This window comes from Streptomyces sp. NPDC060064 (assembly GCF_042736455.1).
In the GTDB taxonomy this organism is placed as follows: Bacteria; Actinomycetota; Actinomycetes; order Streptomycetales; family Streptomycetaceae; genus Streptomyces.
In genome coordinates this window covers 1-57,671 of record NZ_JBHWWF010000028.1, presented here as the reverse complement: position 1 = coordinate 57,671, position 57,671 = coordinate 1, and the positions used below count along the sequence as shown (strand labels likewise).

The 57,671-nt window shown below is 69.7% G+C and carries 43 protein-coding genes (1 of these 43 running past the window's edge); 7 read left to right on the top strand and 36 right to left on the bottom strand.

Annotated features, from left to right (window positions below; translation table 11 throughout):
* The 4 genes from ACFWDI_RS29035 to ACFWDI_RS29020 all read right to left on the bottom strand — a co-directional run.
* Positions 1–969: the 5' portion of a LytR C-terminal domain-containing protein gene (locus ACFWDI_RS29035; RefSeq protein WP_385308353.1), read on the bottom strand. 753 nt of this gene lie to the left of the window's left edge; only the first 969 of its 1,722 coding nucleotides appear in the window; the start codon lies at positions 967–969; the stop codon falls past the left edge of the window.
* Between the two features lie 19 nt (positions 970–988).
* Complete coding sequence (gene nadD / locus ACFWDI_RS29030) at positions 989–1,612, bottom strand: nicotinate-nucleotide adenylyltransferase (RefSeq protein WP_327323565.1); 624 nt, start codon at positions 1,610–1,612, stop codon at positions 989–991.
* Positions 1,613–1,649: 37 nt separating this feature from the next.
* Entirely contained in the window at positions 1,650–1,811 is a 162-nt protein-coding gene (locus ACFWDI_RS29025) for a hypothetical protein (protein WP_326649869.1), read from the bottom strand.
* 108 nt (positions 1,812–1,919) lie between these two features.
* Positions 1,920–2,084 (bottom strand): hypothetical protein, encoded by a 165-nt coding sequence (locus ACFWDI_RS29020; protein WP_327323566.1) that lies wholly within the window; start codon positions 2,082–2,084, stop codon positions 1,920–1,922.
* A gap of 111 nt (positions 2,085–2,195) precedes the next feature.
* On the opposite strand from ACFWDI_RS29020, the gene ACFWDI_RS29015 reads away from it, so the two are divergent.
* Entirely contained in the window at positions 2,196–3,362 is a 1,167-nt protein-coding gene (locus ACFWDI_RS29015) for a M48 family metallopeptidase (RefSeq protein ID WP_385308348.1), read from the top strand.
* On the opposite strand, the gene ACFWDI_RS29010 is transcribed toward ACFWDI_RS29015, so the two are convergent.
* The 12 genes from ACFWDI_RS29010 to rplU all read right to left on the bottom strand — a co-directional run bounded on the left by ACFWDI_RS29010 (position 3,347) and on the right by rplU (position 18,516).
* Positions 3,347–4,423, bottom strand: a complete 1,077-nt coding sequence (locus tag ACFWDI_RS29010; RefSeq protein ID WP_385308346.1) for a hypothetical protein — start codon at positions 4,421–4,423, stop codon at positions 3,347–3,349. The genes ACFWDI_RS29015 and ACFWDI_RS29010 overlap by 16 nt on opposite strands.
* 89 nt (positions 4,424–4,512) lie before the next feature.
* On the bottom strand, positions 4,513–5,124 hold the full coding sequence (locus ACFWDI_RS29005) for a hypothetical protein (RefSeq protein WP_385308343.1): 612 nt from the start codon (positions 5,122–5,124) through the stop codon (positions 4,513–4,515).
* A gap of 242 nt (positions 5,125–5,366) precedes the next feature.
* On the bottom strand, positions 5,367–6,659 hold the full coding sequence (locus ACFWDI_RS29000; RefSeq protein WP_385308340.1) for a glutamate-5-semialdehyde dehydrogenase: 1,293 nt from the start codon (positions 6,657–6,659) through the stop codon (positions 5,367–5,369).
* Positions 6,660–6,740: 81 nt separating this feature from the next.
* Positions 6,741–7,259: a hypothetical protein gene (locus ACFWDI_RS28995; protein WP_327323571.1), complete on the bottom strand. Its 519-nt coding sequence runs from the start codon at positions 7,257–7,259 to the stop codon at positions 6,741–6,743.
* Positions 7,260–7,392: 133 nt separating this feature from the next.
* A complete protein-coding gene (gene proB / locus ACFWDI_RS28990; RefSeq protein ID WP_327323572.1) occupies positions 7,393–8,520 on the bottom strand; it encodes a glutamate 5-kinase in 1,128 nt (375 codons plus the stop codon).
* A 399-nt stretch (positions 8,521–8,919) separates the two neighbouring features.
* Entirely contained in the window at positions 8,920–9,978 is a 1,059-nt protein-coding gene (locus tag ACFWDI_RS28985; protein WP_385308336.1) for a glycosyltransferase family 2 protein, read from the bottom strand.
* Between the two features lie 140 nt (positions 9,979–10,118).
* Positions 10,119–12,290, bottom strand: a complete 2,172-nt coding sequence (locus tag ACFWDI_RS28980) for a hypothetical protein (protein ID WP_385308334.1) — start codon at positions 12,288–12,290, stop codon at positions 10,119–10,121.
* A gap of 134 nt (positions 12,291–12,424) precedes the next feature.
* Positions 12,425–13,924 (bottom strand): SDR family NAD(P)-dependent oxidoreductase, encoded by a 1,500-nt coding sequence (locus ACFWDI_RS28975; RefSeq protein WP_385308331.1) that lies wholly within the window; start codon positions 13,922–13,924, stop codon positions 12,425–12,427.
* A 188-nt stretch (positions 13,925–14,112) separates the two neighbouring features.
* Positions 14,113–16,194, bottom strand: coding sequence for a glycosyltransferase family 4 protein (locus ACFWDI_RS28970; protein ID WP_385308328.1), 2,082 nt, complete (start codon positions 16,192–16,194; stop codon positions 14,113–14,115).
* A 173-nt stretch (positions 16,195–16,367) separates the two neighbouring features.
* Complete coding sequence (gene obgE, locus ACFWDI_RS28965) at positions 16,368–17,804, bottom strand: GTPase ObgE (protein WP_385308325.1); 1,437 nt, start codon at positions 17,802–17,804, stop codon at positions 16,368–16,370.
* A 119-nt stretch (positions 17,805–17,923) separates the two neighbouring features.
* Positions 17,924–18,181 (bottom strand): 50S ribosomal protein L27, encoded by a 258-nt coding sequence (gene rpmA / locus ACFWDI_RS28960; RefSeq protein ID WP_327323578.1) that lies wholly within the window; start codon positions 18,179–18,181, stop codon positions 17,924–17,926.
* 14 nt (positions 18,182–18,195) lie between these two features.
* Entirely contained in the window at positions 18,196–18,516 is a 321-nt protein-coding gene (gene rplU / locus ACFWDI_RS28955) for a 50S ribosomal protein L21 (protein WP_108148675.1), read from the bottom strand.
* Positions 18,517–18,826: 310 nt separating this feature from the next.
* Between rplU and ACFWDI_RS28950 the strand changes: the two genes are divergently transcribed.
* Complete coding sequence (locus tag ACFWDI_RS28950; RefSeq protein WP_385308320.1) at positions 18,827–20,671, top strand: hypothetical protein; 1,845 nt, start codon at positions 18,827–18,829, stop codon at positions 20,669–20,671.
* 54 nt (positions 20,672–20,725) lie between these two features.
* On the top strand, positions 20,726–21,328 hold the full coding sequence (locus ACFWDI_RS28945) for an acyltransferase (RefSeq protein ID WP_385308317.1): 603 nt from the start codon (positions 20,726–20,728) through the stop codon (positions 21,326–21,328).
* Positions 21,329–21,413: 85 nt separating this feature from the next.
* Here ACFWDI_RS28945 and ACFWDI_RS28940 read toward each other — a convergent pair whose 3' ends face one another.
* Positions 21,414–22,472, bottom strand: coding sequence for a hypothetical protein (locus tag ACFWDI_RS28940; protein ID WP_385308314.1), 1,059 nt, complete (start codon positions 22,470–22,472; stop codon positions 21,414–21,416).
* 467 nt (positions 22,473–22,939) lie between these two features.
* On the opposite strand from ACFWDI_RS28940, the gene wecB reads away from it, so the two are divergent.
* The 3 genes from wecB (at position 22,940) to ACFWDI_RS28925 (ending at position 27,704) form a co-directional block, all read left to right on the top strand.
* Positions 22,940–24,043, top strand: coding sequence for a non-hydrolyzing UDP-N-acetylglucosamine 2-epimerase (gene wecB, locus ACFWDI_RS28935; protein WP_385308311.1), 1,104 nt, complete (start codon positions 22,940–22,942; stop codon positions 24,041–24,043).
* Between the two features lie 62 nt (positions 24,044–24,105).
* The gene (locus tag ACFWDI_RS28930; protein ID WP_385308308.1) at positions 24,106–25,566 is read left to right on the top strand and encodes a glycosyltransferase; all 1,461 of its coding nucleotides are present in this window, start codon (positions 24,106–24,108) and stop codon (positions 25,564–25,566) included.
* Positions 25,563–27,704: a glycosyltransferase family 1 protein gene (locus tag ACFWDI_RS28925; RefSeq protein ID WP_385308306.1), complete on the top strand. Its 2,142-nt coding sequence runs from the start codon at positions 25,563–25,565 to the stop codon at positions 27,702–27,704. Before ACFWDI_RS28930 ends, ACFWDI_RS28925 begins: the two co-directional genes overlap by 4 nt.
* A gap of 125 nt (positions 27,705–27,829) precedes the next feature.
* On the opposite strand, the gene galE is transcribed toward ACFWDI_RS28925, so the two are convergent.
* From galE to ACFWDI_RS28830, 19 genes are all read right to left on the bottom strand, one after another.
* On the bottom strand, positions 27,830–28,810 hold the full coding sequence (gene galE / locus ACFWDI_RS28920; protein ID WP_385308303.1) for a UDP-glucose 4-epimerase GalE: 981 nt from the start codon (positions 28,808–28,810) through the stop codon (positions 27,830–27,832).
* 137 nt (positions 28,811–28,947) lie between these two features.
* A complete protein-coding gene (locus ACFWDI_RS28915) occupies positions 28,948–30,231 on the bottom strand; it encodes a nucleotide sugar dehydrogenase (RefSeq protein WP_327323586.1) in 1,284 nt (427 codons plus the stop codon).
* Complete coding sequence (locus tag ACFWDI_RS28910) at positions 30,228–31,856, bottom strand: glycosyltransferase family 2 protein (protein WP_385308301.1); 1,629 nt, start codon at positions 31,854–31,856, stop codon at positions 30,228–30,230. The genes ACFWDI_RS28915 and ACFWDI_RS28910 overlap by 4 nt, the downstream gene beginning before the upstream one ends.
* 11 nt (positions 31,857–31,867) lie before the next feature.
* Positions 31,868–32,881 (bottom strand): Gfo/Idh/MocA family protein, encoded by a 1,014-nt coding sequence (locus tag ACFWDI_RS28905; RefSeq protein ID WP_385308299.1) that lies wholly within the window; start codon positions 32,879–32,881, stop codon positions 31,868–31,870.
* Positions 32,878–33,996, bottom strand: coding sequence for a DegT/DnrJ/EryC1/StrS family aminotransferase (locus tag ACFWDI_RS28900; protein ID WP_385308296.1), 1,119 nt, complete (start codon positions 33,994–33,996; stop codon positions 32,878–32,880). The genes ACFWDI_RS28905 and ACFWDI_RS28900 overlap by 4 nt, the downstream gene beginning before the upstream one ends.
* Positions 33,997–34,336: 340 nt before the next feature.
* Entirely contained in the window at positions 34,337–38,158 is a 3,822-nt protein-coding gene (locus tag ACFWDI_RS28895) for a ribonuclease E/G (RefSeq protein WP_385308294.1), read from the bottom strand.
* A gap of 231 nt (positions 38,159–38,389) precedes the next feature.
* Entirely contained in the window at positions 38,390–39,169 is a 780-nt protein-coding gene (locus tag ACFWDI_RS28890; RefSeq protein ID WP_385308291.1) for a TIGR03936 family radical SAM-associated protein, read from the bottom strand.
* A gap of 292 nt (positions 39,170–39,461) precedes the next feature.
* Entirely contained in the window at positions 39,462–40,550 is a 1,089-nt protein-coding gene (locus tag ACFWDI_RS28885) for a hypothetical protein (RefSeq protein ID WP_385308288.1), read from the bottom strand.
* A gap of 133 nt (positions 40,551–40,683) precedes the next feature.
* Entirely contained in the window at positions 40,684–42,609 is a 1,926-nt protein-coding gene (locus ACFWDI_RS28880) for a TIGR03960 family B12-binding radical SAM protein (RefSeq protein ID WP_385308286.1), read from the bottom strand.
* A 52-nt stretch (positions 42,610–42,661) separates the two neighbouring features.
* Positions 42,662–44,209, bottom strand: a complete 1,548-nt coding sequence (locus ACFWDI_RS28875) for a CHAD domain-containing protein (RefSeq protein ID WP_385308284.1) — start codon at positions 44,207–44,209, stop codon at positions 42,662–42,664.
* A gap of 101 nt (positions 44,210–44,310) precedes the next feature.
* A complete protein-coding gene (rodA, locus tag ACFWDI_RS28870; RefSeq protein ID WP_385308280.1) occupies positions 44,311–45,513 on the bottom strand; it encodes a rod shape-determining protein RodA in 1,203 nt (400 codons plus the stop codon).
* Between the two features lie 3 nt (positions 45,514–45,516).
* Positions 45,517–47,685, bottom strand: coding sequence for a penicillin-binding protein 2 (mrdA, locus tag ACFWDI_RS28865; RefSeq protein WP_385308276.1), 2,169 nt, complete (start codon positions 47,683–47,685; stop codon positions 45,517–45,519).
* Positions 47,686–47,698: 13 nt separating this feature from the next.
* Positions 47,699–48,367 carry a rod shape-determining protein MreD gene (mreD, locus tag ACFWDI_RS28860; protein WP_385308273.1) on the bottom strand — a complete coding sequence of 223 codons (669 nt, stop codon included), beginning with the start codon at positions 48,365–48,367 and terminating at the stop codon, positions 47,699–47,701.
* A 17-nt stretch (positions 48,368–48,384) separates the two neighbouring features.
* On the bottom strand, positions 48,385–49,398 hold the full coding sequence (mreC, locus tag ACFWDI_RS28855) for a rod shape-determining protein MreC (protein ID WP_385308271.1): 1,014 nt from the start codon (positions 49,396–49,398) through the stop codon (positions 48,385–48,387).
* A 116-nt stretch (positions 49,399–49,514) separates the two neighbouring features.
* Positions 49,515–50,534 carry a rod shape-determining protein gene (locus tag ACFWDI_RS28850; RefSeq protein WP_326655195.1) on the bottom strand — a complete coding sequence of 340 codons (1,020 nt, stop codon included), beginning with the start codon at positions 50,532–50,534 and terminating at the stop codon, positions 49,515–49,517.
* A gap of 257 nt (positions 50,535–50,791) precedes the next feature.
* Positions 50,792–51,205, bottom strand: a complete 414-nt coding sequence (gene ndk, locus ACFWDI_RS28845; protein WP_385308268.1) for a nucleoside-diphosphate kinase — start codon at positions 51,203–51,205, stop codon at positions 50,792–50,794.
* A gap of 64 nt (positions 51,206–51,269) precedes the next feature.
* Positions 51,270–51,623, bottom strand: coding sequence for a DUF4233 domain-containing protein (locus ACFWDI_RS28840; RefSeq protein ID WP_327323600.1), 354 nt, complete (start codon positions 51,621–51,623; stop codon positions 51,270–51,272).
* A 6-nt stretch (positions 51,624–51,629) separates the two neighbouring features.
* Entirely contained in the window at positions 51,630–53,120 is a 1,491-nt protein-coding gene (locus ACFWDI_RS28835) for a bifunctional folylpolyglutamate synthase/dihydrofolate synthase (protein ID WP_385308264.1), read from the bottom strand.
* 206 nt (positions 53,121–53,326) lie between these two features.
* Positions 53,327–55,948: a valine--tRNA ligase gene (locus tag ACFWDI_RS28830; RefSeq protein ID WP_385308261.1), complete on the bottom strand. Its 2,622-nt coding sequence runs from the start codon at positions 55,946–55,948 to the stop codon at positions 53,327–53,329.
* Positions 55,949–56,084: 136 nt separating this feature from the next.
* Between ACFWDI_RS28830 and ACFWDI_RS28825 the strand changes: the two genes are divergently transcribed.
* Positions 56,085–57,059 carry a hypothetical protein gene (locus tag ACFWDI_RS28825; RefSeq protein WP_385308258.1) on the top strand — a complete coding sequence of 325 codons (975 nt, stop codon included), beginning with the start codon at positions 56,085–56,087 and terminating at the stop codon, positions 57,057–57,059.
* Positions 57,060–57,671 lie beyond the last annotated feature (612 nt).

The following is a 57,671-nucleotide window of genomic DNA, read 5'->3' as shown; positions in this document are numbered from 1 at the left end:
GAGCCGCCAGGTGCCGGTGATCTTGGCACCGAGGAGAGTGCCGACCGCCTCACGGGTGCCCGTCGAGCCGTCGTCCTCGACGGACTTGCCGAGCGTGGTGGCGGTGCCGTCGTCGTTGGCGATGGAGAGCGAGTTGGGGAGCAGGACGGTGGTGCCCTGCTTGGTGGTGGCGTTGTTGACGAGGAGGGCCGTGGAGGTGCCCTTTTTCTTGGTGTTGTGCAAATGCACCACGATCACGTCCCGCTTCTGCGGTCCGGTCGCCGTGCTGCTCTTCTTGTCCGCGTCCGACAAGCCGGGCAGCTTGCCCGCGTACCAGAGGTAGCCGACGCCGCCCACGACGACCAGCGCCAGTGCGACGACGAGCGCGACGACGCGGTTACGGCCGCGGCGCTTGGCCTCCTCGCGCCGCTCGGAGCGGCTCTCGGTGAACTTCAGCCAGTCGATGACGTCTTCGGAGTCCTCGTCGGGCTCCTCGATGAAAGAGAACTGCTCGGTGCGGTAGTCACGGTCGGCGGCAGGGCGGCGCTGCTCCGGCACGGCAGCCGGTTCGGGCGCCTGTCGGCGCGGCTGCGCCTGCGGCTCGGCCGGGGCCTGCTGCTGCGGGATGTTCCACTGCTGGGTGGTGTCGACGGCCGCGGGCTGCGTACCCGTGTCGTAGCTGTACCCGCTGTAGCTGTATCCCTGGTCCTGGCTCTGCCCCGGGGACTGCGGCTGCTGGTAGTACGGGTCGTACTGCTGAGGCCGCTGGGACTGGCCTGCCTGTGGCTGCTGCTGCGCGTACGGGTCGTAGCCGTACCCCTGCCCCTGCCCCTGTTCGGGAGCCTGTGGTTGCTGAGGGTGCTGGGGCTGCTGCTGCGCGTAGGGGTCGTACTGCTGGGGCTGCTGATACACCGGTTGCCCGTACTCGTCGTAGCCGATGATCTGCGGCTGCTGGTAGTACGGGTCGTACGGGTTCTGCTGGTCGTTCACCGGTGCCCCTCTCCGTGGCTCACTCGCCGCGGTACAACTGGCGCTTGTCGATGTAGCGCACCACACCGTCCGGCACCAGATACCAGACCGGATCGCCGTTGGCGACCCTAGCCCGGCAATCGGTCGACGAGATGGCCAGTGCCGGAACCTCCACCAGAGAGACCCCGCCCTCGGGCAGCCCGTCGTCCGTCAGGTCGTGACCCGGCCGGGTCACACCGATGAAATGGGCGAGTGAGAACAGCTCTTCCGCGTTCCGCCAGCCGAGGATCTGCGAGAGCGCGTCGGCTCCCGTGATGAAGAAGAGATCCGCGTTGCTGTTGAGGGAGCGCAGGTCCCGCAGCGTATCTATCGTGTAAGTCGGCCCGGCGCGGTCGATGTCGATGCGGCTCACCGAGAACTGCGGGTTGGACGCGGTGGCGATGACCGTCATGAGATAGCGGTCCTCGGCCGGAGACACCACCTTGTGGCTCTTCTGCCACGGCTGCCCGGTCGGTACGAACACCACTTGGTCGAGGTGGAACTGGGCGGCCACCTCGCTGGCGGCCACCAGGTGTCCATGGTGGATCGGGTCGAACGTCCCGCCCATCACGCCGATTCGACGCTTGCCGGAACCGGAACCGGTAGGCACTTCCTGCTCTCCCATGCGTGCAGAGCCTACTGGCACGACGTTCGGCTCCGACTCAGCGGTCGCGGTTGAAGCGCGTGGTGATCCACAGCAGCAGGAGCAGTGCGAAGAGCGCGCCGCCACCGGTGAGGTAGGGGCTGAGGCTTGGGTGGTTGCCACCGTGCTCGGCGCCCTCGGCAAGAGTGACCAGGTTGGCGGCGGTGCTGGTGAGGCTCATCGTCAGCGGAACCTATCGATCGGGAGTCCGGGAGCCGGAGCTCGGGAATCGGAGCGGAGAGACTTCGCGCACATCGTATGCGGGCCGCCCGGGCACGCTCACGCCGACTCAGTCGTTGTGGTTTTCGTCGCTGCCGTTTCCTCGGTAGCCGCGCAGCAGGAACCAGGCGAGCAGAGCTGCTCCGACGATCGAGGCGATCAGCAGGACGCGCAGCGTGTTGCCCAGTCCCTGCTGCGCGGCTGCGGCGGCGAGCAGTGCGGCGGTGTCCGGCATGTCGGGTGTCCTCCTCGGTTATCCACAGCCCCCGCCACACCGTAGCCCCAGCACCTACGCTGGGGTCCGTCAGGGGGACGAGCAGGGACTCGCGCCAACAGGGGGCATTTGATGACCGAAAGCAATCACGAGAACGTTCCGAGCAGGCAGCGCAAGCGCTTCCCGGGCATCTCTTCACGGGCGTACGAACATCCCGCGGACCGCTCGGCGTTGGTGGCCCTGCGCAAGCTCAGCGGCTTCGACACCGTCTTCAAGGCACTCAGCGGACTGCTGCCCGAGCGCAGCCTGCGGCTGCTCTACCTCTCCGACTCGGTGCGGGTGAGCGACGCGCAGTTCGCGCATCTCAACACCATGCTGCGGGACGCCTGTTACATCCTGGATCTGGAGAAGGTCCCGGCGATGTATGTCACGCAGGACCCGCGGCCCAACGCCATGTGCATCGGCCTGGACGAGCCGATCATCGTGGTCACCACCGGGCTGGTGGAGCTGCTCGACGAGGAGGAGATGCGGGCGGTCGTCGGACACGAGGTGGGCCACGCCCTCTCCGGCCACTCCGTCTACCGCACGATTCTGCTCTTCCTCACCGGTCTGGCGCTGAAGATCGCCTGGATCCCCCTCGGCAACGTCGCGATCATGGCGATCGTCACCGCGCTGCGCGAGTGGTTCCGCAAGTCGGAGCTCTCGGCGGACCGCGCCGGGCTACTGGTCGGCCAGGACCTGCAGGCGTCGATGCGAGGCCTGATGAAGATCGCCGGTGGCAACCACCTGCACGAGATGAATGTCGACGCGTTCCTTCAGCAGGCCGAGGAGTACGAGGCGGCCGGCGATCTGCGCGACTCCGTGCTGAAGATTCTGAATCTGCTCCCCCGCTCGCACCCGTTCACCACGGTGCGCGCCGCCGAGCTGAAGAAGTGGGCCGCGAGCCGCGACTACCAGCGGATCATGGACGGTCACTACCCGCGGCGCACGGAGGACAAGGACACCTCGGTGTCCGACTCCTTCCGCCAGTCCGCATCGCACTACGCCGGCACCGTCCGCACCAGCAAGGATCCCCTGATGAAGCTGGTCGGTGACATAGCCGGCGGCGCGGGCGACCTGGGCGGCAAGCTGCGCGGCAAGTTCACGGGCGGAGGCGACAGCGGCGGCAGCGCCAGTGGTGGGAGCTCCGGCGGGAGCACCGGCGGCGGCGGCAGCGACGGCAATGGCAGCGGTCCTGCGCACGACAACGACAGCGATGAGGGCGGCAAGGGCGGTCAGAGCGGTCAGGGCAAGGGCTGAGCACCGGGCGACAGCGCCCCGCAGAGCGCCGCGGTGGCCTGGCCCGTCGCATAAGGATCGGTGCCCGCCGGACCGTCCGCGCTCGCCCGCTGGCCGGCCAGCAGCGGGCGCAGGGTGCCTGACGCGTCCGCCGAGCAGGCCTGCGGTCCGGCCTGGACATAGCTGCCCAGCAGCTCGACCCGGTGCTGGCGCAGGTCCTCGCGGTCGAAGCGGAAGTGCAGTTCACGGCGGACGGTGAACAGCGAGGCCTCGTTCGCCTGTGGGCCGCCCGCCGCGACCGGCCGCAGCGCATAGGCGAAGGTGTGGTCCGACGTCACCTCAAGGGCGTCGGGCCCCGCCTCGGCGACGGTGAGCGTGCCCTGCACCCGCACGTGGGGGTCGGCCAGCGCGACCTTCGCGGGGTCGTAGCGCACCAGCCAGCCGGTGGCTGCGTGGCGGCCGTCGCCGGCCGGAGAGGAGATGCTCCGGTCGAACTGCTCCAGCTGGGCCGGGTCGAGCAGCAGCCGCACGGGCCGCACGGCACCGCCGGTGAGCACATCGGGGTCCAGCGAGGACTCGACGAGGTAGTCCTTGGCGGTGGTCAGCGCGGTCAGTACCTGGTCCTCCGAGAAGTTCTTGGTGCGCCGGGCGCCGGGCAGCGTGATGCCTGCCGCGCCGATCCGGAACTGCGCGGCAGGGCTGTGCGCATAGAGGTCGGCGGGGGTGCCGCCCGGGACCGGGCCCTGCGGCGCGAGCGGGATCATCGTGATGCGCAGTGGCTCCGCCTGTTTGAACTGCGGAACCTGGTAGGGGTGACGGACGCCGAGGTAGATCGCGGTTCCGAAGGCCATGGCGACCAGCAGGATGAGCAGCAGGACCTGCCTCGAGCCGCGTCTGCGGCCCCAGGCGGGGAGGCTGCGTACGGCCTGTGCGTGCTCGCCCATCCGCTCCTGCGCGGAGAATTCCTGCAGCCGGGCAGCCCGCACGAACGATTCGTCGAAGACGACGGATCGGTACTCGTCCTCACCACCGCCGGGGAGTCCCTCGGGTGTCCCCTCAGGCGGGTCTCCGCGCCCAGCCATACTTTCAGGGTAGGTCCGGCAGGGCCCTGGTAAACGCGCTGATACGTGACAAACTCCGACGAGTTCTTTCGCGGTCGTTCAGCGGCCGTTCAGGGGGTGCGCGGATTGGCGGAGACAGCCGGCCCCGTGTACTCCGCAGAGGCGGAGGGTCCACCGACCCGGCCGGTGGCGGAGCCGCTCGACGGTGTGGAGTCGACGCCGGTCGTGGCGGGTGGTGGCACCCGGTCCTGGCGGTTGCCGGCGGCCCCTCGGTACACCGCGGTGAAGGCCAGGGCGACCATGCCGATGCCCATCACCAGGGCCAGGATCCAGGCCACCGGGCGGTGCCAGCGGGCGCTGCCCCGGTAGGGGCGCAGGGCGCCGCCGTGGCGTCCGTAGGGTCCGCCGTACTCGCCGTCCGCGGCCTCGTCATCGTCGTCGTACGCGCGCTCGCGGCCGTACTCGCCGCCGGGCCCGTAGCCGTCGTCGTAGAGCTCGTCGTCGGCCGCTCCTCCGCCGTATCCGGCGCGTGCGGCCTCGGCCTCGGCGCGCGCCTGCGCGGCGGCCAGGAGCCGCTCGACGGCGGTCGGTTCATGGAACTCGGCGGCCCGTACGAAGTCCTCGTCGAACACCACGGAGGCGAAGTCCTCGTCCGCGCCCCCGCGGTCGTCGTCGGGCTCCCAGCCGTCCGGGAACGGCCTGCCCCCCACGTCGTCCGGCACGCTTTCAGAGTAGACCTGGCCGGTCGGTTTCGGCAGACAGAGTCCGAAGTCTCCCGGCCCACATCCGCCACAGGGACGGTCACTACCGGTTCGCCGCAGGAAACCCACCACCCACCGCAACCCACCACGCCCCCGGCCCACGATCACCACGGGAGACGGTCACCACCGGTTCGCCGCAGGAAACCCACCACCCACCGCAACCCACCACGCCCCCGGCCCACGATCACCACGGGAGACGGTCACTACCGGGTGTGACCGTCGCCTGTCACGATGTACTTCGTCGAGGTCAGCTCCGGCAGGCCCATGGGCCCGCGCGCGTGCAGCTTCTGCGTGGAGATTCCGATCTCGGCGCCGAATCCGAACTGGCCACCGTCCGTGAAACGCGTGGACGCGTTCACCGCGACCGCCGCGGAGTCCACCAACTGGGTGAAGCGGCGGGCGGCCGGCTGCGAGGTGGTCACGATCGCCTCGGTGTGCCCGGAGGACCAGAGCCGGATGTGGGCGACAGCGGCGTCGAGCGAGTCCACGACGGCGGCGGCGATGTCGTACGAGAGGTACTCCGTCTCCCAGTCCTCGGCCGTGGCCGCCACGACCGTGGCCTTGGAGGCGTCGGCGTACTCCAGCACGCGCTCGTCGCCGTGCACGGTCACTCCGGCCTCGGCGAGCGCGTCCAGGGCGCGCGGCAGGAAGTCGGCAGCGACGTCCTGGTGGACCAGGAGCGTCTCGGCCGCGTTGCAGACGCTCGGCCGCTGAGCCTTGGAGTTGATCAGGATGTCGACGGCCATGTCGAGGTCGGTTTCGGCGTCCACGTACACATGGCAGTTGCCGGTGCCGGTCTCGATGACCGGGACGATCGACTCCTCGACGACCGTACGGATCAGGGCGGCGCCGCCGCGCGGGATGAGTACGTCCACCAGGCCGCGGGCGCGCATCAACTCCCGTACGGATTCCCGGCTCTCACCGGGCACGAGCTGTACGGCGTCGGCCGGCAGACCGGAGCCGCCGACCGCGTCCCGCAGGACCTTCACCAGGGCGGTGTTGGAGGAGTAGGCGGAGGAGGAGCCGCGCAGCAGGACGGCGTTGCCGGACTTCAGACAGAGCGCGGCGGCGTCCACGGTGACGTTCGGGCGGGCCTCGTAGATGATCCCGACGACGCCGAGGGGCACGCGCACCTGGCGCAGATCGATGCCGTTGGGCAGGGTCGAGCCGCGCACCACCTCGCCGACCGGGTCGGGCAGTGCGGCCACGTCCCGTACGTCGGCGGCGATGGCCCGTACCCGCTCCGGGGTCAGGGTGAGGCGGTCGATGATCGACTCACTGGTGCCGGCCTCACGGGCGCGTGCGATGTCCTCGGCGTTGGCCGCGACGATCTCGCTGGTACGGACCTCGAGCGCGTCCGCGATCGCCAGCAGAGCGTCGTCCTTGGCCGACCGCGGCAGCGGCGCGATGTCGGCGGCAGCGCCACGGGCCCGGTAGGCGGCCTGGGCGACCGGGGAGAGGTTGTCGTACGGCGAAAGCGGCGAGAACGTCGTCATACCCGCAGGGTAGTGCGCGCCCCGCGGGCGTCCCTCACGTATCCCGCACTGCGAGACAGAAGCCTCAGAAGGGCAGCAGCCTCAGAAGGGGTGCACGCCCACCGGGGCGGCGGGCGGCGGGCCGTAGCCCTCCGCGATGCGCTGGTGGTACGTCTGGCGGTCGATGACCTCCAGGCCCACGATCTCCCACGGCGGCAGCTTGGCGCTCGATCGGTGCTCGCCCCACAGCCGCAGCGCCACCGCCGCGGCATCGTGCAGGTCACGCGCCTCTTCCCAGTAGCGGATCTCCGCGTGGTCGTTGGCGTACCGGCTGGTCAGCAGGAAGGGATGGTCGTGCGCGAGCTGCTCAAGACCGCGCCTGACCTCCTTCAGCGGGGCTTCGGCGCCGGAGACGCTGAGCGTGATGTGCCACAGCTTGGACAGCACGTGCTCTTCGCCGTACGTGTCCGTGCCCGCTCCCGTCTCCTGATCCTCTTCGGCGTCGCCGAAGTCGGCGCCCGCTCCGACGCTGGTCAGGGCTCTTTCCTCGCCCACGGCCCTACGGGCGTGAGGGATGCCCCCCGTCCCGCGGGGCACATCCCCTGGGCGCGCTCGTCTCACCGGCGGCCTCCTGTTGCATGTGTTGTCCTGCTGTACCCCCGCCATACCCCCGCAACAAAGTTGACCAGTCCGGGACGGAACGTGGGGCGGTTTTGGTGAAGGTCTCTGCCAGAAGACTGGTCTTTCAGCCGATTCAGGAGTGCAGGACGACGAGATCGTCCCTGTGTACGACTTCCCGCTCGTACGCCGGGCCCAGTTCCTGTGCCAGCTCCGGGGTGGAGCGGCCGAGCAGCTGTGGGATCTCCTTGGCGTCGAAGTTGACGAGCCCGCGGGCCACGGCGTGGCCCGCGGTGTCGCGCAGCTCGACCGGGTCGCCGGCGCTGAATTCGCCCTCGACCGCGGCGATACCGGCCGCCAGCAGCGACTTCTTGCCGTGCACCACGGCCCGTACCGCACCGTCGTCCAGGATCAGCGCGCCCTGCGGGGTGGAGGCGTGCGCGAGCCAGAGGAGCCGGTCGGCGGAGCGACGTCCGGTGCCGTGGAAGTACGTACCGGTGGCGCGGCCCGCGAGGGCGTCGGCGGCGCGAATGGCGGAGGTGAGGACGACGGGGACGCCAGCGGCCGCCGCGATCCTGGCGGCCTCGACCTTGGTGACCATGCCGCCGGTGCCGACGCCGGCCTTGCCCGCGCTGCCGATCTGTACATGTGCGATGTCGGCCGGGCCGCGTACCTCCTCGATCCGCGAGGTGCCGGGCTTGGACGGGTCCCCGTCGTACAGCCCGTCGACGTCCGAGAGAAGAACCAGCAGATCGGCCCGTACGAGATGGGCGACGAGCGCGGCGAGACGGTCGTTGTCGCCGAAGCGGATCTCGTCCGTCGCCACGGTGTCATTCTCGTTGACGACAGGGACGGCGCCCATGGCGAGCAGCTGGTCCAGGGTGCGGTAGGCGTTGCGGTAGTGGGCGCGGCGGCTGGTGTCGTCGCCGGTGAGGAGCACCTGGCCGACGCGTACGCCGTAGCGCGCGAAGGAGGCGGTGTAGCGGGCGACGAGCAGGCCCTGGCCGACGCTGGCGGCCGCCTGCTGGCGGGCCAGGTCCTTGGGGCGGCGGGCCAGGCCCAGCGGCGCGAGGCCCGCGGCGATGGCACCGGAGGAGACCAGCACTATCTCCTTCTCGCCGCCGCTGCGGACCTTGGCGAGCACGTCGACGAGGGCGTCGACGCGGTCGGCGTCGAGTCCGCCTGCGGCGGTGGTCAGGGAGGACGAGCCGACCTTGACGACGATCCTGCGGGCCTGTGTTACCTGCTGTCTTGCCACTGTCACAGGGCCGAATCTATGTCAGGGCCCGTGGTGGGTGCTCGGCCATTTCACTCGCTGGACAGTGCGGCCGAGGGTCCGGGCGGCCGCCCCGGCCCCGGACCGCACAACCGACCGGTCGTCAATGCTCCCTACCGCGAGGGCCATTACCTCCGAAGCGGAGCGAACAGCCGTCCAGCGCACCGGACTTGACAACACGACAACCAGAGGCGGGCTCAACATGGCTCAGCAAAAGGTGACTTGACGGACAGGTGAGCCAGGTCGGTGTATGCACCACAGTTTCCTCGCCGAATCTACGCCGGTGACCGGCCGCCGGGAAACCCGACGGCGGAAGACCGGACGGCGGGAAACTCGACGGCGGAAGACCGGACGGCGGAAGACCGGACGGCGGAAGACCGGACGGCGCTACACCGCCGTACGGGTCCCGCGCAGCCGCCGCCGTACCTCCCGGCGCAGCCGCCGCACCACCCGCCGGGCGAAGGACACCTTCCGCGGCGGCGCGGCGGGCGCGAGCAGCGCCTCCTTCAGCAGATCCGCCCGCCCCTCGGCGACACAAGCGAGCCGCTGCCGGTCCCTGCCGCCCAGCCGCCGCGCCACTCCCGGCGTCCAGTACTCCTCCATCAAGGGCGCGGCCAGCTCCATCTTGTGGCGCAGGATCTCCTCGCTCTGTTTCAGCACAGCGGGACCGAACTGCGGCAGCAGCGTCACCACGAACGGCCTGATCATCAGCTGGTCGCGCCGCGCGCCCGGCGGTTCGTGGGCGGCGATCAGCTCCATCAGCCGCTGCGCCGAGTGGAAACGCAGCGTGTAACTCCCGCTCTTGGTCACATGTTTGCCGTCGTCCCGGCCCACCAGGTAGTAGCAGGTGTAGTCGGCGACGACGGAGACGCCGTTGCCCCGCATATACGCCTCCATCGTGAACAGCGCGTCCTCGCCGGTCCGCATGGTCTCGTCGAAGCGCATGCCCAGTCGTACGAGCAGCTCGCGCCGGAACAGCTTCTGCGCACTCAGCGTGAACTTGACGTTGGAGGTGTGGATGTCGGCGTGCTCGAGGTTCTGGGCCCACATCGATTTGGCTGCGTTGCGGTTGACGCCCTCGACCTTGCCGAGCACCACATCCGTACCGGCGCGGTCGGCCATCGCCACCAGCCGCTCCAGCGCCTCTTCGCCGAGGTAGTCGTCCGCGTCGAGGAAGAACACATAGCGGCCGCGGGCCAGCGAAAGACCGACATTGCGCGGGCCGCCGGGGCCGCCGGAGTTGGCCTGCCGCAACACCCGCGTCGGGATCTTGCTGGCGGCCGCGAACTCCTCCAGGTACTCCCCCGTACCGTCGGTGGAGCCGTCGTCGACGGCCACGATCTCCATCCGGTCGGCACCGATGGTCTGCGCCTCGACCGATTCCAGACAGCGGACCAGATAGGGCATGGCCTCATAGGCCCCGATGATCACGCTGACTTCGCACATGGGCACTCCGACAGTCTTACGCGGTGGGAAGTCGCGCCATGGTGCCCGGCGCATGTGTCACCTGCGTGTCGGATGCGACACGGCCCGGAAACTCGCCTGCGAGGGCGAATTTCCGGGCCGTGAAGAGAGGCGCCGACCTGTCAGCGCGCCACCGGGGCCTCGGCTCCGGTGGGCTCGGCTCCGTCGGGCTCGATGCCGCCCGGCTCGATGCCGCCCGGCGCGACGCCATTGGGCTCTACGCCACCGGCGTCGGCCTCACGGTCGAGCTCGCCCAGGAACTGACCGCCGATGCGCTGCTCCACAGCGACGTTGCGCGCCTCGGCCTTGTCCGTCAGCGCCCGTACCGCCGCGTTGAACCGCTCGAGCGAGGTCGACTCGTCGGAGCCGAGCAGGTACTCCTTGAGCTCACGCCGGGCGCCCGCCTGCCGGTCGGCGGCCGGGTCGGCCACCGCGTCCAGCAGCTCGCCGATCTCCTCCGCGCTGTTGGAGAGGATGACCGCGGCCCGTACGGCGGTGTTCTGCCGCTGGAACTCCTCGATGCCCAGCTCGGCGGAGTCGGTGACGGCGTACGGCTTGCCGCTCGCGATGAAGTCCGAGACCACGCTGGAGATGTCGGAGACCATGCCGTCGGCCTGGTTGAAGCAGTCGTACAGCTTCGGCTCGGAGCCCGTGACGACCTTGTGCTCCCACCAGCCGAAGGAGCGCCAGTACGCGTCGTTCCACTCGGCCCGCAGCTTCTTGATCTCGGCGAGGCGCACCGGGTCGGCGAGCGAGACCCGCGACTTCTCCGACTCGTCCCCGCCCGCGCGGCCCGGCGCGGCCAGCGCGGCCAGTCGGGCCTCGATACGGGTCAGCTCGGCCCGCGCCGCGGCCTGACCGGACTGCGCGGCGGCGGCCTCCTTCGCCCAGCGCGGGTCGGCGGCGCGCTCGGCGCCCGCGGCCTGCACCAGCGCGGTGATCCGCTCGTGGACGGCCTTGGCCTTCTTGTTGCGGATACCGGTGAAGGGGTGCGGCTTGTAGATGACGCGGACCGGCTTCTCGGCCTCCAGCAGCCGCCGGACGATGTTCTCGCCGGCCAGGAGCAGGGAGGTGTTGCCGGGGTTGTCGTCCCAGCCCTCCCAGGTGGGGGCGTACAGGATGGTCGGGATGTCGTTCTTCGGGGTGCCGGTCCAGGTCTCTATCGGGGCCAGCTGCGGGCGTCCGACCTCGACGATGTCGTCGTCGCGCACGCCGACGTCGGCCAGCGCGTAGCGGTCTCGGCCGGCCCGGCCCGCGGTCCACACCTCGTCGTACACCTTGGAGAAGGGGTTGACGCTGGCGAGCTTGTCGCTGTCGCCGTGGCCGATGAAGACGTGCTTCATGGTCGGGACGCGCAGCATGTGGATGTTCTTGCCGACGTTGGCCGGGTACAGCGTCACCCGGACCATGGAGAGGTCGAGGTTCATCAGATGCGTGCCGCCGGGCACACAGATCACCGGCACGGAGGTCGGGGCGAGCTTCGACACCAGGCTGCGCTCACGCATGAGGATCAGCGGCCGGCCCTCCACGTGCTCCAACGTCTCCAGCCACATGTTGACCTGGTACGCGGACTCGTCGGAGCCGGAGAAGTAGAGCACGACGGTCGGCCGGTACTCGCGCAGCCAGGTGCTCACGGCCTTGAGCACGGCAGGCGCGCCCGGCACCCTGCGCTTGCGGCGCAGATACGGCACGAGGACGGCCGTGTAGATCAGTCCGAGAGCGAGGGTGGCGGCGACGCCCGCGTATCCGATGACGTCCTTGCCGGTCCCGGCGGCGATCACCACACCGGCCATGGCAGGGATGTCGAGGTGGAGCATCTTCTCGCCGGAGCGGCGCAGCAGCGCCTGCGGCGGGGCGTCCGGAATGCGTACGGCGTGCAGGTCGACGTTGCGGGTGACGACCGGCATGGTGCGGCGCAGCCGGATCAGGGTCGCCAGCGCACCCTGCGGCGCCTGGAGACCGTAGAAGACCAGGAAACCGGCGACAGCGGCGTAGAAGAGCGGGGTGTCCGCCAGGTTCTCCCGGGCGAGCAGCAGGACCAGCAGCAGCTCACGCAGCAGGAAGCGGATCGGCAGGCCGATCCGGACCTTGTTGAGGCGGTTGACCAGGTAGCTGCCCTTCTGGTGCAGATACCAGTCCGCCGCATAGGTCACGGCACCGGCAGCCGCGAAGAACCAGATGTTCGGGATCAGCGCGGCGATCATGACGCACGGATAGCCGAGTCCCATCAGAGCTGCCGCAGCCAGCTCTGACAGGCTGCCTACGCGTGCCAGACGAATGGCGGTCGAAATCACGAAGAACCTGCTCCAAGGGTGCCGGTTGTTTCACTTTTGGCGGGAATTGTGAAGGTGGGGCTTCACGAAATCGGGCCTCCACTCTCGCCTCACGGCGAAAACAGAGGCCCGAAAAGTAATTTAATGGGGGATTATTACACATCTTCCTCGCGGTCCAGGACCGCCGCGAGCGCCTGCTCGAAGCCTGAGGCCTCGCTCGCCTCGCGGGTCGGATCCTGCTGCCGCACATCGATGACATGACCGGTCAGTTCGGAGAGCAGCACGTTCAGAGAGGACCGCGCCACAGCTTCGGAGGAGAGCAGCGAGCCCTCCGGCTCCGTACCGAACGCCTTGGTCCGCATCGGGGTGGCCGTGCGCTCCGGATTGACGCAATTCACCCGGATTCCCTCGCTCGCCCATTCGTCCGAGAGTGCCTGGGTGAGATTCACCATGGCCGCCTTGGTGGACGAGTAAAGGCTGTATTCGGCGCGGCCGCGGGTGTAACTGGAGGAGGTGTAGAGCAGCAGCTGGCCCTTGGTCTCCGCGAGGTATTTGTATGAGGCACGCGCAATCTGCACCGGCGCCAGGTAATTGACGTTCAACGCCTCCTGGATGGTGATGTTGTCCGTCTCGGCCAGCTTGCCGATGCGCAGCACGCCCGCCGTGTTGATGACGTAGTCGATACGGCCCGTCTCGGAGTACGCCTTGGAGAGCGCGTCGTCCACATGCTCCGGGTTCTCGACGTGAGTGCCGGTGGTGGAGCGACCCAGCGCGTACACCTTGGCGCCGTACTGCTCGGCCAGCGCGGCGATGTCGGCACCGATGCCGTACGAACCCCCGAAGACCACCATCGTCCTGCCGGACAGCAGCTCGCGGTAGGCGGCCTCGTCGGCCTGGCGCGGGGCGGCGGTGGAGGCCAGCTGGAACAGCTTGTCCGCGATGAAGACGTCGACCGGCTGGGTCACCTTCATGTTGTACTCGTCGCCCGCGACGACATAGATCGGCACGTCCGGCAGATACCTCAGCACCACCGAGCAGTCGTCGGTGGCCTGGAAGTTGGGGTCGCCGGCGGCGATCTCGTACGCCCGGCGGATCGTGGAGAGCTTGAAGGCCTGCGGCGTCTGGCCGCGGCGCAGCCGGGAGCGATCCGGGACGTCGGTGATGAACTCGCCGTCCCCACCGTGGGTGCGGGTCACGATGATCGTGTCGGCGGAGGGGATGGCGACATCGACGGCCTGGTAGCGGTCGAGGGCGTCGACACAGTCCGCGATCACACGCTGCGACAGAAGCGGACGCACTGCGTCATGGAAGAGGACGTTGCGGTCCTCGCCCTCCGCGAGACCCTCGCCGAGAGCCTCGATGGCGCGCTCGGTGGTCTCGTTACGGGTCGCGCCGCCCTCAATGACCTTGCTGACCTTGGTCAGCCCGGCCTTGGCGATGATCTTCTCCACATCGGGCACAAACCCCGGCGCCATCAGCACAATCACGTCGTCGACCGACTCTGCCTGCTCGAAGATCGACAGCGTGTGCTCGATGACGGCCTTGCCGGCGATCTTCAGCAGCTGCTTCGGGATGGCCAGTCCCACGCGCTGGCCGGTACCACCGGCGAGCACGACTGCTGTGGTGCGGGGCTTGGCTTCGTGCGGCACAGACACAGACGACCTACCTTGCGATGAGTGGGGGACGGGGCGATGGTCGCACTCTCCGTGACCGTCCCGCAAGGCGGGCTTGGGGTGCTCCACACCTCCGCGATACGGGAAGTTCACCCTGTGGCCAGGGAGATGACGGCGACCCGACCCACCCCCGGGGTGACTGACGCCACAGTTGTCAATGGTGCGCTCAGCTACTTGATCGGCTTGTCGACAACGTTCAGTACAAGATCGTTGGAAGCACTGTAGAAGATCTTGACCGTGACCCGCTCCTGGGGCCTGCCCCGCAGCTTGCGGGCCACCGCCCGCACCGCGGCGAGCGGTCTCTTCTTCAACAGCTCGGTGCCGGGATACGGGACGAGGGACCCCTTCTCCACGACATCGTCCAGCACCCGGCCCGGCCTGACCGGCTCGGCGTCGGGTGCGTACCGCAGCCACAGGTCCCAGACGTCGTGCGCGGCGGTCCGGCGGGCCGCCGGTGCCGCGCACGGAACGGTGACCCGGAAGCCGTCGCTTCCCTCCCGGCCGACCGGGAACGTCAGCTCGGCCGGGTCCTTGCCGCGGCGGCGCAGCAGCAGCACCGGGTCGTCGGCCAGGGTGCCCCCGCCGAGCAGCCGGCCGGTGAGCATGATCTTCCGGTCGGCGAGCAGGATGTCGCCGACCTCGGCGTGGACCGGTCTGACCCAGGAGCGCAGCGAGAGCACTCCCTGTTTCACATACGGGACGAGCTGGCGGACGGCCGTGCCGGCCACCACGCGGTCCGCGGCCCGCATGGCGCCGCGCTGGTCGACGGCACGGGTCGCGAGCGCCACCCGCTCACCCTCCGGCAGCTCCACATGGCAGGTCCAGACACCCTCGGCGAAGTCGGCAGCGGCCGGGACGGTCGCCCGGCCCTCGGCGTCGAAGGCGAAGGCCCGCTCCTCGACCTTCGCATCCTGGTGCGTACAGACCAGCCGCAGTCCGGCGCCCCGGCTCGGCCTCAGGCCGTCCTGGCGCTCCGGGCTCGAGGGAAGGGGGAGCAGGGTGACGCCCAGCTCGCCGTCCTGGCCCACCACACAGTCGGCGACGGGAGCGAACTCCTCGCCGTCCCCGTTCGCGGAGGCGATGCGCGGGGCAGCCCCGCGCGATGCGGTGGCCGCGCCGAGCTCGGCGAACAGCTCCTCGTACTGCTTGGCGACCGGGCCCGGGTCGAAGCGCCGTGCGTTGCGCAGCCCGGCCGCACCCATCCGGCGGCGCAGATCCTTGTCGTCGATGAGCTTCAGCAGAGCGCCGGCGATGGCGTCGACGTCACCGACGGGGACCAGCAGCCCGTCCACGCCGTCCTCGATGATCTCCCGCGGACCGTAGTCGCAGTCGGTGCTGACCACCGGCAGACCACAGCGCATGGCCTCCACGAGCGTCATGCCGAACGACTCGTGGCGGGAGGTGGAGACGGCGATCGCGCCCTTGACCCACTCCGGTTCGATGGGTGAGCGGGGACCCATGAGATGGGCTCTGTTGTAAAGGCCCAGTTCGTCGATGCGTCTGCGGAGCCGGTCCTTCTGGTTGCCCCAGCCGCAGATCCGCAGCGTCCACTCCGGCCGGACGGCGGCGACCTTGGCGAAGGCCTCGATGAGTACCTGGTACTGCTTCTCCGAAGCCAGCCGTCCCGCCGCCACCACGGTCGTGCCCGAGGTGTCGGAAGGCGCGACCATCGGCTCGGGCACGCTGTTCGGAATGGCGAGGACGCGGGTGTCGGGCAGCGGCATCTGCTCCCGGTAGGAGGCCGCATCCCCCTCGGAGACCGTCACGAAGGCGTCGAGCCGGGCGAGATGGTCGTACATCTCGGCGCGCAGCTCGGGCTTGTGATGGTTGTGCGTCATGTGCTCCTGGCCGATGAGCACGGCACGCTCCGGCGCGAACTGCGCGACGTACGCGACCAGTCCGGGCCGGGTCCCGATGATCACATCCGCGTCCGACCCCGCGTAGTGGGCCTGCACCCGCTCGTCGCTGAGCTTGCTGTACTCCTTGTAGCGGGCATCGTTCTTCGGGAAGTACTCGGCGGGCTGCAGCTGGAGCGGGTGCTTCTTCTCGTTCGTCGGGGAGGACGGACGCGTGTCCACGAGCGGTACGACGCTGATGCGGGGGTCTATGGCGAACAGCGGGATGTCCCGGTGCCGGAAGACCGAGACGATCTCCACCTCATGCCGGTCGGCGAGCTCCTCCGCAAGGTTCAGCGTGGTGCGGATGGTCCCGCCGATGCCGTAAATCGTGTGGATGAGGAAGGAAATCTTCATCAACGCTCCGTTCCGTCTACCGGGACACTTCGTCCCGCCCCCGCGTACAAGACGGTCATTGGGGGCGGGAGGTTGCGCCGCCGTACGGATGGATACGGACCGGACTCATGGGGGCGACTCGGCCGCACGCCGGGCCGCCCCGTGCTTGTTCTTCCAGAACGGGTCGAACTCGTCTAGAACGGGTCGAACCCGTCGTACTCGCGCTGCGACTCGTCCCGCTCCGCGTCACGGTCCCGGCGACGCTGCGCCGCAGGCCGCGGGGCCTCCAGACGGTGGTCCTCACCGCGGCGGCCGAGCATCTCCGCGCCCGCCATCATCGTCGGCTCCCAGTCGAAGACGACGGCGTTCTCCTCGGGGCCGATGGCCACGCCGTCGCCGCCTCGGGCACCTGCCTTCATCAACGCGTCCTCGACACCGAGGCGGTTGAGGCGGTCCGCGAGGTAACCGACGGCCTCGTCGTTGTTGAAGTCGGTCTGGCGCACCCAGCGCTCCGGCTTCTCGCCGCGCACCCGGAAGATGCCGTCCTCCTCCTGGGTGACGGTGAAGCCCGTGTCGTCGACGGCCTTCGGGCGGATGACGATCCGGGTCGCCTCCTCCGCCGGCTTGGCCGCGCGCGCCTCGGCGATGATGCCGGCGAGCGCGAAGGAGAGTTCCTTGAGTCCCGTACGGGCGATCGCCGAGATCTCGAAGACCTGGTAGCCGCGCTCCTCGAGCTCCGGGCGGATCATGTCCGCGAGGTCCTGGCCGTCCGGAATGTCGATCTTGTTGAGAACGACGAGCCGCGGCCGGTCGTCGAGACCGCCGTACTGGCTGAGCTCGGCCTCGATCACATCGAGGTCGGAGACCGGGTCCCGGTCGGACTCGAGCGTCGCGGTGTCCAGGACGTGCACCAGCACCGAGCAGCGCTCGACATGGCGCAGGAACTCCAGACCGAGGCCCTTGCCCTGGCTGGCGCCCGGGATCAGGCCGGGGACGTCGGCGATGGTGTAGACGGTCGAGCCCGCGGTGACGACGCCCAGGTTCGGTACGAGCGTCGTGAACGGGTAGTCCGCGATCTTCGGCTTGGCGGCGCTGAGCACCGAGATCAGCGACGACTTACCGGCGCTCGGGTAGCCGACCAGCGCCACATCGGCGACGGTCTTGAGCTCCATGACGACGTCACGGGCCTCACCCGGCTCGCCGAGCAGCGCGAAACCGGGGGCCTTGCGGCGTGCGGAGGCCAGCGCGGCGTTGCCGAGGCCGCCGCGGCCGCCCTGGCCCGCGATGAAGGTGGTGCCCTGGCCTACCAGGTCGGCGAGGACATTGCCCTGCTTGTCGAGGACGACGGTGCCGTCGGGCACGGGCAGGACGAGGTCCTGGCCGTCCTTGCCGGAGCGGTTGTCGCCGGCGCCGGGCTGGCCGTTGGTGGCCTTGCGGTGCGGGCTGTGGTGGTAGTCGAGCAGCGTGGTCACCGACTGGTCGACGACCAGGATGACGTCCCCGCCACGGCCGCCGTTGCCGCCGTCGGGGCCGCCGAGCGGCTTGAACTTCTCCCGGTGAACGGAGGCGCAGCCGTGGCCTCCGTTACCCGCGGCGGCATGCAGCTCGACGCGGTCCACGAAGGTGGTCATGGTTGTGCCTCCAGTTACGTACGGAATGTCTATCTAGTAACAAGCGAAAGGCGGACCCGCTTCCCGATGCCGGGAAGCGAGGTCCGCCTCACGAAGAAAACCGCTCTACAGCGACCGAATTACTCGGCGACCGGAACGATGTTCACGACCTTGCGGCCGCGGTGGGTGCCGAACTGCACCGCACCGGCGTTCAGCGCGAACAGGGTGTCGTCGCCACCGCGACCGACGCCCGAACCCGGGTGGAAGTGGGTGCCACGCTGGCGGACCAGGATCTCACCGGCGAGAACGACCTGACCGCCGAAGCGCTTCACGCCGAGCCGCTGAGCATTGGAATCGCGCCCGTTCCGAGTGGACGATGCGCCCTTCTTGTGTGCCATGTCTCCTCAGTCCCTTACTTCGCAGCCGCGGGGATGCCGGTGACCTTGATCGCCGTGTACTGCTGGCGGTGACCCTGGCGACGGCGGTAGCCGGTCTTGTTCTTGTAGCGAAGGATGTCGATCTTCGCGCCCTTGTGGTGGTCCACGACCTCGGCCGTGACCTTGATACCGGCCAGCACCCACGGGTCGCTGGTCACAGCGTCGCCGTCGACAACGAGCAGGGTCGAGAGCTCGACCGTGTCGCCAACCTTGGCGGTGGGAATCTTGTCAACCTCAACGATGTCGTCGACAGCAACCTTGTGCTGGCGACCACCGCTGCGCACGATGGCGTACACGCGGACTCTCTTTCGCTCGGAACGGATCCCCTGATGCCAGCCGCTCGCACAGGCCGAAGCCTGTGGCGATCCGGAAGGATGAGCGGCCTCTCCCGGCCGGCAGAACCAGCGGGAGGGAGTTGCTCAGGGGTGGCTGTGTATGGAAACACGCCGAGGGTCAAGGTTACGGGCGCCCGGGCAAGGGGTCAAACCGGGGTCGGCGCTCCCATTGCCCCGGCCATTACCCCTGCCGCAACCCCTTGGTAAGCGGCGGTTCCTGCCTGTTCAATGAGCGCTCGTGTCCTTTCGTTCACTGATCACCCTGCCTCGTATGCTCCGTCACGGCTCGTCCGTGGGCGCGGATCTGCCGCCGGACGAGGCCGTGAGCGTCGATTCCGTCGCCGAACCCGCGCTGCGGGCCGCGCTGGCCGCGGCCGCGGCGGGCGACGCCGGTCCCGCCCGCGAGCTGCTCGCCGAGACCCGCCTCGACGCGCAGTGGGAGCGGCGCAGTGTCTGCGTCTCGGAACTGGCCGAGCACGCGCTGCGGAGCCCCGGCTGGCTGGAGGCGTGGCTCGCCGAGTCCCCCGAGGATCCCGACGCGATGCTCGTGAAGGCGGATCTCTGCATCCAGCAGGCCTGGGAGATACGTACGGGCTACCGCGCCAGGCATGTCTCCGAGGACCGGTTCCGGGCCTTCTTCACGCTCCTCGACGACGCCGTTCCGGTGATCGCCGCCGCGGCTGAGCTGAACCCCACCGACCCGGTGCCGTGGGAGGTCGCTCTCACGCACGCACGCGGCATCCAGGCGCCGCGCGATGTGTTCGACGCGTACTGGGCGGAGGCCGTCGCCCGCGCCCCGCACCACTACGGCTGCCACGCCACCGCCCTGCAGTATCTGTGCGCCAAGTGGTACGGCTCGCACGAGGAGATGTTCGCCTTCGCGGAGCAGGCCGCCGAAGGTGCGCTGCCCGGCTCGAAGCTGCACGCGCTGCCGCTGCTCGCCGCCGTGGAGTACGAGGTCGTGTCCGACGACTCCACCGAGAACGGCCCGATCGACCGCGCCCGGATCAAAGCGGCGATCGACCGCGCCCTGGAGCTCTCCGGCTGGTACGCGCCCGGCGACCCGGAGGCCGCCGGGTTCCGCAATCACCTCGCCCTCATGCTGATCTTCGCCGAGCGCTGGGCCGAGGCACTCGACCTCTTCCGGGCGATCGGCGTGCATGCGCGCGAGTACCCGTGGGCGTACGTCGGTGAGAGCCGCAAGGAGTTCCTGGAGTTCCGTCTGGGTGTACGGATGCAGGTCGCGTCGCAGACCCCGTTCTTCGGGCACCCGCCGCAGCCCGCCACGCCGGCGGCGGCAGCACTCTCCGCAGACCCCGCCGTCCCCACGCCGCGCTCGCTCGCGATAGCCGCGGCCCCGCCCCACGAGGTCGCCGAGGCGGCGCTGATGTGCGGTGTCTCGCTCCGTATCGCCCCGGCCCCGTCCCCGCCCCCGACCCGTATGAGTTACGTCGAACTCGTCCCCGACCCCTCCCCCGGCAGACGCGCGACCCTCGCGACCGGCGAGGAGATGCTGACGGCGGCCGCCGACAACTTCACCACCGGCGAGAAATGGCCCGCCCTGGTCCTGCGCCGCACCGCCGACCGCTACGGCTTCACTCTGTTCCACAAGGGCAAGGCACTCGCGTCCCATCTGTGGGACCCGGCCGCACCGGTCACCGACCACGCCGAGGCCACCGCCACCGCACAGGCCATCGCCACCGTTTTCCCGGTGCCCGACCCACGCCGGCTGGTCACGCTGCTGCGCGGCACGGACAGCCCGGCCCGGCGCCAGTCCGAGCTGGTGGCAGCGCTCGGGCTGCCACCGGTCCCGGACGGCTTCGGCGAGCGCGGCGAAATCCTCGAGAGCCTGCCGGGAGCCCAACTCCTCGCCCGCCGCGGGGTGTTCAAGGGGATCAGGGACACCATGTCGACCGACCTGGGCTCCCCCGCCCTGCCGGTCCGCCACCCGGCCCGCTGGTGGGTCCTGCGCATTCTGGGCCTGCTGCTCTTCGTCCCGGCGGCGGTGTACGCCTGGTGGTCCCCGGACGTGGGCTGGTACCGCACCATCGCCCCGACGGTCGCCGCGCTCTACCTCGCGGCCCAGCTGCGGAAGGCCCGGGTCCACAGCAGGTGAGCCTCGCCGGGCCGTATGCTCGCCGGGCGAAGCCGCGCACCGGAAGGCAGAGAAGTGAACTACAGGGTCCAGCCCACCGCCCAGGTCGACGAGACCGCCGAGATCGGCGCCGGGAGCAGCGTCTGGGAGCTCGCCCAGATCCGCGAGGGCGCAAAGCTCGGTGAGGGCTGTGTCGTCGGCCGCGGCGCCTACGTCGGCACCGGCGTGCAGATCGGCGACAACGTCAAGCTGCAGAACTACGCCCTCGTGTACGAGCCCGCGGAGCTCGGCGACGGCGTCTTCGTCGGCCCCGCCGTGGTGCTCACCAACGACCACAACCCGCGCTCCGTCGACCCGGACGGCAAGCAGAAGCGCGGCGGCGACTGGGAGGCCGTGGGCGTCAAGGTCGCCGAGGGCGCCTCGCTCGGCGCGCGCTCCGTGTGCGTGGCGCCGGTACGGATCGGACGGTGGTCCATGGTCGCCGCGGGCGCCGTCGTCACCAAGGACGTACCGGACTTCGCGCTGGTCGTCGGTGTGCCCGCCCGGCAGATCGGCTGGGTCGGCCGGTCCGGTGTCCGCCTGGTGGAGCGGGCCGGCGAGTCCGGTGTCTGGGAGTGCCCGCAGTCCGGCGCGGTGTACGTCGAGAAGGACGGCGTCCTCGGCGAGCAGGCGGTCTGACAACGTTCCGGCCGCCGGTCCTGCCGGCGGCCGAACCGGAGTCCGGGTTCCGCCCGTGCGAGGCCGGAACCGGACCCCGGTCCCCCTAAGCGCGGGTCCATGCCTCCAGGGCCAGCCCCGACTCGTCCTTCTGGCGCGTCACCCGCAGCGTCCCGTCCGTACCGAACGCCGCCATCACCACCCGCCCCCTGGCGTCGATCGCCAGCGCGGGCGCGCCCACGCACGGCTCGCCCGTCAGGGTCCAGCTGACGCCGCTGGACTCGTCCTCCGTCGGATAGGCGGCGAGGGCCGGGCGGCCGGTCTCGGCGTCACGGTGGGCGAGGATCGTGCAGTCGTGGCCGTCGACCGGGGTACGCAGCAGGGCGACCGGGCCGGTGCCCGCACCGTCACCGAGAGCGGCCGGCGTCTTCTCGGACTCGCGCCAGGCGCGGACCGTCCGGTCGCCTGCGTCGTGCCAGAAGTGGGTGAGCCGGTTGCCGCCGGTGCGCTCGGCGGTGAGCGAGTCGGCAGCGGCCGAAGCCGGGATGTCCTCGGCGCGCTCGAATTTGACGCCCGCCTCCAGCTGCTTCCAGCGCATGATGTGGTCCGCCGTGGGAGCGAGGAGTTCCATCAGGCCGTCGGCCGTGATCGAGGCGGAGACCGTACCGGATGCTCCGCTGCCCTTGAAGTCGGCCCATTTGTTCCACTTGCCCGAAGGCACCTGGCTGCGTCCGCAGACGCCGCCGCCCGCGTTGCGTACGAACACGTGCAGTGAACCTTCCGCGTCCACCACTGCCGACGGCAGGCCGATCTGCTCGGCGAGGTCGGGGTCGTTCGGGTACGGGCTGCCGAGCGGATACCAGTCCCGTATCGCCAGACCCGACTGGTACTGCAGGGCGTACACCACGTCGGTGCCGGTCCGGCCGTCCGCGAGACGCTTGCGCCGCAGGCCCACCAGGTGGACATAGCCGTCGGCGCCCTGCGCGAGGCAGAGATACGGCAGTACGCCGGGGGCGGGGAGCAGATCGGGTGCGGACCACTCCGGGCCGCCGGGACGGGTCTCGGTCCAGCGCAGCACACCTTCGGCGGCCGGGGCGAACGCGGTGAGCCTGCCGTCCTTGCCACGCAGCAGCCAGCCGGTGGTGGGGGCGAGGGAGGTGTCCACGGGAGGTGTTCTGCCGGCCTTGCCACTCGGCGGCGCATCCGTACGCCGCGCAGATTTCCGTCCGGACCAGACCGCCATGGCACACCGTCGACTTTCCCGTGACCGCCCCGCGAAACTTGCGCGTCGATAGTACGACAGCCGCAGTACGACATCCGCCCTGCGCGGACAGGCCACAGGAGCGCTCGGCCACCCCACGGCTCGTTCACAGAATCGTTATCCGAGTAGTCGTCGCACAGGTTGGGACGTCCTGACAATGGGCTGGCGAGCACCGGCTTCCCCGCGACGGCCGGGCCGCGAGCCTGCTCACCTCGGCGATTGCCTACCATTGCGTAGAGCACCCCTGGGCGCGTGTGCCGAACCGGGCTGTCCCGCCGCACCGGCTGTGGCGCGATCGCGCGGGGTGTCGGCCAGCAGTATGAGACCGTGACACGCCCCGCCAGTGACCTGACCCAGAAGAAGAGTGTTCAGTGAAAGTCATCAGCATCGTCGGTGCCCGTCCTCAATTGGTGAAGCTCGCACCCATCGCGGCCGCGTTCTCCGAGACGGAGCACGAGCACTTCATCGTGCACACCGGGCAGCACTACGACGCCGACCTCTCCGACGTCTTCTTCGACGGACTCGGCATCCCGGACCCGGATGTCCACCTCGGTGTCGGATCCGGCAGCCACGGCGTCCAGACCGGTTCGGTGCTCACCGCGCTCGACCCGGTCCTCGAGCGCGAGCAGCCGGACTGGGTCCTCGTCTACGGCGACACCAACTCCACGATCGCCGGTGCGCTGTCGGCCGTGAAGATGCACCTCCCGGTCGCGCACCTCGAGGCCGGCCTGCGCTCCTTCAACCGGCGTATGCCGGAGGAGCACAACCGCGTGCTGACCGACCACTGCGCCGACGTCCTGCTGGCCCCGACCGAGGAGGCCATGCGCCACCTCGCCGACGAGGGCCTCAAGGACCGTGCCGTACTCGCCGGTGACGTCATGGTCGACATCTGCCTGCGCATCCGCGACGCGGTCCTCGCCGGCGAGCACGCGGCGCCCGCGCTGCCCGAGGGCATCGACCCCTCGCAGCCGTTCCTGCTGGCGACCCTGCACCGGCCCGACAACACCGACGACCCCGAGCGCCTCGCCGCGATCATCGACTCGCTGGCCAAGCTGCCGGTGCCGGTGGCGCTGCTCGCGCACCCGCGCCTGGTCGCGCGCGCCGAGCAGCACGGCATCGACCTCGCGCAGGGCTCGGTGCACGTCGGCCGCCCGCTGCCGTACGCCGGTCTGGTCGCCGCGGTGCTGGCCTCGACCGGTGTCGTCACCGACTCCGGCGGTCTCCAGAAGGAAGCCTTCCTCCTGGAGCGGATCACCACCACGATCCGTCCCGAGACCGAGTGGGTGGAAACCGTCGACACCGGTTGGAACGTCTTGGTTCCCGACCCGCACGAGCTCTCCGCCGACGAGTGGGCCGCCACCGTCACCCGCGCGGTTCCGACGGCCGACCCGGGTACGCCGTACGGCGACGGACGAGCCGCGCAGAATGTTGTCCGGATCATGGAACAGTGGAAGGGGGGCAGCCGGCGCGCGTGACGGACACAGGCCTTCACAGGGGGCCCGAATCCGTACATGTCACCGTGCTAGCGTCACCGTTTATGTCAGCGTCTCCCAGGTCCGGGCTGCCCTCAGAAAGCACTCGGCCTCATGTCATCTATCTCGCCATCGGCTTCCCGCCGGCTGCGAAGAGCAGCGCATACCGCATGCGCGAGACGGCGAACCAGTTCTGCAGGGCGGGCTGGGATGTCACCGTCGTCAACATCGCCCAGGAGTCCTGGGAGCGGGACTCGGGCGTTGACCTCACGCTCCTCGAGCAGGTCGACCCCCGGGTGAAGATCGTCGAGCTGCCGCTTTCCCGCGAGGACCTGGAGACGGACATCCGCCTCTACGGGGAGGAGCGCGCGCTCAACCCCAACAAGTGGGTCACGCAGCTGCGCAAGCGGCAGCAGAAGCCGTTCCCCGAGCCGAACTTCGGCGAGTGGCGCGGCGCGCTCGAGCAGGCTGTGCTCGACATTCACCAGGAGCACCCGGCGGACCTGCTCGTGGCCAGCTGCGTTCCGTATGTGAACCTCGCTGCGGCCTGGAAGCTCTGGGAAGAGGCCCGCGTTCCGTACGCGGTGGACTTCCGCGACGGCTGGTCCATCGACGTGATCACCGGCATCGAGGCCTTCACCAAGGACTCCGAGCTGGGCCACTGGGAGCAGAAGGTCCTCGACAACGCGGTCTCGCTGTGGGTCGTGAACGACCCGATCGCCGACCACTACCGCGCCCGCTACCCGGAGATCGCCTCCCGCGTCGAGGTCGTACGCAACGGCTACGACGCCGACAGCTCGCCCGGCCGGGCGCACAACCCGGACCCCGAGTCCGGTCTTGTCTTCGGCTACCTGGGCACGGTCAACTTCACGCCCGCGCACCTGGAAACGGTGCTCAACGCCTGGCGTGCCGCCCGTGAGCGCGAGCCACTGCTCGCCAACGCACGCTTCGAGGTACGCGGCCACATCGGCAACGGAGCGGGCCGCGAGGCCAACAAGCACTCCGAAATGCTCAAGCAGGCCGAGGCCGACGGCGTCTCCTTCGGGGGGCCCGCCGCCAAGGCCGAGGTCTCCTCCATCTACGCCCGCTGGGACGCGATGGTGCTCATCCTGATCGGCGGTCGTTATGTGACCTCCGGCAAGGTCTACGAGTACATGGCCACCGGCCTGCCGATCGTCTCGGCGCACGTCGTCGAGCACGACGCCTCGAACGTCCTGCAGGGTCACCCCCTGTGGACCGGCGCCGTGGGTCTCGACGAGGAGGGCCTGGCGGAGTCCTTCGTCAGGGCGGCGCACATGGCCGTCGAGACGAGCGACGAGGTGCACGCGGAAGCGATGGCGCACGCCGACCAGTTCACCCGCGAGGCCCTGATGTCCGTCGCCGTGAAGAACCTGGTCAACCGGCTCGCCGAGGACCACGGCGGGCCTGCCGCGCTTCCCGGAGCCACCATCTCCCAGTCCGCCGGAACCGCGGATGTGGACAACCGCTCCCCGAAGTCGATCGTCGCCGGAGGTCCCACCCCGTGACCGATGTGCTGCTTGTCGCCGCCTCCCAGCCGCAGCTCGGCGTGCTGGCCGATGCGGTGCAGAAGTTCCGCGCTCTCGGCGCCAGCGTCTACCTGGCCTGTGCCTTCGACGCAAAGGGCTGCCAGGAGGAACTCGACCGGCTCGAGCTGGACGGGTACCACCAACTGCCGTACGGAATAGGGCATCTGAGCACCTCCACGCGGCGCAAGCTGAAGAAGGTGCCGCACAGCCGGCGGCTGTGGGTCCAGAGCCGTCGCAACGTCTGGCTGCGCCGGCACGGGCTGGGCGCGCAGCAACTCGTCGCGCTCGACGCGAACGCCGTGTACACGGTCTGGCGCCTGGCCCAGTACAACACCGGCGCCGGTGCCTCCTTCGGTATCGCGCCGGCTCTGCGGGCCCTGGAGAATCCGCGTGTCCCGGGCCGTCCGTCCGCGGTTGCGACCAGGCGGAAGGCACTCGTGCCGCCGCCGGCGCTGCTCGCCAGCGATGTACGCCGCCAGGCCAAGGCACTGCCGCAGACCATGCTGCGTACGGCCACCGCACGCCCCGTGATGCGCAGCTCCGTCGGCGCCCGGCTGTGGCGCACCGCCCTCGGCGCGCCCGGTGTGCCCGCCAAGGTGCGGGCCGCGCTGTCCCGCCAGGTGGCGGAGGGCATGCGCTGGGCCGGCCGGCCCGGTGGCGCGACGCTCGCGCTGACCACCGCCGCGGGGCGCATCTCGGACCGGAAGATCAGGACCGGGCTGCTCGACGAGGCGGTCAAGACCGAGCTCAACAAGGGCATCGCACCGCGTGCTCTGGACCGTACGGTCAACGAGCTGCTGGCCTCCGCGGACGAGTACTACAAGGCCGGTGACCCGGCTGCGGCGGCGTCCACGCTGGACCGTGCGCTCGTTCTCGGTTTCCACCGGGTCGTCCACATCGACCAGTTGAGCTCTCCGCTGGCCGCCGACCCCGAGGCCTTCTCCGCGCCGGTGCACCGCTCGGCGGTCATGAAGAAGATCGTGGCGCCGCGCGGCAGGAAGACTCCCGCCGCCACGCCACCGGCCGACCGGCCGCTGCGGCTGCTGGTCACCACGAGCGCCAACGACAACTTCCTGAAGCTGATCCTGTCCCACTACGAGGCCCACCAGGGCGTCGAGGTCCGCTACCTGGACCTGGCGGCCAGCCCGGCCATGAAGCGCCTCTCGTGGGCCGGCCGGCGGATGATAGAGAACCGTCTCGGGGGCGACGCCCTCTACGCGGAGCAGGTCGAGACGCTCATGCGGCCCCATCTGGACTGGGCCGACACGGTGTTCCTCGACTGGTGTGTGGCACCGGCCGTGATGCTCACGACGATCGACCCGGGCGACACCCGGATCGTCGTCCGGCTGCACAGCTACGAGGCCTTCACCCGCTGGCCGCACCTGGTCGACTTCTCGCGTGTGGACGACCTCGTGTACGTCGCGGACCATGTGCAGGACCTGACGACCTCGCTGGTTCCGCAGCTGCGCGGTACGCAGGCGCCGCGTACGCACATGCTCGACAACGCCATGGACCTGAGCGCCTTCAACCGCGCGAAGCCGGCCGACGCCCGCTTCAACCTCGGGCTCATCGGTATCTCGCAGGTCGCGAAGGACCCGCTGTGGGCCATCGACGTACTGCAGCGGGTGCGCAAGGCGGACGAGCGCTACCGGCTGCTGCTGGTCGGCAGTGACATGGACCGCAAGACCAGCCGCGCCACCAAGGACTACCTCGCGGAGTTCGAGAGGCAGCTGGCGCCGCTGGAGGAGTCCGGTGCGGTGGTACGTCTCGGGCCGACCGACGATGTGCCGTCCGCGCTCACCGAGATCGGCACGATCCTCAGCTCCTCGGTGCGTGAGGGCTGCCACGTCGGGCTGATGGAGGGCGCGGCGAGCGCCGCCGTCCCCGTCGTCCGCGACTGGCCGTTCTACGCCGGGCGCGAGCACAGCGCCCGGACGCTCTACCCCGAGGGCTGGGTCGTCGGCTCTCCCGAGGAGGCCGCCAAGCGCATCCTCGAGACCACCGCGACCGAGGAGAGCTGGCGGAACGCGGGCAAGCTCGCCTCCGAGCATGCGCTCTCCGCGTGGGACTGGCCCGTGGTGAGCCGGCGCTTCGACAAGCTGCTGCTCGGCGAGTAGGACAGCGCGCGTACGAAGGAAGGGCCCCCGGGATTCCCGGGGGCCCTTCCTTCGTACAGGCAGTGAATCTGCGCGGCCGATCTGCGCGGTGGACCTGCGCGGCCGATCTGCGCGGTGGATCCTGCTCAGCCGCGCGCCTCCGGGTGGCGCAGGCACCAGCCCGCCCAAGCCGATGTGACCATCGCGCGCACGTCGTGGCGCGCCTGCCAGCCCAGCTCCTCACGGATCCGGTCGGCCGCCGCCACGACCCGTGCGGGGTCGCCGGGACGGCGCTCGGTGACCACCGGCTTGAGGTCTTCCCGTCCGGTGACGTCCTGGATGGTGGTGACCATCTCGGCGACCGAAACGCCTTCGCCGCGGCCGATGTTGAGGATCAGCGAGGCCGAGGCGTCCTCGGCGAGCCGCCGCGCCGCCGCGACATGGGCGGAGGCGATGTCCTCGACATGGATGTAGTCGCGGATGCAGGTGCCGTCGGGCGTCTGGTAGTCGTCGCCGAAGATACGCGGCGACTCATCGGCCGTGAGGCGCTCGAAGACCATCGGCACCAGGTTGAAGATGCCGTCGTCACCGAGTTCGGGCGAGGCGGCGCCCGCGACGTTGAAGTAGCGCAGCGAGGCCGTCGCCATACCGTGTGCCGTGCCGACGGCTGTGACCAGCCACTCGCCGGCCAGCTTGGTCTCGCCGTACGGGCTCATCGGCAGGCACGGCGTCTGCTCGGTGACCAGGTCGACATCGGGCATGCCGTAGACCGATGCGGAGGAGGAGAACAGGAACCGGCGCACATCGGCGTCGGCGGCCGCGGCCAGAACGGTCCGCAGCCCCTCGACGTTCTCGTAGTAGTAGTGCAGCGGCAGCGCGACGGACTCGCCGACCTGCTTCTTGCCCGCGAGATGCACGATGCCGGTGACGGAGTGCTCGCGCAGGACGCGGTCGACCAGCTCACGGTCGAGTACCGAGCCCACCTCCAGCGGGACTCCGGCGGACAGCCGCCCGGTGCTGCCCGTGCTGAGGTCGTCGAGGACGACGACACGCTCGCCGCCGTCGGTCATCGCCTTCACCACGTGCGAGCCGATGTATCCGGCGCCGCCAGTAATCAACCAGGTCATGGGGAAACCCTCTGCAACTCGGCCCTGCCCCACCAACTACGCGGGGCAGGGCCTTCGTCTCGTAGATCAGCCGTCAATTGAGCAACCCCCGCGAGAGCCTCCGCGGGAGCGGCGCCGGTTCGGGCGCGGTGGCAGGGTCAGCCGCCGATGACGACGCGGCGGACGCCTTCCCAGCGCGCCGGGTCGGTGGTGCGCCGGCCGTCGACCAGGACGCGGACGTCCGGCAGGTCGGTGGCGGCCAGCTCGCGGTACTCGGCGTGGTCGGCCTGCAGGATCGCGGCGGTGACGACCTGGCCCTCGTGCGGAGTGAGGTCGTGCGCGGCCAGCTCCTCGGAGGTGTACATCGGGTCCGACACGAAGGGGACGGCCCCGCGCGCCTTGAGCGCCTCGACGGTCGGGAAGACGCCGGAGAAGGCCGTCTCCTTCACGCCGCCGCGGTAGGCGGCGCCGAGCACCAGCACGCCCACGCCGTCCAGGTCGCCGTAGGCGGCGGCCAGCAGGTCGACGGCGTACTCCGGCATGGCGGCGTTCGCCTCGCGCGCCGAGCGCACGACGGTGGCCTCCGGGTCGTTCCACAGGTACATCCGCGGGTAGATCGGGATGCAGTGGCCGCCGACCGCGATACCGGGCTGGTGGATGTGGCTGTACGGCTGCGAGTTGCAGGCCTCGATGACCTTCTTGACGTCGATGTCGTTCTTGTCGGCGAAGCGGGCGAACTGGTTCGCCAGGCCGATGTTGACGTCGCGGTAGGTGGTCTCGGCGAGCTTCGCCAGCTCCGAGGCCTCGGCGGTGCCCAGGTCCCAGACGCCGTTCGGCTGCGCCAGGTCCGCGCGCTCGTCGAAGTCGAGCACCTGCTCGTAGAACTCCACACCGCGCTGCGTCGAGGCCTCGTCGATGCCGCCGACGAGCTTGGGGTAGCGGCGCAGGTCGGCGAAGACACGGCCGGTGAGGACGCGCTCCGGCGAGAAGACCAGGTGGAAGTCCTTGCCCGCGGTGAGGCCGGAGCCCTGCTCCAGCATCGGGGCCCAGCGGGTGCGGGTGGTGCCGACCGGCAGGGTGGTCTCGTACGAGACAAGGGTGCCGGGCTTGAGGCCGGCGGCGATCGCCTTGGTCGCGGAGTCCATCCAGCCGAAGTCCGGCACGCCCTCGGCGTCCACGAACAGCGGGACCACGACCACGACGGCGTCGGACTCGGCGACGGCGGCCGCGGTGTCGGTGGTCGCGGACAGCAGCCCGGCGCCGACGGTCTCCTTGAGCAGACGGTCGAGGTCGTGCTCGCCGGGGAAGGGCTCGGTGCCGGCGTTGACCAGCTCGACGACCTTCTCGTTGACGTCGGCGCCGATCACCCGGTGGCCCTTGGCGGCGAACTGCACGGCGAGCGGAAGCCCGATCTTGCCGAGCGCGACTACACAGATATTCATCGGGTTACTTTCCTCTTCAACCGGACCAGCAGGGGTCGCACGCGCGACCACCATCTTTGCGCGGGCGGGAACAGCAGACCGGTCTGGATGACCATCCGGCCCTTGGGATTCACGCGCGCCGCCACTCGATACGGGGTTCCACTGCGCCAGCGCCGGGCGAGCGGCATCGGCAGATCCTTGCCGCGCACCGGGATCTCGTACGTCCAGCCTGCGACATCCACATAGAGGCGCACGCCGAGCGAGGCCTGGCGGGGCTGGATCGGAATCCGCGCACGGACGACCGTGCCGGCGCCGTCAGCAGTGACTTCCTGAGTGAACTCCCCCACGGGTGCGGGGAGTTCATGGCCGGCGGGCAGCCTGCGGGCGCCGGCCTTGTCCGCGCTCTTGGGCATCGCGCCCTGGACGAGCCGGACGACGGCCGAGTCGGTGTCACCGGTGAGCCCGGTCCGTACCGCCAGAGCCAGGGACAGATCGTCGCCGTTCTGCTCCCACTCGGCCGAGACCAGCTCGGTCCGGGCCGAGAGCCGGCCGGGCACCGATTCCCCGACCACCTCGAAGACCCGGTCGGGGAGATCCATCGCGGGGTCCCTGAAGCCCGGGTAGAGCGCGAAGGCCCTGTCGTCCTCCAGGTGGAACGGCGGTGCGCCGTTCTCCTCCTCCGCCACGATCGCCGCGACGAGCTCGTCCACGGCGCCGCGCCGGGCCAGGGCGAGCCTGACCCGTCGCATGACCGGCAGCGAGTCGCTCAGACCGTCCGTGAGGTACTCGTCGGCCAGATCGGCGATACCGGCGCACACCTCGCGCCTGGTCTGCGGGTCGAGCGCCGGGAAATCGCCCTGGATGAGCTTGGACAGCTCCCAGGTGAAGTGGCGCTTGAAGACGAAGTCCCGCTGCGGTCCCGCCTCGATCAGTCCGGCCGCGTGCTTGAGGATCTTCGCGGTGCAGCCGAGCCGGGCGAGATGATTCGCCCGGTACGTGATGTTGCTCGCGTCCCCGCGCTTGACCGCGTAGTAGTACGTGTAGTCCGCGAGCACCGAGATCTTCCGGGCCCGGACACACGCCTCGACGGTGAACGGCTGGTCGCTGCCGACCGGCAGGTCCTCGGGGAAGCGCAGGTGGTACTTCTCCACCAGCTCACGGCGGAAGAGTTTGGTGTTGGCCAGCGTGAACGGCAGTGCCGAGTCGTACAGGCTGACGTCCGGGTCGCTCTTCTTGAAGAGCGCCTGATGGACATAGCGGCCGTTGGTGCCGACCATCTTGCCGACCACGACGTCGGATTCGTGCTTCTCGGCACAGGCCACCATCCGCTCCAACGCCTCTTTGCCGAGGTAGTCGTCGGAGCCGATGAAGTACACGTAACGTCCGGTGGCCACGTCCAGCGCCCTGTTGCTGGGCGCGGCCGGGCCACCGGAGTTCGCCTGGTGTATCACCTTGACGGTGTCCGGGTACTTCTTGGCGAAGCGGTCGAGCTCCGCTCCGCTGTCGTCCGTGGAACCGTCGTCGACGGCCACGATCTCGAGCCTGTCCAGGCCAATGCTCTGCCCGACAAGGGAGTTAAGGCATTCCGTCAGATACGGCATCGTGTTGTACACGGCGACGACGACGGTGACATCAGGACTGGTCAAGGCTCCTCGCCCTACTGGGCCGCGGCGTGCGCGGAGAGATCGACGGTGATGCCGAGCGAAGCGGATTCCAGCACCGCGGCTGCCACCTCGACCGTACGAAGGCCCTGGCGGAGCGTGCAGATGTCCTGGGACTTGCCGAGGACCGCGTCACGGAAGAGCTCGTGCTCGACCAGCAGCGGCTCACGCTTCGGGATGGCGTAGCGGATCATGTCGCCCTCGGCGACACCGCGGAAGGCCTGCAGGGCCTCCCACTCGGTGGCCTGGGCGGCGTTGGAGTAGAAGGTCAGGTCGGCGGTGAGGGTGTCCGCGATGAAGCAGCCCTTCTCACCGGTGACCGAGGTGAACCGCTCCTTGAGCGGGCTCAGCCAGTTGACCAGGTGGTTGACCATGGTGCCGTCGGAGAGCTGACCGACCGCGGAGACCATGTCCTCGTGCGGACGGCCCGACTTGGAGACCGTGCGGGCGGAGATCGAGGTGTACGTCTGGCCCGTCACCCACCCGGTGAGGTCGATGTCGTGGGTGGCGAGGTCCTTGACCACGCCGACATCGGCGATGCGGTGCGGGAAGGGGCCCTGGCGGCGGGTGACGACCTGGTAGACGTCGCCGAGCTCGCCGGCCTCCAGGCGCTGGCGCAGCGAGCGCAGCGCGGGGTTGCAGCGCTCGATGTGGCCGACGCCGGCGACCAGGCCGCGCGACTCGAAGGCCTCGACGAGGCGGCGGGCGCCTTCCACGGTGTCCGCGACCGGCTTCTCGACCAGCGCGCCGACACCGGCCTCGGCGAGCTTGAGACCGACTTCCTCGTGCAGGGCGGTCGGGCAGGCCACGACGGCGTAGTCGATGCCGAGCGCGATGAGCTCCTCGACGGTCGACAGCACAGGGGCGCCCTGCCCCCAGCCGTTCTTGTCACCCATCGGGTCGACGACGGCGACAAGCTCGACGCCCTCGAGACCGGCGAGTACGCGGGCGTGGTGGCGGCCCATCGAGCCGAGGCCGATCAGGCCGGCTCGCAGTCCCCGGGTGGTCACAGATTCTCTCCAAGATCGTTCACGGCGGCGACGATGCGCTCGAGGTCCTCCGCGGTCAGCGAAGGATGCACCGGCAGCGAGACGACCTCGGAGGCCGCGCGCCAGGTCTCGGGCAGGTCCCAGTTACGGCCGGCCTTCTGGTCCGGCTCCCAGTACGGCTTCAGCCGGTGGATCGGGGTCGGGTAGTACACGGCGTTGCCGACGCCCGCCTCGGTGAGCTTCGCCATCGCGGCGTCGCGGTCCCCTGTGATCCGGATCGTGTACTGGTGGTAGATGTGGCGCGCGCCCTCGGCGACCGTCGGGGTCTGCACGTTCGGCGCCGTGATGTGCTCGGTGAGGTACGCGGCGTTGGCGATGCGCTGCTCGGTCCAGCCGCCCAGCTTCGACAGCTGTACGCGGCCGACGGCGGCGGCGACGTCGGTCATCCGCATGTTGGCGCCGACGATCTCGTTGGCGTACCGCTGCTCCATGCCCTGGTTGCGCAGCAGGCGCAGGGTGCGGGCGACCTCGGCGTCACCGGTGGAGATCATGCCGCCCTCGAGGGAGTGCATGTTCTTGGTCGGGTAGAAGCTGAACGTGCCGCCGGAGCCGAAGGCGCCGACCGGGGTGCCGTTCAGCGCCGCGGCGTGCGCCTGGCAGGCGTCCTCGACCACGGCCAGCTTGTGCTTGGCGGCGATGGGCATGATCTTGTCCATCGCGGCCGGGTGGCCGTAGAGGTGCACCGGCATGATCGCGGCGGTGCGCGGCGTGATGGCGGCCTCGACCGCCGCCGGGTCCAGGCCGTAGCTGCCGGGCTCGATGTCGGCGAAGACGACGTCGGCGCCGACCAGGCGGACCGCGTTCGCCGAGGCGGCGAACGAGAACGAAGGAACGATTACTTCGTCACCCGGGCCGATACCAAGTGCCAGCAGAAGGAGGTGCAGTGCGGAGGTACCCGAGTTGACGGCCACGCAATGGCGCCCCTCGACCAGCTCCGAGAAGCCCTCCTCGAATGCCGCCACTTCCGGGCCCTGTACGACCCTGCCGGAACGCAGTACGCGTACCGCCGCCTCGATCTCTTCCTCACCGATGACCGGGCGGGCAGCGGGAATGGGCTGCTGGTTGCTGCTCGTCATGGACGTCCTCCTTGAACACCGCTGAACTCTTTATGGCAGAGGATCAGGGGCAGTGCGGACGTCTCACGAGGCCGCGCAAACCCCTCCGGCGCGAAGCCGACGCCCTACCGAGGATTCTGGGACCGGTCTTGTCCCGAACCGGGCCGGTCACCCACCGTAGTGTCCGGAACGGGACCGCACCCGGCAGCGACCGCCGTCACATTATCAGGGATTTCCTAGCGAATTTCGGGGCTGTTAACGCAGCACCGCATCGATTCGGCGACAAAAACCACGTCCCACCCCGCGGGCTGCGGGGTGGGACACGGTCCGTTCACTGAAGCCTCATCAACTGTTCAGCTGTTCAGCTGTCGGTCGATGCCGACACCGACGACAGCGTCTGCTGCTCGGCGGCCGCGGTCTTCTTCGCCGTGGCCTTCTTGGCGGTCGTCTTCTTCGCCGCGATCTTCTTGGCCGCCGTCTTCTTGGTGGCGGCCTTCTTCGCGGTGGCCTTCTTGGCGGCCTTGCGGGCCGTCTTCTTGGCCGGAGCCTCGTTCTCGGTCTCCGCGGTCTCCGCCGTGCCGGCCTCCGGCTCCGCCTGCGACTCGTGCGTGGCGGGGACCACGACGATCGCGGCCTCCTCCGCGCCCGAGGGCGAACCGGCCGGAGCGGTGACCTTGCGGGTCGCCCGGCGGCGCGCACGCGGCGGGGCCGCGACGGGAGCCTCCTCGACCGCGGGAGCCTCGACGGGTGCCTCGGCCTTGGCCTCGGGCTCGGCGGCGGTCTCCTTCACCGTGGTCTCCACGACCGTCGGCTCCGACGTCGCCGGGGAGCCGGCCGGAGCCGTCGCCTTACGGGTCGCCCGGCGGCGGGTACGGCCCGTCGGGGCCGCCTCCTCCGCGGGCGCCGCCGGCTCGGCGACCGGGGCCACGGACGTGACCTCCAGGGCCTTCGGCTCCTCGGCCCTGGGCTCGGCGACCGTGACCTCCGCGGCCTTGACCTCCGCGACCTTCGGCGCACCGGCCGGAGCCGTCGCCTTGCGGGTCGCCCGGCGGCGGCCACGACCGCGCGTCGCGGCCGCCTCCGCCTCCGCGGCGCTGCTGTACAGCTCCTCGTCCGGCACGAACTCGGGCTCCGCCAGCGCCACCGGGGCAGCCACCTCGGCGGCGATCTCCGCCTCGGTCTCGGCCTCGTGCTCGACGACGGCCTCGTGCTCGAGCTCGTGCACGTGCTCCGCACCGCCGCGGCCGCGCTTCTTGGAGCGCTTGCCGCCGCCACCGCCACCGGCGGTGGTCGGCTGCTCCATGTGCACGATCACACCGCGGCCGTTGCAGTGGACGCAGGTCTCGGAGAAGGACTCCAGGAGACCCTGGCCCACCCGCTTACGGGTCATCTGGACCAGGCCCAGCGAGGTGACCTCGGCCACCTGGTGCTTCGTACGGTCGCGGCCCAGGCACTCGAGCAGCCGCCGCATGACCAGGTCCCGGTTGGACTCCAGCACCATGTCGATGAAGTCGACGACGACGATGCCGCCCAGGTCGCGCAGCCGCAGCTGGCGCACGATCTCCTCGGCCGCCTCCAGGTTGTTCCTGGTGACGGTCTCCTCGAGGTTGCCGCCCTGGCCGGTGAACTTCCCGGTGTTGACGTCGACCACGATCATGGCCTCGGTCTTGTCGATCACCAGCGAGCCACCGCTCGGCAGCCAGACCTTGCGGTCCAGCGCCTTCATCAGCTGCTCGTCGATGCGGTTCGACGCGAAGACGTCGACTTCGCTGGTCCACCGCTGCAGGCGGTCGACCAGGTCCGGCGCGACGTGCGAGACATAGCCGTGGATGGTGTCCCACGCCTCGTCACCGCTGACGATGACCTTGGAGAAGTCCTCGTTGAAGATGTCGCGGACGACGCGGACGGTCATGTCCGGCTCGCCGTAGAGCAGCGTCGGGGCATTGCCGCTCTTGGACTTCTTCTGGATGTCCTCCCACTGCGCCTGCAGCCGCTCGACGTCGCGGCGCAGCTCGTCCTCGCTCGCGCCCTCGGCTGCGGTACGCACGATGACGCCCGCGTCCTCGGGGACGATCTTCTTGAGGATGGTCTTCAGACGCGCACGCTCGGTGTCGGGCAGCTTGCGGCTGATGCCGGTCATCGAGCCCTCGGGCACATAGACCAGGTAGCGGCCGGGCAGCGAGACCTGGCTGGTCAGGCGGGCGCCCTTGTGGCCGATCGGGTCCTTGGTCACCTGGACGAGGACCGACTGGCCGGACTTGAGCGCGGCCTCGATACGGCGCGGGCCGTTGGCCATGCCCAGCGCCTCGAAGTTGACCTCGCCGGCGTACAGGACGGCGTTGCGCCCCTTGCCGATGTCGACGAACGCGGCCTCCATGGACGGCAGTACGTTCTGCACCTTGCCCAGGTAGACATTGCCGACGTACGAGGTGGCCTCCTCCTTGTTGACGTAGTGCTCGACGAGCACGTTGTCCTCGAGGACGCCGATCTGGGTGCGCTCGCCGTTCTGCCGGACGACCATCACACGCTCGACGGCCTCACGGCGGGCCAGGAACTCGGCCTCCGTGATGATCGGCACCCTGCGGCGGCCCTGCTCGCGGCCCTCGCGGCGGCGCTGCTTCTTCGCCTCCAGACGGGTCGAGCCCTTGATGGACTGCACCTCGTCGGACGGCTCGTCGCTCTTGGCACGCGGGGCGCGCGGCTCGCGGACCTTGACGACCGTACGCTCGGGGTCGCCCGAACCCGTCTCGTCCTCGGGCCCGGAGTCACCGCTGCGACGACGACGGCGGCGCCGGCGACGGCTGCTGCTGGTGCCGGCGGCCGAGGGGGTCTCGGTGTCGCCCTGCTCCTCGTCGTCCGCGGCTTCCTCGTCGTCCTGGACGTCCTCGGCGACGGCCTCGTCGGCCTCCTCCGAGGTCTCGTCGGCGTCGGCGGGCTCGCCACGGCGACGGCGACGGCCACCACGGCGGCGGCGACGCGAGGGGCGGTCCTCGAACTCGTCCGACTCCTCACCCTCACCGGCCTCGGCGGCCTGCTCGGTCTCGGTCTCCGCCTCGGGCTCGGCATCCTGCGCGACGGGCGCCGGGGCCTCGACGGGCTCGGCGGGCTCGCCACGGCGGCGGCGACGGCGACGTCCGGCGGGCTCGGCGGCGACGGGCTCGGCGACCGGCTCGACGTACTCCTCGTCCTCCTCCGGCTCCGTCTCCACGGCAGCGGCGGCGGCCGCGGCGGCCGTCTCCGGGGTCTGGAACATCGGCTCGGTGAAGACCGGGGCCTGGAAGACGGCGACGGCGGGCCGGGTGGCGCGGCGGCCACGCGCGGGCGCCTCGCTCTTCTCAGCCTTCTCGGCCTTCTCAGCCTTCTCGCCCTGGTCGGCCTTGGCGGCCTTCGGCTGGGCGGTGAACTCGGGCGAGACGGCACGGCGGCGCGTACGGCCCCGGGTCGCCGCCTTCTCGGCGGCCGCGACGTCCTCGTCCGCGGCGATCTGTGCCACCACGTCCTGCGGCAGGCTCTCGCCCGCGTCGGCGACGCCGTTCTCGTCGGCCTGCGGGGCGCCGGCGGGCGCGGTGGCCTTACGGGTGGCGCGGCGGCGGGTACGGCCCGTGGGGGCCGCCTCCTCCGCGGCCTCGGCGGTCTCCGTAGCCTCGGCGTCCTGCGGCGCACCGGCGGGCGCGGAGGCCCGGCGGCGGGCACGGCCACGCGACGCGGGGGCCTCGGCCGGGGTCTCGTCCTTGACCTCGGCTGCGGGCACGGCTTCGGCGACCGGCTCGGGCGCGGTGGCCTTGCGGGTCGCACGACGGCGCGTACGCGGCGCGGCGGCCTCCGGCTCGGGCTCGGACACCTCGGCGGCGGGCGCCTCGGGCTCAGCGGCCTCGACCGGCTGCGGCGCACCGGCAGGCGCGGTCGCCTTACGAGTCGCACGACGGCGGGTACGCGGCGCGGCGGCCTCCGGCTCGGCGCTCTCGGTGCTCTCCACGGCCGCTGCGGCCGGAGCGACGCTCTCAGTGACGTCAGCGACGTCAGCGACGTCCGTGGCTTTCACGGCGTCCTTGGTGCCCGCGGCCGCGGTCGGCGGTCCTGCGGGACGCGACGCGGCGCGGCGCCTGCGGCGCGGCGGCAACGTGTCGCTGGGGGAATTGTTCTCTGTGTCTCCGGCGGTGCCGGATTCGTTCGGCTCGAGCATGCGGGCGGTTCTCCCGTCACGCTCCCGGGCGCCACGCCTGATTCCGGTCCGGCCACGGCCCGCGTGATGTGCGCGGAGCCGCCGTCCGGGGCGCGGGCGCCGCACGGGAGCTGATGTATGGCTCGCCGGTTCCGTACGCGATGTACGCACGGCCTGGCGAAAGTCTCCTGTCAGTGCGCGGCCCGACCCAGGTGGCTCCCGAGTACCAGGGCTGCGCTACAACGACTGCCCTTACGCGGCGGGACCTTCCGGCGCCGTCGCGGCGGCTGTTCCGGCGGCCGTGGGTGGAGCGGCCAGAACTGCCTCGCGGTCGGGCGCGAGCGGGTCGGTCACCGTGCCGGACTCCTCGTCGAAGAGCCCCTGCGCCAGCCTGGTCACCGCTGCGGGGACCGGCGGCGCCAGGTCGGCCACAGCTCGGAGACCGGACAGGACGTCGTCGGGTCGCACAGCAGGTGTCACGTGCCGAACAACCAGCCGCAGTATCGCACAGGGCCCGTCCCCCGACCTATCAGCCTGGGGATGGAGCGCCTGCAGCTCCGCCACGGCACCTCGCGCGTCGAAGGTCCGCATGCCGTTCTTCGTCTTCCGCTCGACCTCGACGGCCTCGGCGGAGAGGAAGCCGGAAACGGCCTTCTCGGCGTCCTCGACGGGCACGCCGTCGAGCCGCAGCTCCCACACGGATGCGGTGAGCCGGTCGGCGAGACCCGAGGTGCGGGCCTCGACGGCGTCGGTGATGTCGAGCCCGCCGGGCAGCGACTCGTCGAGCAGCTCACGCAGCTTGTCCGGGTCGCGGTGCTCGGTGAGAGCGATCTCCAGGTATTCGGCCTCGCTGCCCGTGCCGGTGGGTGCGGCATTGGCGTACGAGACCTTGGGGTGCGGGGTGAAGCCCGCCGAGTACGCCATGGGCACCTCGGCACGGCGCAGAGCGCGCTCGAAAGCACGCTGGAAGTCGCGGTGGCTGGTGAACCGGAGGCGGCCGCGCTTGGTGTAGCGCAGTCGGATGCGCTGCACTGCCGGTGCGGGCGGCGGGCCTTCGGGCTGTCGCTTGCCCAGTGGTTCTTCTCCTCGGTGCGGGGCGGGCGCGGGTGGCGCGCCCGCCCTCGGACGTGCGGGGTGTTCCCTGGGGGGCCGCCCGGCTCACCCCTGCTGATGCAGGGAGATCTCGGGGTCGGCCGCCACGCCGGGAACAGTCGTTGTACTACCCAGCGTACGCGCCTGCCGCACTACCGGTTCCACGGGCTTCGAGGCCGGTGACGCGCCGACAAGCGCCCGCCAGGCGTCGCGCCGCGCCTGCCGCACCGTTTCACCGGCCGACCGGAGCGCGGCCCGCGCCGCCCGGCCCGCCTCGACCGCGGCCTTCTTGACCGGCCTGCCGCACCGTTTCACCGGCCGACCGGAGCGCGGCCCGCGCCGCCCGGCCCGCCTCGACCGCGGCCTTCTTGACCGGACGCCAGACGCCGTCGCGCACCGCGTGCCCCACGGGGGTGCAGACGTACTGGTAGAACCAGCGCACCGGCCGCACGACGAGGTTCCGGGCGAGCCACTTGACGGCCCGGCCGACGGCGCGCGAAAGGTGTCCGGCGATGCTCCAGGCGACGCCGATCGCGCCGGCGATCTCCCGGCCGACCGGAGCGAGGACATGGCGGTACACCCAGGCGACGGGCGTGACGAGCAGCGTCACAACGAGCCAGGCCACCGCCGTCCACACACCGCGGCACACGGTGCTCACGAGCCAGGCGATGCCGTGGCCGAGCGGGGTGAGCAGTTGCCGGTACATCCACACCAGCGGCACCACCAGCCCGTACATCACCACCGGCACCAGGACGTACCGCCACAGCGCGACCCACGGCCAGACGAAGAGCGCCCTGCCCAGCCACCCGAGCACCAGGGCGATGCCGTGCCCGGCAGGCGTGAGCAGCCGGCGGTAGATCCAGCGCGCGGGCGCGAGAAGCAGATGCTCCACGAGCCAGGCGATGCCATGGCCGAGCGGGGTGAGCAGCTGCCGGTAGATCCACACCAGCGGCACCACCAGCCCGTACATCACCACCGGCACCAGGACGTACCGCCACAGCGCGACCCACGGCCAGACGAAGAGCGCCTTGCCGATGAAGGCCGCGAGCCATGCCAGACCGTGTCCGATCGGCGTGAGGACGTTCTCGTACACCCAGGTCAGCGCCCGGCGGAGCGGTCGCAGCAGTATGCGGTCGGCGGCGAGCGCGCAGACGACGAGAACGTCCCAGACCATCCGCACGGGAAGCACGACGAGCAGCACCACGATCCGCACCGGAATCCGGATGACCGTGGTCAGACAGCCCGGGCCGGGCTGATAGTGCGCGGGTGCCTGATGACTCCCGTAGGTCTGAGGCGACTTCTCGAACTCCATGTCAGACATGACGCGCTACAGCCCCGTCCGGATCCAGTACCTGCGCTTTTTGAGGCATCGCCGGATTGTGCCGGGGACACACAAAGGCCCGGCCACGGGGTACGCCCAGGGCCGGGCCTTCGCGCAGGTGCTGCTTCAGGTGCTACTTGACGACCGTCAGCGGCAGCAGTTTCTTGCCGGTCGGGCCGATCTGGATGGACGTGTCCATCTGCGGGCAGACACCGCAGTCGAAGCACGGCGTCCAGCGGCAGTCCTCGACCTCGGTCTCGTCCAGCGAGTCCTGCCAGTCCTCCCAGAGCCAGTCCTTGTCGAGACCGGAGTCCAGGTGGTCCCAGGGCAGGACCTCCTCGTACGTGCGCTCACGGGTGGTGTACCAGTCGACGTCCACCCCGAATTCGGGCAGCGTCTTGGCGGCGCACGCCATCCACCGGTCGTACGAGAAGTGCTCGCGCCAGCCGTCGAAGCGGCCGCCGTCCTCGTAGACGGCGCGGATGACGGAGCCGATACGGCGGTCACCGCGCGAGAGCAGGCCCTCGACGATGCCGGGCTTGCCGTCGTGGTAGCGGAAGCCGATCGAGCGGCCGTACTTCTTGTCGCCGCGGATCTTGTCGCGCAGCTTCTCCAGACGCGCGTCCGTCTCCTCCGCCGACAGCTGCGGGGCCCACTGGAAGGGCGTGTGCGGCTTGGGCACGAAGCCGCCGATCGAGACAGTGCAGCGGATGTCGTTCTGGCCGGAGATCTTGCGGCCCTCGGCGATGACCTTGACCGCCATGTCGCCGATCTGCAGCACGTCCTCGTCGGTCTCGGTGGGCAGGCCGCACATGAAGTACAGCTTCACCTGTCGCCAGCCGTTGCCGTACGCCGTCGAGACCGTGCGGATCAGGTCCTCTTCCGAGACCATCTTGTTGATGACCTTGCGCATGCGCTCGGAGCCGCCCTCGGGGGCGAAGGTCAGACCGGACCGACGGCCGTTCCTGGTCAGCTCGTTGGCGAGGTCCACGTTGAACGCGTCGACGCGGGTGGACGGGAGGGACAGACCGATCTTGTCCTCCTCGTACCGGTCGGCCAGGCCCTTGGCGATGTCGCCGATCTCACTGTGGTCCGCGGAGGAGAGCGAGAGCAGACCGACCTCCTCGAAGCCGGTCGCCTTCAGACCCTTCTCGACCATGTCGCCGATGCCGGTGATGCTTCGTTCCCGCACAGGGCGCGTGATCATGCCGGCCTGGCAGAAGCGGCAGCCGCGGGTGCAGCCGCGGAAGATCTCGACCGACATCCGCTCATGGACGGTCTCGGCGAGCGGCACGAGGGGCTGCTTGGGGTACGGCCACTCGTCGAGGTCCATCACCGTGTGCTTGGACACACGCCACGGGACACCCGACGTGTTCGGGACGACGCGGCCGATCCGGCCGTCGGGCAGGTACTCGACGTCGTAGAAGCGCGGGACGTAGACATTGCCGGTCTTCGCGAGGCGGAAGAGGACTTCCTCGCGCCCGCCCGGCCGGCCCTCGGCCTTCCAGGCGCGGATGATCTCGGTCATGTCGAGGACGGCCTGCTCACCGTCGCCGATGACCGCGCAGTCGATGAAGTCCGCGATCGGCTCGGGGTTGAACGCGGCGTGGCCGCCCGCGAGCACGATCGGGTCGTCGACGGTACGGTCCCTCGACTCGAGCGGGATGCCCGCGAGGTCCAGGGCGGTGAGCATGTTGGTGTAGCCGAGCTCGGTGGAGAAGCTCAGCCCGAAGACATCGAAGGCCTTCACGGGACGGTGCGCGTCCACGGTGAACTGCGGGACCTTGTGCTCGCGCATGAGCTCTTCGAGGTCCGGCCAGACGCTGTAGGTGCGCTCGGCGAGCACGCCCGCACGCTCGTTGAGTACCTCGTAGAGGATCATGACGCCCTGATTGGGCAGTCCGACCTCGTACGCGTCCGGGTACATGAGTGCCCAGCGGACATCGCAGGCGTCCCAGTCCTTGACGGTGGAATTGAGCTCTCCACCGACGTACTGGATCGGCTTCTGGACGTGCGGGAGAAGCGCTTCCAGGCGTGGGAAGACCGACTCGACAGGCATCGTGGTGTCTCTCGTGAGCGGGCAGGGGTGACCACCCAGCGTACCCCGAGGCTCAGTGGCTCAACGCCGCGCGAAGATCTTCGTCCGAAGCCTTCTGCCACACCTCGGGCAGCTCCCGCTCCCGCTCGGCGGCCTGCGCCTCCTCGTGGCCGTACAGCAGTCCCCAGGTGAAGGCTGACTCCCCGGCCGCATGCGCCTGGATGCCGAGATCCCGCAGCGCCTCGCGGGCGACGACGCTGTCCTGGTGGTCGCCGAGCACCGTTTGCACGTCCTTCATCCGCTTGGCGAACCGCTTGGCGGGCTTGCCGAGCGCGGGGGTCGCCGCCTCGCCGGCGTACCGGGCGCGCTTGGCGGCCTTGCGGGCGTCGTGCATCGCCAGGTCGCGTTCGTGTCCCGGGGAGAGCGCGAGGGCATGGTCGACCCGGGCGGCCAGCCGGTCGTAGCTCTTGAGGACGGCCTTGGGGATGACCCTGGCGGCCGTGCCGAACGCGGCCTTCAGCAGCGGAGGGTCGGCGAGCAGCGTGTCCAGCGAATCGAGCAGCGCGAGGTACCGCTTGCTGTCGAGTACGGCAGTGGCCTTGCGGCGCGCGCCCGAGCCACGGGCGACGGTCCAGATACGCAGCCGCCCGCGCACCGGGCCGAGCAGCAGCGTCCTGGGCAGGGCGTCGATCCGGGAGCGCAGCCGCTCGGTGAGCACCTCGTGGTCACGGGCGACGCCCAGCTCACCGGCCAGCCATTTGAGCTCCTCGCCGATCGGGTCGGTGACGGTGCGATCGATGATCTTGCGGTACGTCTTGAACGCGCTGCGCAGCCGCCTGGTGGCGACCCGCATCTGGTGGACGGAGTCGGGCAGATCGCGACGCACGGCGGGGTCGTACGCGATGATGGCGGCGGCCTGTTCGCGCAGGTAGGCGAGGATGTAGTCGCCTGCGTTCGCGGGCTCTTCGGCGGGGACGGGGGCCGTCGGCTCCGCGCCCGCTTTCGCGTGCTTGCCCTCCTTGGGAGCCGTCTCCGCCAGGGCCCTGGCCAGCTTGGACGGCCAATGGGCCGGGCGCAGGCCGGCCTTGCGGAGCTTCTTGTCGACCGCGTCCAGGAGCGCCGGGTCCCCATCGTCGGCGAGCTCGACCTCGATCTCGTCCCACTGCGCCGTGCGGCCGCCGTCCGTGAGGCGTTCCGCGCGTACGCCGTCCCTGCTGAGCTCGGCCAGCGGGGCACCGTCCGCGTCGACCAGATCGTGGATGTGCCGCGAGGACCGCAGGCGCACCACGGGGACGAGTTCGGCATCCCGGGTGCGGGCCCGGACCAGACTCTGCAGGACGTGCGGGACCGCATCGGACAGCGGCGCGGTGATCTCGTCCCTCACACCCGGTGCGACGGGGAGCTTGAGGTGCCAGCCCGCGTCCGTCCCGCCCGTTCTGCGGCGCAGGGTGATGGAGGCGGCGGCCAGGCGCAGGTCTGCCGTGTCGTAGTAGACGGCGTCGAGCTCGGCGACGCCCTTGTCCTGGACGGCCGAGACGCCGGCCACCCGGGTCAGGTCCGGCAGCCCGGTGTCGGGGGTGGCTTCGTACTTCCGCTCGATCTCGCGCTTGGTGTCCGCCATGAACCGAACTTAGTCGTCGAAGCTCGTTTGCGGCAGACCCACTCCGCGACCGCGCTGTCCTCGACCGGCGGACGCGGTTGCCGGGCTACGCGGTTATCGGGCTACGCAGTTATCGGCCGCTGCACCCGGATCGACTGCAGCAGTCCGATCGCGATCCAGACCGCGAACATCGAGGTGCCTCCGTACGACACGAACGGCAGCGGCAGACCCGCCACCGGCATGATGCCGAGCGTCATCCCGATGTTCTCGAAGGCCTGGAAGGCGAACCAGGCGATGATCCCGGCGGCGACGATCGTGCCGTACAGCTCGGTCGTCTCGCGTGCGATACGGCAGGCGCGCCACAGGACGACGCCGAGCAGCAGCAGGATCAGAGCCGCACCGAGGAAGCCGAGCTCCTCGCCCGCGACCGTGAAGACGAAGTCCGTCTGCTGTTCGGGGACGAACTGGCCGGTGGTCTGGGAGCCCTTGAACAGACCTGTGCCGGTCAGTCCGCCGGATCCGATCGCGATCCGCGCCTGATTGGTGTTGTAGCCGACACCGGCAGGGTCGAGCTCCGGGTTGGCGAACGCCGCGAAGCGGTTGATCTGGTACTCGTCCAGCAGTCCGAGCGCGGTGACCAGTACGGCGCCGATGGCTCCGGTGGCGATCAGACCGAGGATCCAGCGGTTGGATGCGCCGGAGGCGAGCAGCACTCCGAGCACGATCACCGCCATCACCATCACCGAACCGAGGTCCGGCATCAGCATGACGATCGCCATCGGCAGGGCCGCCAGGCCCAGCGACTTGGCGACCGTGCGGTGGTCCGGGTGCAGCAGGTCGCCGGCGTCGACGCGCGCGGCCAGCATCATCGCCATCCCCAGAATGATCGTGATCTTCACGAACTCCGAGGGCTGCAGGGAGAAGCCGCCGCCGATCACGATCCACGCGTGCGCGCCGTTGATCGTCGCGCCGAGCGGGGTGAGGACCAGCAGGACGAGCAGTACGGACAGCCCGTACAGGACCGGGACCGCGCCGCGCAGGGTGCGGTGCCCAAGCCAGATCGTGCCGACCATCAGCGCGAAGCCGATACCGGTGTTGAGGGCGTGTCGGAAGAGGAAGTAGTACGGGTCGCCCTGGTTGAGCTCGGTGCGGCCGCGCGTCGCGGACCACACCAGCAGCGCGCCCACGAAGGAGAGCGCGAGCGCCGAGAAGAGCATCGGCCAGTCGAGCCTGCGCACCACGGAGCCGCGGGCGGAGAGCTGGGACCACAGACCTCCGCGCTCGGGCCCGTAGCCGGAGACGGAGAAGCCACTCGAGCCGGCCATGTCTCAGTCCCTCCGCGCGGGCGGGCCCGCGAGCTGCTGTTCCTCGGCCGGGGGCTCCTGCTTCTCCGGCTCGTACGGCTCGATCTTCGGGGCGTCGATCGAACCGTCCGCCCCGATCTTCGGAAGCGCCTTCTGCGGCTCGGGCAGCAGTGCCTTCTTCAGGTCCTGGCCGCCCTTCTCGTCGAGTCCGTACATCGCCTCGTAGATCTTGCGTACGGCGGGACCCGAGGCGCCGGATCCCGTACCGCCCTGGGCGATCGTCATGATGATCGTGTAGTCCTTGGTGTACGAGACGAACCAGGAGGTCGTCTGCTTGCCGTAGACCTCGGCGGTACCCGTCTTGGCGTGCATCGGGATCTTGTCCTGCGGCCAGCCGCCGAATCGCCAGGCGGCGGAACCGCGGGTCGTGACTCCCGCGAGGGCTTCGTCCATCTGGTCCCGGGTCCGGGCGTTCATCGGCAGCTTGCCGTGCGAGGTGGGCTTGATCTCCTGCACGGTCTTGCCGTCCGCGCTGATGACGGCCTTGCCGATGGTGGGGTTGTGCAGTGTGCCGCCGTTGGCGATGGCGGAGTAGATGGTGGCCATCTGGATCGGGGTGACGAGCGTGTCGCCCTGGCCGATCGAGTAGTTGACGGAGTCACCCGCTCGCATCCGGTTGCCTTCGAGGCAGTTCTCGTACGCGATCTTCTCGACGTAGTCGCCGTTCTTCTTGCCCTGCTTGCACCAGCCGTCCTTGTTGGCCTCCCAGAAGTTCTGCTTCCACCGGCGGTCCGGGACGCGGCCCTTGACCTCGTTGGGGAGGTCGATGCCGGTCTCCTTGCCGAGGCCGAACTGGTGAGCCGTCTTGTAGAACCAGTCGTTGGTGCGCTTCTTGGGCTTGGTGCCGCCGTCCTTCTGCCATTCCCGGTGGGCGAGGCCGTAGAAGACGGTGTCGCAGGAGACCTCCAGGGCCCTGCCGAGGGAGATGCTGCCGTAGCCCTTGGACTCGAAGTTCTTGAAGACCTGGCCGCCGACGGAGTACGAGCTGGGGCAGGGGTAGCCGCCGTCGAAGGGGTAGCCGGCGTTGACCGCGGCCGTCGACGAGACCACCTTGAAGATCGAGCCGGGGGCGGCCTGGCCCTGGATCGCGCGGTTCAGCAGCGGGTAGTTGGAGGCCTTGCCCGTGAGCTTGGCGTAGTCCTTGCCGGAGATGCCGCCGACCCAGGAGTTCGGGTCGTATGTCGGCTGGGAGGCCATCGAGACGATCCGGCCGGTCTTGTTCTCCATCACCACGACGGCACCGGCGTCGGCCTTGTAGTTCTTGTCGGTGTTCTTGTCGAACTCCAGGCGGGCGGCCTTCATCGCGTTGTGGAGCTCGTACTCGGCGACCGCCTGTACGCGCGCGTCGATGGAGGTGACGAGGTTGGCGCCGGGCTGGGCCTTGTCCCTGGCCGCCTCGCCGATGACCCGGCCGAGGTTGTCGACCTCGTAGCGGGTGACGCCGGCCTTGCCGCGCAGCTCCTTGTCGTAGGTGCGCTCGAGGCCGGAGCGGCCGACCTGGTCGGAGCGGAGGAACGGCGAGTCGGTGTCCTTGGCCTTGGTGATCTCCTCGTCGGTGACGGGCGAGAGATAGCCGAGGACCTGCGCGGTGTTGGTCTTTCCCGGTCCGGTGTAGCGGCGTACGGCGGTGGGCTCGGCGGTGATGCCGGGGAAGTCCTCGGCGCGCTCGCGGATCTGCAGGGCCTGCTGGGTGTTGGCCTCGTCGGTGACCGGGATCGGCTGGTAGGGCGAGCCGTTCCAGCAGGGCTGCGGGGTCTTGGCGTCGCAGAGCCGGACCTTGTCCATGACGTCCTTCGGCTTCATGCCGAGGACACCGGCGAGCCGGGTGAGGACGCCTTTGCCGTCGTCCTTCATCTTCATCAGCTCGGTGCGCGAGGCGGAGACGACGAGGCGGGTCTCGTTGTCGGCGAGCGGGATACCGCGGGAGTCGAGGATCGAGCCGCGGACGGCCGGCTGGACGACCTGCTGGACGTGGTTGTTCTTCGCCTCGTCGGTGTACTCCTGGCCGTTGCGGATCTGGAGGTACCAGAGGCGTCCGCCGAGGGTGAGGAGGAGGGAGAAGACAAGCACCTGAATGATGACGAGCCGGATCTGGACCCGGGGGGTCCGCCCGGTCTCCGGAATGTTGCTCACGCTGCCCCCTCGATCACAGTCGCTTGACTCCCTTGATACGCCCGGCCCTTGCCACCCTGGCCCGGGTGACCTTCACCCGCAGTCCGCGCTGTTTGCCGATGCGCAGGCCCGTGCCGGAGCTGTTCCAGCGCGCGGCGACATCGCCGCCACCGCCGCTGCTCTGGCTCTCGCCGAGCGGATCGTTCTCGGAGCGTCTGGCCAGCGCCATGATCAGCGGCACGGTGAACGGCGCGAGCAGCAGGTCGTAGACGGCGGCCGTGAACAGCAGGCTGCCGAGGCCCACATGGCGGGCCGCGGTGTCGCCGACGAGGGCGCCCACGCCCGCGTACAGCAGTGTCGATCCGATGGCGGCGGCGACGACCGCGATCATCGGTGCGGTGGCGGACCTGAGCTGGCCGTTGTCGGGGCGCACCAGGCCGGCGAGGTAGCCGATCACGCAGAGCACGAGCGCGTAGCGTCCGGCGGCGTGGTCGGCGGGCGGGACGAGGTCGGCGAGCAGTCCGGCGCCGAAGCCGATGAACGCGCCGGCCATGTGCCCGTACACAAAGGCGAGTCCGAGGACGACGAGCAGCAGCAGATCGGGGACGGCGCCGGGGAGCTGGAGGCGGGCGAGGACAGAGACCTGGATGACGAGAGCGACCACGACGAGTGTCGTGGAGAGCAGCATCCGGTTGAAACGCATGAACGGATCAGCTCCTACTACTCGACATCGTTCTGGCCGCCGGCGTTGTCCGGGTCCTGGCCATTGCCGTCAGCTGTGGCGCCGACGTTGCCCTGGGCCTCCTCGCCACCGTCGCCGTTCGGCGACGGGGTGACCGTCACCGTGACGGTCGGGGTGGGCTTGGGCGCGGCGGGCTTGGACGGCAGGACCGTGTCACGCGGATCGGACCTGGGCGCCTGGACGACGACGCCGACGATGTCGAGCTGGGTGAAGCCGACGAAGGGGCGGACATAGATGTTCCTGGTGAGGGAGCCGCCGGAGGGGTCGACACGGACGACCTCGCCGACCGGGACACCGGGCACGAAGGGCTTGCCGCCCTGCGAGCCGAAGGTGACGAGCCGGTCGCCCTTCTTCACCTTGGCCTTGCCGTTGAGCAGCTGGACGGAGAGCGGCCGGTCGCCCTGGCCGGTGGCGAAGCCCAGTTCGTCCGTCTTCTCCATCCGGGTGCCGACGGTGAAGTCCGGGTCGTTGGCGAGCAGTACGGTCGAGGTGTTCGGCCCGACGGTGGTGACCCGGCCGACGAGTCCGTCGCCGTTGAGGACGGTCATATCGCGCTTGATGCCGTCGTTGGAGCCGATATCGATGGTCACCGTCCAGGAGAAGCCCTGGGCCGCTCCTATGGCGATGACCTCGGCGCCCTTGATGCCGTACTGGCCGGCGCCCGCCTTCTTGAGCATGGTGTCGAGTTCGCGCACCCGGCTGCGGTTGCGGTCGTCGCTGCCGAGTCTCAGCTTCAGCGCGGCGTTCTCCCGCTCCAGCTCGCTGATGCGATCATGGCGCTCGCCGGAGTCCCGTACGGCCCCGATGGCGTTGCCGATCGGGTCGACCGCTGTCGCGACGCCGTTCTCGACGGGTCCGAAGACCGTGGCGGCGGCCTGCCGGGCGCCGTCGACCGGTGACTCCTCGCCTCCGCGGATATCCACCGTGATCAAAGCGAACGCGATGGCGATCAGCAGCACCAGGAGCAGCCGGCTCTCTCGTGTGTCCCTCACGTGCGGCGGCCGTGCCTTCCTCGTAGGAATGTTGATGTCTGTATATCAACGACCCGCCGTACGGGTTGGCAGGCCCCCGTACGGCGGATTCGTGAGTCTCCGCGGCGAGACATGACCTAGCGGCGGGGCTGGGCGTCCAGTACCTGCTGGAGCGCCTCGAACTCCTCGACACACTTGCCGGCTCCGAGAGCCACGGAGTCCAGCGGATCCTCGGCGATATGGATCGGCATGCCGGTTTCGCGGCGCAGCCGCTCGTCGAGACCGCGCAGCAGCGCGCCGCCGCCGGTGAGGACGATGCCGCGGTCCATGACATCGCCGGAGAGCTCGGGCGGGCACTTGTCGAGGGTGGTCTTCACGGCGTCGACGATCGCGTTGACCGGTTCCTCGATCGCCTTGCGGACCTCGGCGTCGGAGATCACCACGGTCTTCGGCAGACCGGAGACGAGGTCACGACCGCGGATCTCGGTGTGCTCGTCCTTGCCCATGTCGAACGCCGAGCCGATGGTGATCTTGATGTTCTCGGCGGTCCGCTCGCCGAGCAGGAGCGAGTACTCCTTCTTGATGTGCTGGATGATCGCGTTGTCCAGCTCGTCGCCGGCGACGCGGATGGACTGTGCTGTGACGATTCCGCCGAGTGAGATGACGGCGACTTCGGTGGTTCCGCCACCGATGTCGACGACCATGTTGCCGGTGGCTTCATGAACCGGGAGTCCCGAGCCGATGGCCGCGGCCATGGGCTCCTCGATGATGTGCACCTGCCGGGCGCCCGCCTGCGTCGACGCCTCGATGACCGCGCGGCGCTCAACACCCGTGATGCCGGAGGGCACACAGACGACGACGCGCGGACGGGCGAGGTACCGACGCTTGTGGATCTTCAGGATGAAGTAGCGGAGCATCCGCTCGGTGATCTCGAAGTCGGCGATGACGCCGTCCTTCAGCGGCCGGACGGCAACGATGTTGCCCGGTGTCCGCCCGATCATCTTCTTCGCCTCGGCGCCGACCGCCAGGATGCCGCCCGTGTTGGTGTTGATGGCGACGACGGACGGCTCGTTGAGGACGATCCCCCGGCCTCTGACGTACACCAGCGTGTTGGCGGTCCCGAGGTCGACAGCCATGTCACGGCCGATGAACGACATGTTGTTCCCCATGAGGATGCGTCTGGCCTTCCCAAATCGAGCGTTGATGGCTTTTCAGGATGGCGAGGTGGGTGCGCTGTGGCGTGGAGGCTTCCATCGTAGTGCCGCCTGCACGGACACCGCGCGGTGGACCACCTCTCTATTAGGTGACGAGGTGTCGGAGCGATGCGTTCCCGCAATACTCGTCCATATGCCTGGGGGCGACCGAAATTACTTCGGTCGCCCCAGGTCATGAGCGCTGTATGGCTGACGCCCAATCAGGAAAGTCCGGGGAAGAAAATCTTGAGTTCCCGAATGGCGGACTCCTCGGAGTCCGAGGCGTGAATGAGGTTCTCCCGGACGATCGTGCCGAAGTCACCGCGAATGGAACCGGGCGCGGCGGCGATGGGGTCGGTCGGGCCCGCCAGCTGGCGTACGCCCTCGATGACCCGCTCGCCGTCGACGACCAGCGCGACGACCGGGCCGGAGGACATGAACTCGACCAGCGGCTCGTAGAAGGGCTTGCCCTCGTGCTCACCGTAGTGCTGCTCGAGGGTTTCCCGGTCGAGAGTGCGCAGCTCCAGCGCGCTGATGGTCCAGCCGGCCTTGGCCTCGATACGGCCGATGATCTCGCCGATCAGGCCGCGGCGTACGGCGTCGGGCTTGAGCAGGACGAGCGTGCGCTGGCTCACGGTACGAGCTCCTTCATATACGGATTCAAGAGTTCAGAGGCTACAGGGCCGAACGAGTAGTCGATTACGCAGCGTCAGGTTCCGAGGAGGCCTGAGCGGCCCAGGACGCCTTGGCCTCGTCGATCTTGCGGCCGTAGTGGACCGAGGCCCACCACAGCGCCGCGAAGACCGCACCCAGGAAGAACATCGTGGGCACCACGAAACCGCTCACGATCAGCGCGATCTGCAGCGCCCAGCCGAGCTGCACCCCGCCCGGTCGGCCGATCATCCCGCAGAGCAGCACCGAGAGGAGCATCCCGACGCCGCAGACCGTCCAGACCGTCGCCATCGAGAGGTCGTCGAACTTCATGGCGACCAGACCGGCAAAGCCGATCACGAAGAATTCGCCGATCAGAGTGGATGCACAGAGCGTACGCATCAGTTGTCAGGCCCTTCCCAGGAGCAGCCGGGCCTCGCCGACCGTGATCACGGAGCCCGTCACCAGGACGCCGGCGCCCGCGAACTCGGACTCCTCCTCGGCGAGCGTGATCGCCGCCTCCAGCGCGTCGTCGAGACGCGGCTCGACGACCACCCGCTCGTCGCCGAAGACCTCCACGGCGACCGCCGCCAACTCGTCGACGTCCATCGACCGATGGCTCGAGTTCTGTGTGACGACGACCTCGGCGAAGATCGGCTCGAAGGCCTCGAGGAGCCCTCGGACGTCCTTGTCGCCGCTCGCGCCGACCACACCGATCAGCCGCGAGAAGCCGAAGGACTCGGTGATGCCGTCGGCGCTCGCGCGGGCACCGGCCGGGTTGTGCGCGGCGTCCAGGACGACCGTCGGGCTGCGGCGCACGACCTCGAGGCGGCCGGGCGAGGCCACCGAGGCGAACGCCCTGCGGATGGTGTCCATGTCCAGCGTGCGGGCCTGCTCGGCGCCGACGCCGAAGAACGCCTCGACCGCGGCGAGCGCCACCGCGGCGTTGTGCGCCTGATGCGCCCCGTACAGCGGGAGGAAGATCTCCTCGTACTCACCGCCGAGCCCGCGCAGCGTCACCTGCTGGCCGCCGACCGCGACTTCGCGGGAGACCACGCCGAACTCCATGCCCTCCCGGGCGACCGTGGCGTCGACCTCGACGGCCTTCTTCAGCATCACCTGCGCGGCGTCCACCGGCTGCTGCGCCAGGATCACCGTCGCGCCCTCCTTGATGACACCTGCCTTCTCGGCGGCGATCTCGGCGGGCGTGGTGCCGAGCCGGTCGGTGTGGTCCAGGTCGATGGGGGTGACGACGGCGACGGACCCGTCGATGACGTTCGTCGCGTCCCAGCTGCCGCCCATGCCGACCTCGACGACCGCGACATCCACGGGCGCGTCGGCGAAGGCGGCGTACGCCATACCGGTCAGCACCTCGAAGAAGGAGAGCCGGAACTCCTGCGCGGAGTCGACCATCTCGATGCACGGCTTGATTTCGTTGTAGACCTCGATGAAGCGCTCGGCCTCGATCGGGGCGCCGTTCAGGCTGATCCGTTCGGTGATCGACTGGATGTGCGGCGAGGTGTAGCGGCCGGTGCGCAGATCGAAGGCGCCGAGCAGAGCCTCGATCATGCGGGCCGTGGAGGTCTTGCCGTTCGTACCGGTGATGTGGATCGAGGGGTACGCGCGCTGGGGCTCGCCCAGCACATCCATCAGCGCCGCGATCCTGGCGACCGAGGGCTCCAGCTTGGTCTCGCCCCAGCGCCCGGCGAGCTCCTGCTCCACCGCGCGCAGCGCCTTGTCCACCTCCGGGTCTGCGGGCCGGGCGGGCACAAGGTCACCCTGGGGAGAACCGGCCTGCGCGCGCAGGGTACGGCTGCCGGCCTCGATCACCGCCAGGTCGGGGTCACGATTGGTCTCGGCGTCGACGATCTCTTCGAAAGGGTCCGGCTGCTCACTCACAGGACCAGTCTACGGAGGCGGAGTGACAGGACGTCCGCGCCCTGTCCTCGGCAGCGCGCCGCCCACGCGAGAGGCCCCGGGGGATCCCCCGCCCGACGCGAGAGGCCCCGGGGGAACCCCCGTCCCACGCGAGAGGCCCCGGGGAAACCCCGGGGCCTCTCGTACGTGTCCCGCGTGCGTGTCACGCGTGCGGGCCCGGCGTGCCGCTACGCCTCCGGCAGGCTGTTCAGCTGCGCGGTGATCCGAGCGATGTCCTCCTCGGCCTTGGCCAGGCGCGTACGGATCTTGTCGACCACGTTGTCCGGCGCCTTGGCGAGGAACGCCTCGTTGCCGAGCTTCGCCTGTGCCTGCGCCTTCTCCTTCTCGGCCGCGGCCAGGTCCTTCGCCAGCCGCTTGCGCTCCGCGCCCACATCGATCGTGCCGGACAGGTCCAGCGCGACCGTGGCCCCCGCGACCGGGAGGGTCGCCGTGGCGCTGAAGCCCTCGCCCTCCGGCTGCAGCCGCAGCAGCTGCCGGATCGCGGCCTCGTGCGGCGCCAGGGCGGTGCCGTCGAGGGTGAGCCGGGCCGGGACCTTCTGGCCGGGCTGCAGGCCCTGGTCGGAACGGAACCGGCGGACCTCGGTGACGACCCGCTGGACCAGCTCGATCTCCCGCTCGGCCGCCGCGTCCCGGAAGCCGCTGTCGCCGGGCCAGTCGGCGATGACGACGGACTCCTTGCCGGTGAGCGTGGTCCACAGCGTCTCGGTGACGAAGGGGACGATGGGGTGGAGCAGCCGCAGCGTGACGTCGAGGACCTCGCCGAGGACGCGCCCGGAGACACGCGCCTGCTCGCCGCCCGCGAAGTACGTGGTCTTGGACAGCTCGACGTACCAGTCGAAGACCTCGTCCCACGCGAAGTGGTAAAGGGCGTCGGACAACTTCGAGAACTGGTAGTCCTCGTAGTACGCGTCGACCTCGGCCACCGTCGCGTTGAGCCGGGAGAGGATCCACCGGTCGGCCGCCGACAGCTGCTCGGTGGGCGGCAGTTCGCCTTCCACCGTCGCGCCGTTCATCAGCGCGAAGCGGGTCGCGTTCCAGATCTTGTTGGCGAAGTTGCGGGAGGCCTGGACCCAGTCCTCGCCGATCGGGACGTCCACCCCCGGGTTGGCGCCACGGGCCAGCGTGAACCGCACGGCGTCGGAGCCGTAAGTGTCCATCCAGTCCAGCGGGTTGACCGCGTTCCCGAAGGACTTCGACATCTTCTTGCCGAACTGGTCCCGGACCATGCCGTGCAGGGCGATGGTGTGGAACGGCGGGGTGCCGTCCATCGCGTACAGGCCGAACATCATCATCCGGGCGACCCAGAAGAAGAGGATGTCGTACCCGGTGACCAGGACGGAGTTCGGATAGAACTTCTCGAGGCTCTCGGTCTGTTCGGGCCAGCCGAGGGTGGAGAAGGGCCACAGGCCGGAGGAGAACCAGGTGTCCAGGACATCGGTGTCCTGGGTCCAGCCCTCGCCCGTCGGCGGCTGCTCGTCCGGTCCGACGCAGACGACCTCACCGTTCGGCCCGTACCAGACGGGAATGCGGTGGCCCCACCACAGCTGGCGCGAGATGCACCAGTCGTGCAGGTTGTCGACCCAGCCGAAGTACCGGGACTCCATCTCCTTCGGGTGGATGTTCACCCGTCCGTCGCGGACCGCGTCACCCGCGGCCTGGGCGAGCGGGCCGACCTTGACCCACCACTGCATGGACAGCCGCGGCTCGATCGTCGTCTTGCAGCGCGAGCAGTGGCCGACGGAGTGCGTGTACGGGCGCTTCTCGGCCACGATCCGGCCCTCGGCGCGCAGCGCGCCGACGATCGTGGAACGGGCCTCGAGCCGGTCAAGACCCTGGAACGGGCCGTGCGCGGTGATGACCGCGTGTTCGTCCATGATCGCGAGATTGGCCAGGCCGTGCCGCTGCCCGATCTCGAAGTCGTTCGGGTCGTGGGCGGGCGTCACCTTGACGGCGCCCGTGCCGAATTCGGGGTCGACGTGGGTGTCGGCCACGACGGGGATCCGGCGGCCGGTGAGCGGCAGCTCGATCTCCGTGCCGACGAGGTGGGCGTAGCGCTCGTCATCGGGGTGGACCGCGACCGCGGTGTCACCGAGCATCGTCTCGGCGCGGGTCGTCGCGACAACGATCGACGCGTCGCCCTCTCCGTAGCGGATCGAGACCAGTTCGCCCTCGTCGTCCTGGTACTCCACCTCGATGTCCGAAATGGCCGTCAGGCAGCGCGGGCACCAGTTGATGATGCGCTCGGCGCGGTAGATCAGCTCGTCGTCGTAGAGCCTCTTGAAGATCGTCTGGACAGCCTGGGAGAGACCCTCGTCCATGGTGAAGCGCTCGCGGCTCCAGTCGACGCCGTCGCCGAGGCGGCGCATCTGACCGGAGATCTGTCCTCCGGACTCCGCCTTCCACTGCCAGACGCGCTCGACGAACGCCTCACGGCCGAGGTCGTGGCGGGACTTGCCTTCCTTCGCCAACTCGCGCTCGACGACGTTCTGGGTGGCGATACCGGCGTGGTCCATGCCGGGCTGCCACAGCGTCTCGTACCCCTGCATCCGCTTGCGGCGGGTCAGGGCGTCGATCAGCGTGTGCTCGAAGGCATGGCCCAGGTGCAGGGAGCCCGTGACGTTCGGCGGGGGGATGACGATGGTGTACGGCGGCTTCTCACTCTTGGGGTCGGCCGCGAAGTAACCGCGCTCTACCCAGCGCTCGTACAGCTTCCCCTCTACCTCGGCCGGCGCGTACTGGGTCGGCAGTTCGGGGCTGCTGGCTGGCTGCTGCTGAGCGTTCTCGGTCACGGGCTCAGTTTAGAGGTGTCACGGGGCCGTACTGAAACTGGAATGTTCGGTAACGGTGTGACCCCTGCCGCGCCATGGAGATGGCGATTGAGCCAGGATGTTCGGACGACATAAGTATCTGGAGGGGAACGCAGTAATGAGCTACAACCAGCCGGGCCCGTACGGCGGCCAGCCTCAGCAGCCCGGACCGTACGGTCAGCCGGGTCCTTACGGCCAACAGCCGCCGCAGGCCCCGCAGCCCGGCTACGGGTACCCGCAGCAGCAGCCGCCGCAGCCCGGCTACGGATACCCGCAGCAGGCCCCACAGGGCGTTCCGCCGCAGCAGGGCCAGTGGGGCCAGCCCCAGCAGCCGGGCCCGTACGGCCAGCAGCCCCAGTACGCCGGCGGCCAGGTGCCGCCCCCGCCGGCGGCCCCGAAGAAGAAGACGGGCCTGATAGTGGTGGCCTCGGTCGTGGCGCTCGCGGTGATCGGCGGCGGCGCGTATCTGCTGCTGGGGGGTGGCGGCGGCAACAGCGCGGTCGGGGACGACACCAAGGGCTACAAGATCACCCCGGCGGGGGCCATCGGCGAGTACAAGAAGAACGGGGCCGACACCCCCGTCCCGATGAACGCGAAGCAGAAGGCTAATGCGACCGCCATGGGGATCAAGAACCCCACGATGATCATGGCCAAGTACAAGGTGGACGACTCTTCCGACCCCATGAAGATCAAGGAGATGAGCCTGAACGGCACGTGGGGCGAGATCTCCGACCCTGAGAAGGCCATCGACATGGGCTTCTCCAACTATGGGAAGAAGGAGAACGCCGAACTCGGCAACGAGGGTCTCAAGCTCGAGCCTGTCGGCAGCCCCGAGGAGAAGACGCCGTCCGGCTTTGAGGGCGCGCTGATGAAGTGCCAGTACCTCAAGTTCACCAACCCGTCCGGGGACGGCACCCCCAAGAACGGGCCCAAGGAATTCCAGATCCCGACGTGCATCTGGGCCGACTACAGCACCTTCGGCGTGGTCAATGCCGTGGACACTGCCGGCGCGCTGGTGGGCAAGCCCCAGACCCTCGACGAGGTCGCCGAGCTGGCCGCCAAGCACTACAAGGCGTCGCGCACCAAGATATGACGCAGGTTTGAGCACGCCGTGGCTGTAAGGGCGAACATAGGCCTTGAGCCGCGTACATGCGTTGCGTTCTGCACGAGTGTGGTGTCCGGTGGGAGCTGCTTGGACACCACACTCGTCAACTGCTGCCGCAACTCCCAGCGCAGATGGAAGCAGACGACCGGGCTATCGCGCGGCCGCTGTTAGAAACAAGCGTCGAACGCGTCCCCATCACGAACGCCTATCTTGGTGAGCCCTGCATAACAGACCGCCCTTGTAGCGGGGTCACCCGCGTACTTGCAGGATGTCCGTACCTTGGGCCCCACGTTGTATCCCTTCGCTGCCAGATAACTTGCGCAGGAAGTAGGTGACGCGCTGGCGGGCGCAGCGGCCACCACGGGTAGGGCGAATGCCGACGCCGCCACGGCGGTCACCACGAGTACTCGTTTGATTTTGGTGCGCACTTTGCACCTTCCCCGTTCATTCGTTGGTTCAACTGTCGGACTGGGACTGGTCGCCCACGGACCCTTCCCGGTGATCCACGATCGGCGCAAGAGACTAGTGCGACGTTGTCTCGACCTCGATCACATCCTGGCTGAAACGATCAACAGCCAAAAAGGGGCGCCCGGCCAGTTC

Excerpts from the sequence above, each read along its gene's own strand:
- nadD (WP_327323565.1), bottom strand. The coding sequence starts at position 1,612 with ATGGGAGAGCAGGAAGTGCCTACCGGTTCCGGTTCCGGCAAGCGTCGA.
- ACFWDI_RS29025 (WP_326649869.1), bottom strand. The coding sequence starts at position 1,811 with ATGAGCCTCACCAGCACCGCCGCCAACCTGGTCACTCTTGCCGAGGGC.
- ACFWDI_RS29020 (WP_327323566.1), bottom strand. The coding sequence starts at position 2,084 with ATGCCGGACACCGCCGCACTGCTCGCCGCCGCAGCCGCGCAGCAGGGA.
- ACFWDI_RS29015 (WP_385308348.1), top strand. The coding sequence starts at position 2,196 with ATGACCGAAAGCAATCACGAGAACGTTCCGAGCAGGCAGCGCAAGCGC.
- ACFWDI_RS29010 (WP_385308346.1), bottom strand. The coding sequence starts at position 4,423 with ATGGCTGGGCGCGGAGACCCGCCTGAGGGGACACCCGAGGGACTCCCC.
- ACFWDI_RS29000 (WP_385308340.1), bottom strand. The coding sequence starts at position 6,659 with ATGACGACGTTCTCGCCGCTTTCGCCGTACGACAACCTCTCCCCGGTC.
- ACFWDI_RS28985 (WP_385308336.1), bottom strand. The coding sequence starts at position 9,978 with ATGTGCGAAGTCAGCGTGATCATCGGGGCCTATGAGGCCATGCCCTAT.
- ACFWDI_RS28970 (WP_385308328.1), bottom strand. The coding sequence starts at position 16,194 with ATGAAGATTTCCTTCCTCATCCACACGATTTACGGCATCGGCGGGACC.
- obgE (WP_385308325.1), bottom strand. The coding sequence starts at position 17,804 with ATGACCACCTTCGTGGACCGCGTCGAGCTGCATGCCGCCGCGGGTAAC.
- rpmA (WP_327323578.1), bottom strand. The coding sequence starts at position 18,181 with ATGGCACACAAGAAGGGCGCATCGTCCACTCGGAACGGGCGCGATTCC.
- ACFWDI_RS28950 (WP_385308320.1), top strand. The coding sequence starts at position 18,827 with ATGCTCCGTCACGGCTCGTCCGTGGGCGCGGATCTGCCGCCGGACGAG.
- ACFWDI_RS28930 (WP_385308308.1), top strand. The coding sequence starts at position 24,106 with ATGTCAGCGTCTCCCAGGTCCGGGCTGCCCTCAGAAAGCACTCGGCCT.
- galE (WP_385308303.1), bottom strand. The coding sequence starts at position 28,810 with ATGACCTGGTTGATTACTGGCGGCGCCGGATACATCGGCTCGCACGTG.
- ACFWDI_RS28915 (WP_327323586.1), bottom strand. The coding sequence starts at position 30,231 with ATGAATATCTGTGTAGTCGCGCTCGGCAAGATCGGGCTTCCGCTCGCC.
- ACFWDI_RS28900 (WP_385308296.1), bottom strand. The coding sequence starts at position 33,996 with ATGACGAGCAGCAACCAGCAGCCCATTCCCGCTGCCCGCCCGGTCATC.
- ACFWDI_RS28895 (WP_385308294.1), bottom strand. The coding sequence starts at position 38,158 with ATGCTCGAGCCGAACGAATCCGGCACCGCCGGAGACACAGAGAACAAT.
- ACFWDI_RS28885 (WP_385308288.1), bottom strand. The coding sequence starts at position 40,550 with ATGTCTGACATGGAGTTCGAGAAGTCGCCTCAGACCTACGGGAGTCAT.
- ACFWDI_RS28880 (WP_385308286.1), bottom strand. The coding sequence starts at position 42,609 with ATGCCTGTCGAGTCGGTCTTCCCACGCCTGGAAGCGCTTCTCCCGCAC.
- ACFWDI_RS28875 (WP_385308284.1), bottom strand. The coding sequence starts at position 44,209 with ATGGCGGACACCAAGCGCGAGATCGAGCGGAAGTACGAAGCCACCCCC.
- rodA (WP_385308280.1), bottom strand. The coding sequence starts at position 45,513 with ATGGCCGGCTCGAGTGGCTTCTCCGTCTCCGGCTACGGGCCCGAGCGC.
- mreD (WP_385308273.1), bottom strand. The coding sequence starts at position 48,367 with ATGCGTTTCAACCGGATGCTGCTCTCCACGACACTCGTCGTGGTCGCT.
- ACFWDI_RS28850 (WP_326655195.1), bottom strand. The coding sequence starts at position 50,534 with ATGTCGTTCATCGGCCGTGACATGGCTGTCGACCTCGGGACCGCCAAC.
- ACFWDI_RS28840 (WP_327323600.1), bottom strand. The coding sequence starts at position 51,623 with ATGCGTACGCTCTGTGCATCCACTCTGATCGGCGAATTCTTCGTGATC.
- ACFWDI_RS28825 (WP_385308258.1), top strand. The coding sequence starts at position 56,085 with ATGAGCTACAACCAGCCGGGCCCGTACGGCGGCCAGCCTCAGCAGCCC.